This window comes from Pseudomonas cremoris (assembly GCF_014230465.1).
In genome coordinates this window covers 57672-115342 of sequence record NZ_JAAXCY010000017.1, presented here as the reverse complement: position 1 = coordinate 115342, position 57671 = coordinate 57672, and the positions used below count along the sequence as shown (strand labels likewise).

Annotated in this window: 31 protein-coding genes and 1 pseudogene (2 of these 32 cut by a window edge); 13 read left to right on the top strand and 19 right to left on the bottom strand. The window is 62.7% G+C overall.

All coding sequences use genetic code 11. The features are described 5' to 3' along the window. From HF257_RS31025 to HF257_RS31015, 3 genes are all read right to left on the bottom strand, one after another. Window positions 1-793: the 5' portion of a M20/M25/M40 family metallo-hydrolase gene (locus HF257_RS31025; RefSeq protein WP_185710312.1), read on the bottom strand. Its footprint begins 437 nt before the window's first position; 793 of the gene's 1230 nt are visible here — the first part of the coding sequence; it begins with the start codon at window positions 791-793; its stop codon lies beyond the left edge, outside the window. 48 nt (window positions 794-841) lie between these two features. After that, window positions 842-1900: a diguanylate cyclase gene (locus HF257_RS31020; RefSeq protein ID WP_185710311.1), complete on the bottom strand. Its 1059-nt coding sequence runs from the start codon at window positions 1898-1900 to the stop codon at window positions 842-844. Window positions 1901-1992: 92 nt separating this feature from the next. Continuing rightward, window positions 1993-2625, bottom strand: a complete 633-nt coding sequence (locus HF257_RS31015; protein ID WP_185710310.1) for a LysE family translocator — start codon at window positions 2623-2625, stop codon at window positions 1993-1995. Window positions 2626-2748: 123 nt separating this feature from the next. On the opposite strand from HF257_RS31015, the gene HF257_RS31010 reads away from it, so the two are divergent. Further along, entirely contained in the window at window positions 2749-4161 is a 1413-nt protein-coding gene (locus HF257_RS31010; RefSeq protein ID WP_185710309.1) for an aminotransferase-like domain-containing protein, read from the top strand. Here HF257_RS31010 and HF257_RS31005 read toward each other — a convergent pair. The 5 genes from HF257_RS31005 to HF257_RS30985 all read right to left on the bottom strand — a co-directional run bounded on the left by HF257_RS31005 (window position 4139) and on the right by HF257_RS30985 (window position 8565). Further along, the gene (locus tag HF257_RS31005; RefSeq protein ID WP_185712143.1) at window positions 4139-5218 is read right to left on the bottom strand and encodes a sigma-54 interaction domain-containing protein; all 1080 of its coding nucleotides are present in this window, start codon (window positions 5216-5218) and stop codon (window positions 4139-4141) included. The two genes, HF257_RS31010 and HF257_RS31005, sit on opposite strands and share 23 nt — an antisense overlap. 96 nt (window positions 5219-5314) lie before the next feature. Then, window positions 5315-5980 carry a methionine ABC transporter permease gene (locus tag HF257_RS31000; protein WP_185710307.1) on the bottom strand — a complete coding sequence of 222 codons (666 nt, stop codon included), beginning with the start codon at window positions 5978-5980 and terminating at the stop codon, window positions 5315-5317. After that, window positions 5977-6723, bottom strand: coding sequence for a methionine ABC transporter ATP-binding protein (locus tag HF257_RS30995; protein ID WP_185712142.1), 747 nt, complete (start codon window positions 6721-6723; stop codon window positions 5977-5979). The genes HF257_RS31000 and HF257_RS30995 overlap by 4 nt, the downstream gene beginning before the upstream one ends. Further along, on the bottom strand, window positions 6720-7514 hold the full coding sequence (locus HF257_RS30990) for a MetQ/NlpA family ABC transporter substrate-binding protein (protein WP_185710305.1): 795 nt from the start codon (window positions 7512-7514) through the stop codon (window positions 6720-6722). Before HF257_RS30990 ends, HF257_RS30995 begins: the two co-directional genes overlap by 4 nt. A gap of 13 nt (window positions 7515-7527) precedes the next feature. Beyond that, window positions 7528-8565: an isopenicillin N synthase family dioxygenase gene (locus HF257_RS30985; RefSeq protein ID WP_185710304.1), complete on the bottom strand. Its 1038-nt coding sequence runs from the start codon at window positions 8563-8565 to the stop codon at window positions 7528-7530. Window positions 8566-8815: 250 nt separating this feature from the next. On the opposite strand from HF257_RS30985, the gene HF257_RS30980 reads away from it, so the two are divergent. Both HF257_RS30980 and HF257_RS30975 read left to right on the top strand, forming a co-directional pair. Further along, entirely contained in the window at window positions 8816-9556 is a 741-nt protein-coding gene (locus HF257_RS30980) for a response regulator (protein ID WP_065906718.1), read from the top strand. Next, window positions 9553-10857 carry an ATP-binding protein gene (locus tag HF257_RS30975; RefSeq protein ID WP_185710303.1) on the top strand — a complete coding sequence of 435 codons (1305 nt, stop codon included), beginning with the start codon at window positions 9553-9555 and terminating at the stop codon, window positions 10855-10857. Before HF257_RS30980 ends, HF257_RS30975 begins: the two co-directional genes overlap by 4 nt. Here the strand turns inward: HF257_RS30975 and HF257_RS30970 are convergent, their stop codons facing one another. Then, complete coding sequence (locus HF257_RS30970; RefSeq protein ID WP_185710302.1) at window positions 10858-11328, bottom strand: Lrp/AsnC family transcriptional regulator; 471 nt, start codon at window positions 11326-11328, stop codon at window positions 10858-10860. A gap of 123 nt (window positions 11329-11451) precedes the next feature. Between HF257_RS30970 and HF257_RS30965 the strand changes: the two genes are divergently transcribed. Together HF257_RS30965 and HF257_RS30960 are read left to right on the top strand one after the other, a co-directional pair. After that, window positions 11452-12696, top strand: a complete 1245-nt coding sequence (locus HF257_RS30965; RefSeq protein WP_185710301.1) for a methionine gamma-lyase — start codon at window positions 11452-11454, stop codon at window positions 12694-12696. Window positions 12697-12892: 196 nt separating this feature from the next. After that, window positions 12893-13564, top strand: coding sequence for a helix-turn-helix transcriptional regulator (locus tag HF257_RS30960; protein WP_185710318.1), 672 nt, complete (start codon window positions 12893-12895; stop codon window positions 13562-13564). Window positions 13565-13688: 124 nt separating this feature from the next. Here the strand turns inward: HF257_RS30960 and pvdP are convergent, their stop codons facing one another. Beyond that, window positions 13689-15287, bottom strand: a complete 1599-nt coding sequence (pvdP, locus tag HF257_RS30955; protein WP_185710300.1) for a pyoverdine maturation tyrosinase PvdP — start codon at window positions 15285-15287, stop codon at window positions 13689-13691. Between the two features lie 161 nt (window positions 15288-15448). On the opposite strand from pvdP, the gene pvdM reads away from it, so the two are divergent. From pvdM to HF257_RS30930, 5 genes are all read left to right on the top strand, one after another. Beyond that, window positions 15449-16801: a pyoverdine-tailoring dipeptidase-like protein PvdM gene (gene pvdM / locus HF257_RS30950; protein WP_185710299.1), complete on the top strand. Its 1353-nt coding sequence runs from the start codon at window positions 15449-15451 to the stop codon at window positions 16799-16801. Window positions 16802-16821: 20 nt separating this feature from the next. Further along, window positions 16822-18111 (top strand): pyoverdine-tailoring periplasmic protein PvdN, encoded by a 1290-nt coding sequence (gene pvdN / locus HF257_RS30945; RefSeq protein WP_185710298.1) that lies wholly within the window; start codon window positions 16822-16824, stop codon window positions 18109-18111. Window positions 18112-18173: 62 nt separating this feature from the next. Further along, window positions 18174-19001: a dihydropyoverdine dehydrogenase gene (pvdO, locus tag HF257_RS30940; RefSeq protein ID WP_233081631.1), complete on the top strand. Its 828-nt coding sequence runs from the start codon at window positions 18174-18176 to the stop codon at window positions 18999-19001. Window positions 19002-19166: 165 nt separating this feature from the next. Further along, on the top strand, window positions 19167-20816 hold the full coding sequence (locus tag HF257_RS30935) for a cyclic peptide export ABC transporter (protein ID WP_185710296.1): 1650 nt from the start codon (window positions 19167-19169) through the stop codon (window positions 20814-20816). 114 nt (window positions 20817-20930) lie between these two features. Continuing rightward, window positions 20931-23423: a TonB-dependent siderophore receptor gene (locus HF257_RS30930; protein WP_233081629.1), complete on the top strand. Its 2493-nt coding sequence runs from the start codon at window positions 20931-20933 to the stop codon at window positions 23421-23423. Window positions 23424-23489: 66 nt separating this feature from the next. Here HF257_RS30930 and HF257_RS30925 read toward each other — a convergent pair whose 3' ends face one another. From HF257_RS30925 to HF257_RS30905, 5 genes and pseudogenes are all read right to left on the bottom strand, one after another. Next, entirely contained in the window at window positions 23490-24449 is a 960-nt protein-coding gene (locus HF257_RS30925) for an alpha/beta hydrolase (protein ID WP_185710295.1), read from the bottom strand. 60 nt (window positions 24450-24509) lie between these two features. Then, window positions 24510-33056: a non-ribosomal peptide synthetase gene (locus HF257_RS30920; protein WP_185710294.1), complete on the bottom strand. Its 8547-nt coding sequence runs from the start codon at window positions 33054-33056 to the stop codon at window positions 24510-24512. Between the two features lie 13 nt (window positions 33057-33069). Further along, window positions 33070-40920, bottom strand: a complete 7851-nt coding sequence (locus HF257_RS30915) for a non-ribosomal peptide synthetase (RefSeq protein WP_185710293.1) — start codon at window positions 40918-40920, stop codon at window positions 33070-33072. A gap of 1 nt (window position 40921) precedes the next feature. Next, a pseudogene (locus HF257_RS30910) lies at window positions 40922-51415 on the bottom strand (amino acid adenylation domain-containing protein); the annotation flags it as partial. After that, window positions 51408-51599: a hypothetical protein gene (locus tag HF257_RS30905; RefSeq protein ID WP_185712146.1), complete on the bottom strand. Its 192-nt coding sequence runs from the start codon at window positions 51597-51599 to the stop codon at window positions 51408-51410. The gene HF257_RS30905 and the pseudogene HF257_RS30910, both read right to left, overlap by 8 nt. 316 nt (window positions 51600-51915) lie before the next feature. On the opposite strand from HF257_RS30905, the gene HF257_RS30900 reads away from it, so the two are divergent. Next, on the top strand, window positions 51916-52182 hold the full coding sequence (locus HF257_RS30900; RefSeq protein ID WP_185705498.1) for a hypothetical protein: 267 nt from the start codon (window positions 51916-51918) through the stop codon (window positions 52180-52182). Window positions 52183-52206: 24 nt separating this feature from the next. Then, window positions 52207-52536 carry a DUF6388 family protein gene (locus HF257_RS30895; protein WP_185705496.1) on the top strand — a complete coding sequence of 110 codons (330 nt, stop codon included), beginning with the start codon at window positions 52207-52209 and terminating at the stop codon, window positions 52534-52536. Between the two features lie 8 nt (window positions 52537-52544). On the opposite strand, the gene HF257_RS30890 is transcribed toward HF257_RS30895, so the two are convergent. Genes HF257_RS30890 through tssA form a run of 3 tightly spaced genes read right to left on the bottom strand, consistent with a single transcriptional unit; the run spans window position 52545 to window position 55959 of the window. Continuing rightward, window positions 52545-53387 carry a serine/threonine-protein kinase gene (locus tag HF257_RS30890; protein ID WP_185705494.1) on the bottom strand — a complete coding sequence of 281 codons (843 nt, stop codon included), beginning with the start codon at window positions 53385-53387 and terminating at the stop codon, window positions 52545-52547. Next, window positions 53384-54094 carry a PP2C family protein-serine/threonine phosphatase gene (locus HF257_RS30885; RefSeq protein WP_332872215.1) on the bottom strand — a complete coding sequence of 237 codons (711 nt, stop codon included), beginning with the start codon at window positions 54092-54094 and terminating at the stop codon, window positions 53384-53386. Before HF257_RS30885 ends, HF257_RS30890 begins: the two co-directional genes overlap by 4 nt. After that, window positions 54088-55959: a type VI secretion system protein TssA gene (gene tssA / locus HF257_RS30880; protein ID WP_185705490.1), complete on the bottom strand. Its 1872-nt coding sequence runs from the start codon at window positions 55957-55959 to the stop codon at window positions 54088-54090. The genes HF257_RS30885 and tssA overlap by 7 nt, the downstream gene beginning before the upstream one ends. A gap of 479 nt (window positions 55960-56438) precedes the next feature. Here tssA and HF257_RS30875 point away from each other — a divergent pair, with 479 nt between their 5' ends. Next, a complete protein-coding gene (locus HF257_RS30875; protein WP_185705488.1) occupies window positions 56439-56954 on the top strand; it encodes an Hcp family type VI secretion system effector in 516 nt (171 codons plus the stop codon). A 51-nt stretch (window positions 56955-57005) separates the two neighbouring features. On the opposite strand, the gene HF257_RS30870 is transcribed toward HF257_RS30875, so the two are convergent. Continuing rightward, a protein-coding gene (locus HF257_RS30870) for an aldo/keto reductase (RefSeq protein WP_185705486.1) crosses the window boundary here: on the bottom strand, window positions 57006-57671 show its 3' portion. The gene runs 156 nt beyond the window's last position; the window shows 666 of its 822 coding nt (coding positions 157-822); its start codon lies off the right edge, out of view — the gene reads right to left on this strand; its stop codon occupies window positions 57006-57008.

The window sequence follows — 57671 nt, the reverse complement described above, 5'->3', positions numbered from 1 at the left end:
GCACGGTAAAGTTGATGGTGGTTTTCTTCTCTTCATCCCCCAACTTGCCCAGTTGCAAAATCTGGTGCGCCGCTTCCATCGCGGCGTTGCGGCCCAGTTCTGGGGCGACGCCGGCGTGGGCGGCTTTGCCTTTAACCTCCACAACGGCAGTCGCGCTGCCTTTGCGCCACACCACCAAACCATCGGCTGGGCGGCCGGGTTCGAGGTTGAGGGTCACGTCGTGGCCCTTGGCGGTTTTGCGGATGAGGTCGGAGGCGATGTCGGAGCCGGTTTCTTCGCTGGCGTCGAGCAGGAAGGTGATCTGCGCGTAGTCCTTGAAGCCCTGGTCCTTGAGGACTTTAAGCGCGTAGATGCCGGCGACGATGCCGCCCTTGTCATCCATCACGCCGGGGCCATAGGCGCGGCCATCCTTGATATGGAACGGGCGCTCGGCGGCGGAGCCTTCCTTGAACACCGTGTCCATATGAGCCATCAGCAGGATCTTCGCCTTGCCCGTGCCCTTGAGGGTAGCGATCACATGGCTGCTGTTGGCGGCTGCATCCGGCACGCGTTCGATCTCGAAGCCCAGTTGTTTCAACTCATCGATGGCGATGTCGCTGACTTGGGTCAGGCCGGGCCCGTAGCCCGAGCCGGAGTCAATATTGACCAGGCGCTCCAGCAGTTTCAGGGCATCGGCCTTGTAGTGTTCGGATTGGGCCTGGATCTGTTTGTGCGGTTCGGCGCTGTAGGCCGGCAGGGCGAAGGACAAGGCCAGCGTGGCGGCCAGGAGGGTGCGGGGGAAGTTGAAGAGCATGAACCGATCCTTGTTTTTTGTTGGAAGGTGCCGCCACACCCTACCCCACTAGATCGATCGCAACCAACTCCCCTGCACCGAACTGACGCGGTTGCGCCCGCTGCTCTTGGCTTCGTACAACGCCTGGTCGGCGTCGTTCAACCAGCTGGTCGAGTCAGCATGGGCCGGTTGATACGGCGCCAAACCGATGCTCAGGCTGGCGCGCAAGGTGGGGTCCTGGGCATAGGCCAGGGCGTTGAAGCGATCGCGCAAGGCGTCCATTACTTCGGTGGCGCGGTTGAGCGGCATGTCTGGCAGGATTACGCAAAACTCATCACCGCCATACCGCCCGGCAAGGTCAGTGGCCCGCAGGTTCTGGCGCAGCACCTTGCTCAGTTGGCGCAGGACGATATCGCCGGTGACATGGCCGTAGGTGTCGTTGATGACCTTGAAGTGGTCGATGTCGATCAACGCAATCGCCGCCCCCGCCGGGCCTCGGCGGCAGCGTTGGAATTCGATTTCAAGATGGTCCTTCCAGGCACCGTGGTTGAGCAGGCCGGACAAGCTGTCGGTGCGACTCAGGGCCAGCAGTTCGCGTTTGTGCCGGGCCAGGGTCACGGCTTGGCGATAACAGATCCAGCCCAAGGCCAGTGGGTACACCATCAGGATCGGCAGGCACGCATACAACTGGGTCTGGGTGGTTACCGCGATAAAGGCCGGGGCGAAGATCAGCAGCGACGCGCCGATACCCAACCCCTGCGCCACCCACCCTGCCAGCATGAAGCGCGGGCCGCCAATGGCCACGTTGTTCATGGTCATCATCGACAAGGTGGTCACGCTGGGCAGCGGATTGAAGTGCATGGCACCGACCCAAAACCCACCGCAGAAGGAGTCGAACAGCAGGTTGCGCCGTTCACTGCGCAACGTATTGCTTGTTCGTAGCGAGGATTGAAACGCCAGATGGGGCCAGACAAAAGCGTTGATCACCATCCACACCCACACCCAGATCGGTGGGTGCAGCGGGTACATGCCAAACACCACGCACACAAATCCGAGCGACAGCCCCAGGGTGCGGGATTTATACAAGCGTGAAGCGAGCGGAAGTCCCTTTCCTCCGGCGACTGGCATGGTCTGGTGTGATCCTGGATTGATGCGTGGAGTCTATCAGGGCAACGGCAAATCGCCACTACCGCTCATAAGCTCAGCCCGCTCACATTCCGTCAATGGGAGAAACCTCGGGCCAACATGAACGCCACCCCCAGCAACAACACCGCCGTGGCCCGCTGCAACAGCACTCGGCGCTGAGGGTTCTCCAGCACGTGCTTGATGCGCTGGCCGAAATAGCAGTACAGGCAGCCACTGGCGAATTGCAGCAACAGGAAGGTCAAGCCAAGGATGGCGATATCCACCGATGAGTTGTGCCCCCCTGCCCCGGCGAACTGCGGGAACACGGCGCTGAACATGATGATCGCCTTGGGGTTGGAGAACCCGGTCAGAAAACCCTTGCCGAACAGGCTTCGCGCGCCTTCCACGCCTGCGCCCTTGTCGATCGACACACCGCTGCTGGTCCACTGCTTGTAGGCCAGGTAGAGGATGTAGGCCACGCCGACCAACTGGATGCCCTGGGTTATGGCCAGGTTGCCCTTGATCAACTCCGAGAAGCCCACGGCAAAGATCAGGATCGAAATCAGGTACGACACGCTGGCGCCCACCTGCGCCGGGATCGAACGGCGCAAGCCGTCTTTCAGCCCAAGGCTCAACAGCAGCAGGGTCATCGGGCCAGGACTGAAAGTGATGGTGGTGCAAAACAGCAGGAAGTACAGGAACGAAGAAAGGGTCAGCGCGCTGGTCATGGGCGGGGGCCTGGAGGGAAGAGCCTGCAGTCTAGGCAAGTGCCATTGCACGCGGCAGGTAAAGTCAGGCCTAATCCGCCCGGACTTTACCGGTAAAATCACCAGCAAACACAAGGACGCATCATGTTTGTCTCCGCCATCGCCTTTGTGCCTGGCACGCCCAAGGTGCAACAGATTGTCGAGGCGTTCAGCCAGGCCATCGAAAACGGCGAATGGGCGCCCGGCAGCAAGTTGCCGTCGGTGCGCGAACTGACCCAGACCCTGGGCGTCAGCAAGTTCACCCTCAACGAAGCACTGGACCGCCTGCGCGGGCGCAACCTGCTCACCTCAAGCCAAGGCCGTGGCTATTTCGTGGCGATGGAGACCGTGCGCCCCGCTTCGTCGACCTGGGTGGACTTGCTGCCGCAAGACCTGCTCAGCGTGTTACGCCGCCCATTGGCCATCGCCCATGGCGACCGACGCCCCGGCGGCGGCCACCTGCCGGAAGATTGGCTCGACAACGAAGCCATCCGCCAGGCCATGCGCAGTGCGGTGCGCGCGCCGTCGTTGCGCATCGCCGGGTTGGGCACGCCCGCCGGGCTGCTGCCACTGCGCCAGGCCCTGCAACAAAAGCTGCACGGCGAAGGCCTGTCGGTATCCGTCGAACAGATCATCACCACACCCAACACCGTGCAAGGCCTGGACATGCTCATGCGCCTGCTCGCCCGTCCTGGCGACACGGTGCTGCTGGATGCGCCGTGCTACTTCAACTTCCACGCCAACCTGGCCTTGCACGGGGTCAAGGTGGTGACAATCCAGCGCCGTCCCGACGGTTTCGACTTCAACGCCCTCGAACAGCTGCTGGCCGAGCACCGCCCCAGCCTGTACCTCACCACCAGCGTGTTGCAGAACCCTACCGGCCATTCATTCAGCCCAAGCCAGGCGTTTCGCCTGCTGCAACTGACCCAGCAGTATCACTGCCATATTGTCGAGGACGACCTCTACGGCGACCTGCACCCCAATCCACCTGCACGCCTGGCCGCGCTTGCGGGGCTGGAGCATGTGACCTACCTGTCGGGGTTCTCCAAGATCCTCAGCGCCAACGCGCGCGTCAGCTACGTAGTGGCCGCACCGCAACTGGCCGCCAACCTCACCAACATGAAGTTGATGAGCGGCGGTATTACCTCGGAACTGTTCGAGCAGATTGTGTACCGCATGCTCAGCGAAGGCAGTTATGCCAAGCACCGCAAGCGCATGGTCCAACGCCTGATGGAGGCCGGTGGGCGCGTGGAACAATGGCTCAAGCGATGCGGCTGCGAACTGCCGATGGCGTATGAAGGCGGGATGTTTATCTGGGCGCGCCTGCCCCAAGGGGTGGACGGCGAATGGCTGGCCCAGGAAGCCTTGAAGCAAGGCATGGTTCTGGCACCGGGCGCCCTGTTCGGCTACGACCCGGCGCACCACGATTCAATGCGTTTCAATGTGGCCCACAGCGATGAAGCACACACACAGCGACTGTTCGAGGCATTGTTGCTCAGGGCTTCGCGCGCCCCTTGAGCATGCCGTGGTTGACCAACAGCGTGCGCATGGCGTTGCGGGTAATGCCCAACAGGTCAGCAGTTCGCAACTGATTGAAGCCACAAAACGCAAAGGCCTCGCGCACGATCAAGTCTTCGATGTCGTGCAACAAGGTATCCCCTGGTACTTCGAACAAGCGCAACAGCTGCTCACGCACCACCTCCTGAGGAATGCGCGGTGCACCACTGTTGGCGCTAGCGTGCATCGCACTGAGTCCAGCGGAGAATTTGAGATGGCTGGGCATGATCGGCTTGTCGCCGGCCACCAGCAACGCCAGATGCACCACGTTTTCCAACTCGCGGATGTTGCCCGGCCACGGGTAGTCCAGCAGCGCCTGGGTGGCGGATTCGGACAGCATCGGCTCGGCGATTTTCAGCTTGGCGCTGTACAGCCGGCGAAAGTGTTCCACCAGCGGCAGGATGTCCAGCGGTCGCTCCCGCAGGGGCAGCACCTGCACCTGGGCGACGTTGATGCGGTAGAACAAATCGAGACGAAAGTTACCCGCTTCCACCGCTTGTTCCAGGTCGATGTTGGTGGCGGTGACCAAGCGGATATTGATCTTGATCGGCTTGCGTGAGCCCACCCGCACCACTTCTTGCTCCTGCAGCACCCGCAGCAACTTCACCTGCAAAGCCAGCGGCAAGTCGCCGATTTCATCAAGGAACAAGGTGCCGCCATCGGCCTCTTCAAACCAACCGCCGCGCCGGCCCACGGCACCGGAAAACGCACCTGCCTCATGCCCGAAAAACTCGCTTTCGGCGAGGGTCTCACTGATAGCGCCGCAGTTCACCGGCACAAATGCACCGGTACGCCCACTGGCGCTGTGGATGTAGCGCGCCACCAGCTCCTTGCCGGTGCCGGTCTCGCCATTGATCAACACCGGCGCGTCGCTGGGACCGACGCGCTTGAGGTAATCGAGCAGTTGCAGCGAGCGCGGGTCGGCGAACACCAACGCTTTGGCGCGGATCGACAGCGGGTCTTTTTCGCCTTGGGGCAGGGTCAGGATCGGCGTGGGTTGCCCGAGGGGACGGTTCATGAACAATTTCCCGGCGGCGAGATAAAAAAGTAACGGTGACTTTACCCAGCCGCGCATATAACTAGAAATATTAAAAATTCATTAGTACATAACCGTTTATCGGCGATGGGCCAACGACCTCATGCACCGGTCCCCCAGGCTCTGCACGCCCTGCACCAGTAACACCAGCACAATCACCGTCACCACCATGATCTGGTTATTGAAACGCTGGTAACCATAGCGAATCGCCAAGTCCCCCAATCCGCCGCCGCCGATCACCCCGGCCATCGACGAAAAGCCGATCAGCATCACCAGCGTCAAGGTCACCCCGGCCACCAGCGCCGGCAGGGCTTCGGGCAACAGCACCTTGAGGATCACATGGCGAATATCACCGCCCATGGCCACGATGGCTTCGATGCGGCCTTTGTCCACCTCATCCAGTGCGGTTTCGACAATGCGTGCAAAGAACGGAAAGGCCCCGATGGTGATCGGCACCACGGCGGCGGTGCTGCCCAAGGTGGTGCCGACGATCAGGCGCGTCAGCGGAATCAGCGCGATCAACATCACCACAAACGGCAATGAACGCCCCAGGTTGATCACCGCCCCCAACCCACGGTTCAAGCGTGGTAACGGCAGCAAGCCATCGCGTCGGCTGACAAACAGCAACACCCCCAACGGCAGGCCGATCAACAGGGTAAACAGCCCGGCCAACAGCACCATGTACAGGGTTTCGCCGGTGGCGTTGAGCAGCAATTGAACGATGTCATTCCAATCGGTTTTCATACCGCCCTCACCACTTGCAGGCTCGTTGCCAACGAACGACCCAAACGCGAGGATGGGTCGGCCTGGAGCTGCACCAGCGTGCCGCTTTCCACCACGCGGCCCTCCGCCAGGGATACCGCGCTGTCGCAAATGGCCTTGACCACCTCCAGCTCATGGGTGATCAGCACGATAGTCACGCCGAGCTGACGGTTGATGTCGCGTAGCAGTTCAAGGATCGACGCGGTGGTCTCCGGGTCCAGGGCGCTGGTGGCTTCATCCGACAGCAGATACGCCGGGCGTGCCGCCAAGGCGCGGGCAATGCCCACGCGCTGTTTCTGCCCGCCCGACAACTGCGAAGGAAACGCCTGGGCCTTGTCGCTCAGCCCCACCAACGCCAACAACTCTGCCACCCGTGCCGCGCGCTCGGCCTTGGGGACGTTGGCGATTTCCAGCGGCACCGCCACGTTGTCGGCCACGTTGCGCGAATGCAGCAAATTGAAGCCCTGGAAGATCATGCCGATGCGCTGGCGTTGCTCGCGCAATTGTTTGTCGCTGAGTTGGGTGAGGTCCTGGCCATCCAGCAGGATGCGCCCGGACGTCGGCCGTTCCAGCAGGTTGAGGCAGCGCAGCAAGGTACTTTTACCCGCGCCGCTGCGCCCGACGATGCCAAAGATCGAGCCGTCGGCAATCTGCAACGACACGTTATCCAGCGCAGCAGGCTGGCCGTTTGCGTAGGTTTTGCTGACGCCCTCGACGATGATCATTCGACCGCCACCGGAATCACCGAGCCGGCGTATTTCTCGGTAATGAACTTGGCCACTTCCGGCGAACGCAGGTCCTTGGCCAACCGCTGGATGCGTGGGTCGTCCTGCAGTTTCGGCGTAGTCACCAGGATATTCGCGTAAGGGTTGCCCTTGGCCGCTTCCAGGCCCAATGCATCCTTGGCTGGCGACAGGCCCGCTTCCAGGGCGAAGTTGCCGTTGATCACCGCCAGGTCCACGTCATCCAGTGCGCGCGGAATCTGCGGTGACTCGATTTCGAGGATCTTCAAGTGCTTGGGGTTTTCAGCGATGTCTTTGGGCGTGGCCTGGTCCTTGGATGCGTCATTGAAGCCCGGCTTGAGCTTGATCAGGCCATTGGCTTGCAGCAGGTACAAGGCGCGGCTGAGGTTGGTAACGTTGTTGGGCACCGCCACTGTGCCCTTGTCGGGCACCTGGGCCAGGCTGGTGTGGCGATGGGAGTAGATGCCCAACGGCTCGATGTGCACGGTGGCGGCCACTGCGAATTTCTGGCCGAGGGCCTGTTCCTGGGAATTGAGGTACGGCAGGTGCTGGAAGTAATTGGCGTCCACATCACCATGGGCCAGCAGCTCATTGGAGTTCACGCCGCTGGGGATCTCGATGATTTTCAGCTTCAGGCTCGGGTCGAGCTTCTGCACGTATTCAAGGATCTGCGCGTGGGGAATCGGGTCGGCGGCGACGCGCAAGGCATCGGCGGCCGACACGGTGAATGAGGCCAGCAACACTGCCAGGGTAAGGGCGGATTTCTTCAACATAGTGAGCTCCAGATCAGGCGGACAGTGCTTGGGGAAGTGTGGCGTCGACGTAGAAACGTTGGGCGACATCCGGGTGGGAACGCAGGCGGCCTTTGAGGTAGTTCCAACCAACGTCGCGCAGCAGCGGGTTGCGCGGGTCGCTTTCGGGGCCATGGGCATCACGCAGAAGCTGCGGCGCCAGTTGGTACACCGGCACCACTGCGTCCAATTGCGCGCCCAGGAAAAACGCCAAAGACAGGCGCTCGCTGCCTACCGGCGGCGACACCACCCGGTGCACGGTGGCACGCAGGTAACCGTTGCTGGCCAGTTCCAACAGTTCGCCAATGTTCACCACCAGCGTGTCGGGGCGCGGTAACGCATCAATCCAGCGGCCCTCTTCCACCTCCACCTGCAAGCCGGCTTGCTGGTCTTGCAGCAGGAAGCTGAGAAACCCGGAATCCTTGTGCGCCCCCACACCTTGGCGACTCTGCTGGGCATGCCGGCCGGGGTAGCGGATCAGCTTGATATGTTCGTTGGGTTTGTCGCCGTACAGCGCATCAAACGCATTTTCCGGCAGCGACAAGGCCTGGGCGAATGCGCGCAGCAGGCGCAGGGCCATTTGCGTCATCGCCTGTTGCCAGCCGAGTACCAACGGCTTGAGGTCGGGCAGCGCACTTGGCCATTGGTTCGGGCCTTGCAAGCGGGCCCAGGCGTCGGGGTATTGATCGACGGCCAAGGGCTCACGCTCGGCGCCAACGTCGAACTGTTCGCGCAGGTCTGGCTGACCGCGGGTAATTTCCGAGGCGGCACGGTTGTAGCCGCGAAAGTGCGGTGAATTGATCATGCCCACGTCCAGCTTGTCGGCGTCGGGCAAGGCAAAAAACGCCCGCGCCTGTTGCTGCACCTGGGCCAGCAATGCCGGGTCGATGCCATGGCCGGTAAGGTAGAAAAAGCCGATATGTCGCGCCGCCAGGCGCAGCTCATCCAGAAATTGCTGGCGCTGTTGCGGGCTGCCATCGAGCTGCGACAGGTCCAGCAATGGCAAGGTGGTGATCGATTGCACGTGAGACATCAGCGGCTCGCTCCCTGAACAAATGCCTGTAGAAGCGTTCAAGCTAAACGATCTTAAAAACCTCCAATAAATATCTTTTTAGAATTAGCTTAGGCGCGCCGGTAGATGCTTCAAGGCGTCGCCATGCCTGGTTTTTTGCTTCGTCGTGTATCTCTTTATCGCCAGATACACTGCAATACAAAGGGCACAAGGCAAGCGCGTCGACAGTGGCTAGACTGCGCGACAACGAGTATTCAACGAGGAAGGCAGCATGGATCATGTCGATCACATCCTGATCGTCGACGACGATCGGGAGATCCGCGAACTGGTGGGCAACTATCTGAAAAAGAACGGCATGCGCACCACCGTGGTCGCCGACGGCCGGCAGATGCGCAGCTTCCTCGACACCACGCCGGTGGACCTGATCGTGCTGGACATCATGATGCCCGGCGACGACGGTTTGCAGTTGTGCCGCGAGCTGCGGGTGGGCAAGCACAAGGCCACGCCGGTGTTGATGCTCACCGCCCGCAACGATGAAACCGACCGCATCATCGGCCTGGAGATGGGCGCCGATGATTACCTGGTCAAACCCTTCGCCGCCCGCGAACTGCTGGCGCGTATCAACGCCGTGTTGCGCCGCACGCGGATGCTACCGCCGAACCTGGTGGTGAGCGAAACCGGGCGGCTGATCCGTTTTGGTCGCTGGCGCCTGGACACCACCGCCCGTCACCTGCTGGACGAAGACGACACCCTGGTGGCCCTGAGCGGCGCCGAATACCGCCTGCTGCGGGTGTTCCTCGACCACCCCCAACGGGTGCTCAATCGCGACCAGTTGCTCAACCTCACCCAAGGCCGCGATGCCGACCTGTTCGACCGCTCCATCGACTTGCTGGTGAGCCGCCTGCGCCAGCGCCTGTTGGATGATGCGCGCGAGCCGGCCTATATCAAGACCGTGCGCAGCGAGGGTTACGTGTTCTCCCTGGCCGTGGAAATCCTCGGGGCCGATCAATGAACATCCGGCTCGGCTGGCCCCGCACCCTGGCGTCGCAGTTAACGCTGATCTTTCTGATCAGCCTGGTGTGCGCCCACGGGCTGTCCTTCAGTGCGCAATTCTATGAGCGCTATATCAGCGCGCGCACCGCGATGCTGGGCAACCTGGAAAACGATGTGTCCACTTCGGTAGCGATCCTCGACCGCCTGCCCGCCAACGAGCGGGCCAACTGGCTGCCGCGCCTGGACCGGCAGAATTACCAGTACCTGCTCAACGCCGGTGAAAACGGAGAGCCAATGGGCGGCGACGATGTGCCCATGGCCGCCAAGTCGATTTCCGACGCGCTGGGCGAACACTACGCGCTGACGTTTCGCGATATTCCAGGCGTACAGAAGCATTTCCAGGCGCACCTCACCCTGGCTGATGGCAGCCCGATCACCGTTGACGTGCGCCCCGCCGCACTCCCCGTCGCGTATTGGCTGCCGGTGGTGTTGTTGCTGCAACTGGCGCTGTTGCTGGGCTGCACCTGGTTCGCCGTGCGCCTGGCAGTCCGTCCGCTGACGCGTCTGGCACAGGCCGTGGAAACGCTTGACCCCAACGCCCATCCCACGCCACTGGATGAGCAAGGACCGACCGAAGTGGCCCATGCCGCCGCTGCGTTCAACCAAATGCAAAAGCGTATCGCCGAATACCTCAAGGAGCGCATGCAGATCCTCGCGGCGATTTCCCATGACCTGCAAACGCCGATCACCCGCATGAAACTGCGCGCCGAATTCATGGACGACTCCGCCGACCGCGACAAACTCTGGAGCGACCTCAGCGAGATGGAGCACTTGGTGCGCGAGGGCGTGGCCTATGCGCGCAGCGTCCACGGCGCCACCGAAGCCAGCCACCGTATCGACGTCGACGCGTTTCTCGACAGCCTGGTATTTGACTATCAGGACATGCACAAATCCGTCAGCCTCAGCGGCAAGAGTGCGGTGGTTCTCGACACCCGTCCCCACGCCCTGCGCCGGGTGCTGGTGAACCTGGTGGACAATGCCCTGAAATTCGCCGGTGCGGCGGAGCTGGAGGTCGGGTCTACCGCTACGGGCGACCTGTCGATCAAGATCCTGGACCGCGGCCCCGGCATAGCCGAGGACGAGCTGGTACAGGTGATGCAGCCGTTTTATCGGGTGGAAAGCTCGCGCAATCGCGGCACCGGCGGTACCGGGCTGGGCCTGGCGATTGCGCAGCAGTTGGCGGTGGCGATCGGTGGGTCACTGACCTTGAGCAACCGGGTCGGTGGCGGGTTGTGCGCGCAGGTGCGCATCGCGCTGTGATCAACCCGGCAATGGAATCACCCGCAACGGCCGCACCGACTTGTAGGAAAAACTCGAATAGATCTCTTTGACACAGGGCAGGGTCTGCAAGACCTCCCTGGCGAATTCACCGAACGACTCCAGGTCCTTGGCGACCACCTCCAGCAAAAAGTCATAACGCCCCGACACGTTATGGCACGCCACAATTTCCGGAATATCCAACAGCCGTTGCTCGAACGCCCGGGCGATTTCCTGGGTGTGGCTCTCCATCATGATGCTGACAAACGCGGTCACCCCGTACCCCAGGGCCTTGGGCGAAAGGATGGCCTGGTAACCGCTGATCACCCCGCTTTCCTCCAGGTTCCTCACGCGCCGCCAACACGGCGAGGTTGTCAACGCGACGCGGTCGGCCAACTCGGCGACGGTCAGGCGCGCATTGGCTTGCAATGCGTTTAAAAGAGCTTTGTCGGTGCGGTCCAGACTCACGGGCATATCTTGCCTCTGTTCATTGTTTTTATGAGGTTTTCATCCCAGAACGCGGGATTTAGCAGCAAATCTTGCAATGTTTAACTTTGGTTATGAGCATAGCATTGTAGGAAATAAGGAGCGTCCGACATGAACAATAAACACAATGCATTCGGCTTTTCCACCCGCGCCATCCACCACGGCTACGACCCCAAGGACCACCACGGCGCACTCGTACCGCCGATTTATCTGTCGGCGACCTTTGCCTTTCCCACCGTCGAATATGGCGCCGCGTGTTTTGCCGGCGAAGCCAACGGCCACTTCTATACGCGGATCTCCAACCCGACCCTGGCACTGCTGGAGTCACGCATGGCCACCCTGGAAAACGGCGAAGCGGCAGTGGCGTTCAGTTCGGGCATGGGCGCGATTGCCGCAACGTTCTGGACCCTACTGCGTCCCGGTGATGAAGTCATCGTCAGCCAGACACTCTACGGCTGCACCTTCGCCTTGCTGCACCACGGCATCGGCGAATTCGGCATCAAGGTGCGGCATGTCGACCTCACCGACCTCAACGCACTTAAGGAAGCGCTTTCCCCCGCCACGCGGATGATCTACTGCGAAACCCCGGCCAATCCCACCTTGCGGTTGGTGGATATCGCCGCCGTGGCCGCCCTCGCCCATCAGCAACCCAACGTCACCGTGGTGGTGGACAACACCTACTGCACGCCTTACCTGCAACGCCCCCTCGAACTGGGCGCCGATGTGGTGGTGCACTCCGCCACCAAATACCTGAGTGGACACGGCGACATCACCGCCGGTATTGCCGTGAGCAACCAGGCATTGGCCCAACGTATTCGCCTGCAAGGCCTCAAGGACCTGACCGGCGCAGTGATGTCACCCCAGGACGCATCACTGCTGATGCGTGGGCTCAAGACCCTGGCCTTGCGCATGGACCGCCATTGCAGCAACGCCCAGGCGGTGGCCGAAGCGTTGCAGGCGCACCCGGCGGTGCAGTGGGTGACCTACCCTGGGCTGCGTTCTTTCCCACAGTACGAGCTGGCAACGCGGCAGATGAAAATGGCCGGCGGCATGATCGCCTTCGAACTCAAGGGCGGCATCGATACGGGCCGGCGCTTCATGAATGCACTCAAGCTGTTTACCCGCGCAGTCAGCCTGGGGGATGCCGAGTCACTGGCCCAACACCCGGCCAGCATGACCCACTCCACCTACACGCCAGAGGAGCGCGCAGCGCATGGCATCAGCGAAGGGTTGGTGCGTTTGTCGGTGGGGCTGGAGGACGTCGCCGACCTGCTGGCGGACGTGCAACAAGCCCTGGCCAAATGCACCCGCGCCCTGCCGCGAGCCGCGGAGATGGCCGCCCATGCGCTGAAGTAGGCGGTCCGTTCCACGTTATCCTTTCCTACAAATGGTGGTCGGATTCGTCTGATCACCGTTTCGCATTTTTAATCCGGATGTTTCCAGATTGGATCCCCATGCCTCTGCGACACTGTACTAGGATGAGTCCTGGCGGGTGCTGAAAACCCGCCGCTCTACGGACCAATACCCGCACTTGAAACTCATGGACGAACTGATGAACTCACACCTGTTCCCACAGATAGGCAAGGTCATCGCCAGCACCGGCAGTCGCCATTTCCCACGCATGCTGCATGACCTCATTCTCACCCAACTGGCAGTGGACGCCACGCATATCACCCAACTTCAAATCAGCGCCGACGGGCAAACCCGCCGCAAGATCAGCCCGGTCTACACCGATTCGGTGGCAGCCCTGGGCGCCGAACAACCCGCCGCACAACTGCACCTCACCCGGCACAAGGACGATTCGCACTACGTGTTGTCGGTGTACCGTTCAACCCCGTCTGACAGCTTCTCGCCCCAGGAGCGCAGCATGCTGCAGGACTTCTCCACCCTGTTGCTGCCCCTGGTCGAAAAACACATCGCCGCGATCCAGCCGTGCCGCCAGGATGGCGACGCGCCAACCCCGCAAAACCAGGGCCTCGACACCCTGCGCAGGCGCATCGAGGAGCGTTTGGTGCAGTCGGGGTTGACCCTGTCCAACCGGGAGCTGGAAGTGTGCGTCGGCCTGCTCGCCGGGCGGACCGCCCCGGAGCTGGCAGAACACTTGGCGTTGAAGGTCAACACCATCGAAAGCTACCTGAAACGCGCGTCGATCAAACTGGGGATCAGCGGGCGACACTCATTGCTACGCTGGATGTACGCCCCTGAAGCCATCACGGTCCTGTAGTGAGCGGGCTTGCCCCGCGCTGGGGGGCGAAGCCGCCCTAAAACCAGTCACCTCGGTCTCTCTGAAACACCTAGGCGTCCTTATTAGGGCGGCTTCGCCACCCAGCGCGGGGCAAGCCCGCTCACTACACGCGGGCGTACCAGGGGCGTCTTGGCACGCGTTTGAACAGGCCTTTGAGCACGTCTTCATCGGCGCTGAAGGTGATGCGCAACGCCAGCTTCATGGTCTCGGGGTCCATTTCCATGGACTTGCCGATCTGCAATCCCGGTGTGGTGCTGCAGCCATGGGTGTCCGGGCCCAGCCACGGGTCGTCCACTTCCACCCAGCGTCCCGGGGCAAACCAGGGCACGCCGTTGACTTCCAGGCGGCTGACCTGCCCCGGATTTAAGCGCTCATGGGCACGGAACCAGTCTTCAATACGGTCGTCGATCCAGCCATGAAAGTGCCAGAACACCGGGTTCACGTGTGACGAAAACGGGTCGCCCAAGAAGTCGTTTTCCGGCCCGAACCAGCGTCCGGCGAAGTCGGCCGGGTCTCGCGCCAAGGGGGCTGGCGCGCCATTGGCCGGGTCGCGGGGCACCGAAGCCCAGCGCATGTGCAACCAGTCATGCAGGCCCAGTTCTATTTCGGAACCAAACTGGCCCAGGGTCAGGCGCGACAGGTAGGCCGGGTCGCGGTATTGCGACTCCCATACCTGAAAGTTGCTGTTGTAGGTCTCGGCACTTTTGATATCGCTGACCCACTGGGTAAAGGTGTCATCGCCACTGGAGACCCAGGTCGGGGGCACTGCAAACCCATCGTGGTTATCGAAATAGCGGATGAATCCCTGGCGGTCACGCACCAGTTCGGGTTGCGGCAAGGGAAAGCGCGACCAGGACGGTAAATCCTGCAGGCCACGCGCGGTGCCGAGCATGTGCCGGTGCATGAAGAAGAAGTCGACGCCCGAGCCATTGCGGTCCTTGCGCGGCCCGCGAGCGTCACGCTCGTTGTCGCGTGGGCCGGGCTGCCAGCCAATGCCGCGCAGGGCGTCGCGCTTGTCGTCGGGCAGTTTGTGCCAGCGGTCACGCGAGGCATGCCAGAGCTGATGGAACAAGCGATGTTCCGGCGAAATCAGCCACGCTTCCAGCGCCGGGTTGAGCAGCGCACGTTCGCGGGCTTCAGGGAACCTCTGCTTGATCGCGACGAAACGGTTTTCGATTTCCGGCAAGGCCAGCGGCCGGTCGAGCCGTAGCACGCGCCCGCTGAGGGAAACGATGCCGGCATTGCCAAACGCTGCCCACACTTCGTCCAGCACAACCACACACTCATAGCAGACAGTGCCGTTGCGACTGTCCACCAGACGCCAGCTGAGATGGCCCTGCTTGACGTCCGCCAGGTCGCCCAGCACTTCATAACGAGGGGCTGCGTCGCTGCGCAAAGCAGCCGCACTGTCGAGATAGCCCCGCACTCCGCGCCCACGGGCAGCGATGTCGAGCAGCATTTCCAGGCCTTCGGCAGGCACGCCGTCGAGCCCTGCATCGCGGCCTTCAAAGCGAATAGTCCATACGCCGCGCAAGGCGTTGGCCAACTGCTGGCCGGCCTTGTCCGCCAGCTGTACCGACGCTTCACCGGGCGTAATGGGCTCGTCCGGCTGCGTCAATTGGCGGTGGGCGTAATAGGCCGCCGGCACCGCAGCACCGGTGAGTGCCAGGCCCGCGATGAAACCTCGTCGAGAAATCGTCATTGCCCTACCTGTGTCAGCCCTGGAGCAGGCTTTATCCAAGCTAGAACGAGCACTGTCACGGGAAATTTAGGCGGCTAAATTTCCCGCCTCGCCACTCGTTCCTCCCAGATAGCAAAGGCCTCGCCTGTACCTTGACCCTGGAAATCGACACTGAGATGGCAATGACCAAAAAGCGCTCGAAAAAAACCCTTCTGATCGGCCTGCCCCTGGCGCTGGCCATTGCCGCTGGCGGCGGTTTCCTGGGCTGGAAGTACCTGTTCGATAACGCTGGCTACTCACACAAGGTCATGAAAGAAGCCAGCGAGATGCAGGACCGGATCATCTCCTTTGACAGCCATATCACCCTGCCCTTGCGCTTCGGCGGCGAAGGCGATGAGGCCGATAAGGATGGCCTGGACAAGTTCGACCTGGTCAAGGCCCAACGCGGGCGACTGTCGGGCGCAGCACTGACGATCTTCGGCTGGCCGGAAATGTGGAACGGCCCCAACGCCCCGCATAAACCCACGCCAGCGTTTGTCGACCAATCCCGCCAACAGCAGGAAGTGCGCTTCAAGGCAATCACCAGCATGGTCCGCGACTTCCCCAACCAGGTAGGCATCGCCTACACCCCGCAGGACTTCCGCCGCCTGCACGGCGAAGGCAAGTTCGCAGTGTTCATCAGCATGCTCAATGCCTACCCACTGGGCGAAGACATCACTCAACTGGACCTGTGGACCGCGCGCGGCATGCGCATGTTCGGCTTCAGCTACGTGGGCAACAACCCGTGGGCCGACTCGTCGCGACCGCTGCCATTTTTCAATGACACCCCGGACGCCTTCAACGGCCTGTCAGACCTGGGCAAACGCGCGGTGCACCGGCTCAACGACCTGGGCGTGATCATCGATGTGTCGCAGATGTCGACCAAGGCACTGGAACAGGTCGCACAACTCAGCCGCACCCCCATCGTCGCCTCGAACTCCGTGCCCCGCGCGCTGGTGGATATTCCGCGCAACCTCAGCGACAAGGAAATGCAGCTGATCAAGAACAGTGGCGGCGTGGTACAGATCGTGGCGTTTCCCGCGTATCTGAAGCCCCTGAGCCAGACCACCCAAAACAAGCTCAACCGTCTGCGCGCCAAGTTCGACTTGCAGCCCCTGCCCAACTTGCACGTGGCACTGATGCCCGGCGACCCGATCATCGCCGCATGGCCCGAGCAGAAGTTTGGCCAGTACGCCAGCGCGCTCTACGACATTCTTGAGGAGGAACCCTTGGCCAGCGTCAAGGACCTGGGGGACGCCATCGACTATGCCGTGAAGAAAATCGGCATCGACCATGTCGGCATCGCCTCGGACTTCAACGACGGCGGCGGCCTGAAAGGTTTCAAGGATGTCAGCGAAATCCGCAACGTGACCGCCGAACTGATCACCCGTGGCTATTCCGAAGCGGACATTGCCAAGTTGTGGGGCGCCAACTTCCTCCGGGTCTGGGATGAGGTGCAGAAAGCCGCCCAACCTGTCGCCCTCACCACGCCTTGAATCAACAGCGAAGCCTCGTCATGACTGATCGCCGCACCTTTTTGAAAACCGCGGGCGTGCTGGCAGCCAGCCTGCCACTGGCACACCCGTGGGCGCCCGCCGCAGCCGCCGCTACACCGCCGCCACCGACGGACAAATGGCAAGCCCTGCGCAGCCTGTTTGCCCTCGACCCGGACTATGCGCACTTCGCCAACTTTCTGATCACCTCACACCCTCGGCCAGTGGAGGAAGCGATCCAGCGCTTTCGTGCCGAGCTGGACCGCAACCCGGCCAAATGGCTGGACTGGGACAGCCAGATCGAATGGAAGCGCGAGCACGACGTGCGTGAATGGGCGGCTCGCTACCTGGACGTCAAACCCGCGCAGATCGCCCTCACCGGCAGCACCACCGAAGGCCTGGTGATGATTTACGGCGGCCTGCGGCTCAACGCTGGCCAGGAGATCCTGACCACCGAGCACGAGCATTACTCCACGCGCAACACCCTGAATTTCCGGGTCAAGCGTGAAGGCACCCAAGTGCGCAAGATCACCCTGTTCAAGGACCCGCGCCATGTGTCCAGTGATGAAGTGCTGGGCAACATTGCGCGCAACATCCGCCCCAACACACGGGTACTGGGCATGACCTGGGTGCAGTCGGGCAGCGGCGTGAAGCTGCCGGTTGGAGAGATCGGCGACTTGGTGCAAGAACACAACCGCCAGCGCGACGAGAAAGACCGGATCCTCTACGTGGTCGACGGCGTGCATGGCTTTGGTGTCGAAGACATGAATTTCGCCGACTTCAAGTGCGACTACTTTATTGCCGGCACCCACAAGTGGATGTTCGGCCCTCGTGGCACCGGGATTATCTGCGCCGCCTCGGAGCAAATGAACGACCTGATACCGACGTTTCCGACCTTCTCTGAAAACAAGAGTTTCGGCACCATCATGACGCCGGGTGGCTACCACGCCTTCGAGCATCGCTGGGCGCTGGGCAAGGCGTTCGAACTGCACCTGGGCCTGGGCAAGGCCGACGTGCAGGCGCGTATCCACCAGCTCAACACCTACCTCAAGCAACGCCTGCTGAAACACGCCAACCTCGAACTGGTCACGCCGCAAAGCCCGCAATACTCGGCGGGCTTCACCTTCTTCCGGGTCAAGGGCCAGGACTGCGATGAGGTCGCCGCCTACCTCAATCAACACCGCATCGTGGTGGATGCCGTGGACCGCGACGTCGGCCCAGTGGTGCGCATGGCACCCGGCCTGCTCAACACCGAACAAGAGATTGACCGTGCGGTGGCGGTGCTCACCCAGAAATATCGAATCCTTTCCTGACACTGACGAAAAGGCTGTAGACCATGTCTCGAACCGCATTTTATCGCCTGTCCCTGGGCGTCATGCTTGCCGGCCTCGCTGCCGGTAGCGCCTACGCCGCCGCGCCTGTTCCGGGCAAGGTGTTCAAGGACTGCAAGGATGGCTGCCCCGAATTGGTGGTGTTGCCGGCCGGCAGTTTTGTCATGGGCACACCCGACGACGAACTGGGCCGCCAGCCGGACGAAGGTCCGTTGCATACCGTGACCTTTGCCAAACCATTCGCCATCAGCCGTTTTCAGGTCCAGGCCAGTGAATGGGATGCCTATATCCGCCAGAGTGGGGTCAAGATCGCCGACGGCGACACCCGCCCCGGCCGCGCCTGCAAGGCCAGCAAGCCGACCTATGCCCAGGGACCGAAGCAGCCTGCTGTGTGCATGGACTTCCAGGACGTCGAAAACTACGTGGCCTGGCTGTCGAAAAAGACCGGCCAGCATTACCGCATGCTCAGCGAAGCCGAACGTGAATACGCCGCGCGTGCGGGCAGCACCGGGCCTTTCCCGTTTCCCATGGACCCGGACACCGAATACGGTATCAGCCGGCACGCCAACACCTATGGCCCCAAGGATGGCTACAGCTTCACGTCGCCCGCCGGCAGCTACCCGCCCAACGCCTTTGGGGTCTACGACATGCATGGCAACGTCTACGAGTGGGTTGCCGACTGCTGGCATGACAGCTACGTGGGCGCCCCCACCGATGGCAGTGCCTGGCAGGACAAAAACTGCGAAACCCGGCATATCCGTGGCAACGACTGGGGCGAAGCGCCGATCTTCTCGCGCTCGGGCAATCGCAATGACCGCCCCGCCACCACACGCGGTGACTGGCTGGGGTTCCGGGTCGCGCGCGAGCTCTAAAGCGCTGAGCGTCGCTAAATAACCCCCGCCATCACTCGTTCTTAGGTTAATCGCCTCGATTCCCATCGAGGCGTGCACTGTGCGCCCGGCCATCCGTCCATCGCTGACAAACGCCGCGCCCCGCACTGTCTTTTGTTCACCCCCTGCCTGAAACGGGAGACTTGAATGTCCAGCAAACCTCGCGGCGCCGTCAGCGAACTCTTCGGCCTGCTCAAACCTTTCTGGCCTCTGGTCACGCTGTCCATCGCCCTGGGCATGATCGGCGGCCTCAGTGTCACGGCGCTGCTGGCGACGATCAACACCGCCCTACATTCCCAGAGTGGGCTGACCCAAAACGTCGTGCTGCTGTTTGCCGGGCTGTGCCTGTTGGCACTGACCAGCTCGATTTTCTCCGACATCGGCACCAACTACGTCGGCCAGCACATCATCGCCAAACTGCGCCGCGAGCTGGGCGAGAAAGTGCTCGCCGCCCCCATCGACCAGATCGAACGCTACCGCAGCCACCGCCTGATCCCGGTGCTGACCCACGACGTCGACACCATCAGTGACTTTGCCTTCGCTTTCGCCCCCCTGGCCATTTCCCTGACCGTGACCTTGGGCTGCCTGGGCTACCTGGCGATGTTGTCGTGGCCGATGTTCCTGATGATGCTGGTGGCGATCGTGATCGGCACCGCCGTGCAGTTCATCGCCCGTTCGCGGGGCATGCAGGGTTTCGAGTCGGCGCGGGAAGCCGAAGATGAGCTGCAGAAGAACTACAGCGCCATCGCCGAAGGTGCCAAGGAACTGCGCATCCACCGTCCACGCCGCCAGCGCATGTTCGTCAAGGGCATCCAGGACACCGCCAACCGCATTTGCGCGACCCAGGTCCGCTCGATCAATACCTTCGTGGTGGCCAAGGCCTTTGGTTCGATGCTGTTCTTTGTGGTTATCGGCCTGGCGCTGGCGATGCAAACGTTCTGGCCCAGCGGCGACCAGACCGTCATGAGCGGCTTTGTGCTGGTGCTGCTGTACATGAAGGGGCCGCTGGAACTGTTGATCGGCACTCTGCCCATCGTCAGCAAGGCGCAGATTGCCTTTCGTCGCATCGCCGAGCTGTCCAAGCAATTCTCCTCGCCCGAACCGCACCTGCTGCTCAGTGACTCAGGGGCTGCAGCACCGGCGGTGCGCACCCTGGAACTGAATAACGTCAGCTACACCTTCCCGCGTGTCGAGGGCTTTGAGCCGTTCCATCTGGGCCCGGTAAACCTGCGTATCCAGGAGGGCGATATCACCTTTATCGTCGGCGAGAACGGCTGCGGCAAAACCACCTTGATCAAACTGTTGCTGGGCCTCTATGCGCCGCAAAAAGGCAGCATCGAGCTCAATGGTCAACTCATCGAAGCCGCCAACCGCGACGACTATCGCCAGTTGTTCACCACGATCTTTGCCGACTACTACCTGTTCGATGACGTGATCCAGGGCGACAAGCCGATCCCTGCCGACGCCGACCGCTACCTCAAGCGCCTGGAAATCGGGCACAAGGTGACGATTACCGACGGTGTATTCAGCACCACCGACCTGTCCACCGGCCAGCGCAAACGCCTGGCCCTGGTCAACGCCTGGCTGGAAGAACGCCCGGTGCTGGTGTTCGACGAATGGGCGGCCGACCAGGACCCGACCTTCCGGCGGATTTTCTATACCGAGCTGCTGCCCGACCTCAAGCGCCTGGGCAAGACCATCATCGTCATCTCCCACGACGACCGTTACTTCAACGTCGCCGACCAGATCGTGCGCATGGAAGCCGGGCGCGTCGCCACCGAGCTGCAAACCGCCTGACAGCGTCACCGCAAACCCGGAGATAAATATTTTTTCCGGTTTTGCGGAGGACCTGCGTCTTATTGGTACTTAATACGAATCACTATCATTAAAAACGCCACTTAAGAGCCCACGATGTCAGCCACTCACACCTTCTCGCCCCTCACCAAGGCCCTCATGATGCGCCGCGTGTTCCAGCCGCGCCTGCTGAGCGCCACCCTGGCCCTGGCCCTGCCCTTCGCTGCACAGGTACAGGCCCAGACCTTCAACTTCAATGTGCCGGCGCAGCCGTTGGCCAGCGCACTGCAGGCTTTTGGCCAACAAGCCAACCTGCAAGTGCTGTACAGCCCGGATGACGTGCAAAACCTGCGCAGCCATGCGATCAGTGGCGCACTAAGCCCCCAGGCCGGCATCGAGCAGCTGCTGGGGAGCAGCCGCCTGGCCTACAGCCTGGAAGGCAACACGCTGACCCTGAGCAACCGCAGCACCACCGGGTCCCTGGAGCTGGGCGCGACGCGTATTTCCGGCCAGGCCCTGGGCGCCGTCAGTGAGAACACCGGGTCCTACACCACCGGGTCCACCAACACGGCCACCAAGCTGAACCTGAGCCTGAAAGAAACCCCGCAGTCCGTCAGCGTCATGACCCGCCAGCGCATCGACGACCAAAACCTGCGCAGCATCGGCTCGGTGCTGGAGCAAACCCCGGGTATCAACGTGCAAAGCCCGGGCAGCGACCGCCTGTATGTGTTCTCCCGTGGCCTGGCCATCGACAACTACCAGTACGACGGCATGCCCACCACCTCGTTCGCCTTCAGCCAGGCATTGCCCCAGGCGCTGTCGGACATGGCGATCTATGACCACATCGAAGTGCTGCGCGGTGCGTCCGGCTTGCTCTCAGGTACCGGCGACCCATCCGGCACGGTGAACCTGGTGCGCAAGAAGCCAACCTCGACCTTCCAGGGTTATGTCAGCGCTGGCCTGGGTTCCTGGGACCTGTACCGCACCGAAGCCGATGTGTCCGGCCCCTTGACCCCTAGCGGCAATGTCCGTGGCCGTGCGGTGGCGGCCTATCAGCAAGGCAACAGCTTTACTGATCACCTGTCGACAGAAAAGACCATCGTCTACGGCGTGACCGAATTCGACCTGAGCGACACCACCTTGCTGACGGTGGGCGCCGAATACCTCTACAACGACCCGCGCGGTTTCTCCACCACCGGCCTGCCGATGCTGGACAACAAGGGCAAGCAGCTGAACCTGTCACGCAGCGACAACCCTGCCAGCCGCGACAGCACCAACCGCCAGGAGTCGGTGAACGCCTTTGCATCCCTTGAGCAAAAGCTGGACCACGACTGGACGTTAAAAGTCGCCGCCAACTCCATGTACGGCACCCGCGAGTACGATTCGGTCATCGTCGGCACCACCACCGGTTTCGTCAATTCGCAAACAGGCGCAGGCCTGGGCTACACCGCGACCAAGGGTGACAACACCCAGGAGCAACAAGGCCTGGACGTGTCGTTGTCAGGTCCGTTCCAACTGCTGGGTCGCGAGCATGAGTTGGTGGTGGGCTTCAACTTCCAGAGCTACGAAAACCGCCGCAACGGCTTCGGCAACCTGCTGGCCAACGGCACCAGCAACAATGGCGTCAGCGGCAAGCCGGTAAATATCTACACCTGGAACAACTACGCGCCTCGCCCCTCGTACAACTTCAACCGCGAAGACGACAACATCGACCAATGGCAGAACGGCGTCTACCTGGCAACCCGCCTGAAGCCGACCGACGACCTGTCGGTGATCCTCGGTACTCGGGTCAGCAACTACCGTTACGACGCCATGCTGCATTACAACGTCGCGAACATGAAGGCCTTCGAAACCAACGACACCCTGCGCGTCAACGGCAAGGTCACCCCGTACGCGGGCGTGGTCTACGACCTGACCCCCAACCACTCGATCTACGCCAGCTACACCAGCATCTTCAAGCCGCAGCCTTACCGCGATACCGCCGGCCACATGCTCGACCCGCGTGAAGGCGACAACTACGAGATCGGCCTCAAGAGCGACTACTATGATGGCCGCCTGAACACCTCCATCGCGTTGTTCGAGGTCGACCTGGAAAACGATGCGATCGCCGATGGCACGGTGGCTGGCAACAACAACATGAGCGCCTACAAGGCGGCTAAAACCAAGACCCGTGGCATCGACATGGAAGTCAGCGGTGAACTGCTGCCGGACTGGAACATGAACGCCAGCTACAGCCACAGTGTGGTCAAGGACGCCGACAACGAGCGCGTCAAGACCATCATCCCGGCCGACATGGTCAAGGTCTGGACCACCTACCGCTTGCCTGGCGAGCTGGACCGCCTCACCGTGGGCGGTGGCGTGAACTGGCAGAGCGGCATCCACATGACCGTGGACAACTGGCAGCTGACGACCCCGGCCAAAGTGAAACAAGGCGACTACGCGACTGCCAACCTGATGGCGCGCTATCAGCTGTCGTCGCAATGGTCGGCCACCGCTACCATCAACAACCTCTTTGACAAGAAGTACATCAGTTCCCTGGACGAGAACTTCTACAGCGGCTCCTACGGCGACCCACGCAACGTGATGCTGAGTACCAAGTACCAGTTCTAAACAGCAGCAACAAAAAATGGCGAACCTGAATGATCGGGTTCGCCATTTTTTATGCCTATCAAATTTTTAGCCGGCGGTGGTGACTGCCCACTGCAAGGCGCGGCGATAGATATCGTCCACCGAGGCCACAATCCCGCCCATGCGCAAGAAGTCATGGGACAACCCGCGCTCCACCCCCAACGCCACAACGGTCTCGCCCGATGCCAAGGCTTCGGCGTACGCCATCCCTTCATCGAACAACGGATCGTATTGCGCCAGGCTGATATAGGCCGGAGCCTGGGCTGCGGCCAGCGGCGCCAGCAACGGGGAAGCGCGCCAGTCTTGGCGTGCAGCGGCATTGGCGTAATGCTGATAGAACCACTCCAGGGTCTCGCTCTCCAGCAAATAACCCTCGGCATAGGTGCGATGGGAGGTACGTTCGGTGGACATGTCCGTGACCGGATAGAACAGCAATTGCGCCACGGGCTTAAGCGCGATGTCAGCAGGGTGATTGGCGGCGGTAATCGCCAGCACGGCCGCCAACGTGGCACCCGCGCTGTCCCCCGCCACCACCAGCCGCTGTGGGTCCAGGTGCAACTGCCCGGCCTGTGCCTTCAACGCCGACACGCTGTCGAGTGCATCGTGCACCGCCGTAGGGAATGGAAACTCAGGGGCCAGCCGATACGCCGGTGCCAGCACGGCAAACTCACCGCTCAGGGCCAGGCGACGGCAGACCGAATCATGGGAGTCCAGGCTGCCCACTACATAACCGCCGCCGTGGAAGTACAGGATCGTCGGCAAGACCTGATCGGCGCTGGCCGCCAATCGGTAGAGGCGCCCTTCCAGCACACTGCCATCGCGGGTCGGCAGTTGCACGGTGCGCACGGTGATATCCCCCGGCGGGTTGGGATCGAGAATCTGCGAAGTCCGTTCAAAATCGCCACGGCCCTGGGCCAATGGCAACGCGTGCAGGGGTTGGCTTTTGCCGGTCAGCCGGCCGAACTCCGCCAGTTCCAGGAACGCGGACAGGTCAGGGTGTACAGACATGGTGGTTATCCCATTGAAGAAAGACAAAACGGGCGACGTCAGACGACGTCGCCCGTGGGTTCAACCCGCGACAGGGCTGAGTGACGATAGGTATTGCTGCAACTGCGCCAGCAACGCCGGGTGCTTGACGATGGCGTAGTGGTCCGCGCCGATGCGCTCGCTCGACGCCACCGTCAGGCAGGCTTCGAACGCGCGCACCGAAGCGTGGGGCAAATCGGCACGCCACCAGCACAACGCCTGGCTGTGGGTCGCCGGCAACGACGATTGGCGACGGGACAAGGCCTTGAGCCGCAGCCCGACCTGGAACGCCCGCGCCGATTCTTCGCTACCAAAGGTGGCGGAGCCTTGCGCACCCTGCGCCAGACCGGCAAACAGGTCCGTGAGTGTCGCCAGGTCGGGCTCGGCCTGTGGCAAACGTTCTGCAAGAAACGCTGCATCGGTGTGCACGCCCAGGGTTTGGCGCAAGAACGCCGGCATGCCTTCACGCCAATCGCCATCTTCCAGCAACGGCTGCGGTGCCGGAATGAAGCTGTCCACCAGGCCCAGCAACGAAACGCGCTGCCCGTGTTTTTCCAGCTCACTGGCCACCAGCACCGCCAGGGTGCCCCCCAACGACCAGCCCAGCAGACGATACGGCCCGTGGGGCTGTTTTTGGCGGATGTACTGGGCGTAATCAATCGCCATGGAAGCCAGCGAGTCGTCTTCCCAGTGACGGTCGAGCAACATCCGGCATTGCAGGCCATACACACTGCACTGGCCCTCCAGTTGCCGGGCCAGCGGCTCGTAATCGAACACCGTGCCAAACCCGGCATGCAGGCAGAACAACGGCGCTGCCCCGGTGACGCTGGTGTTGAGCAACAGCAGCGGGTCCAGGTCGGCCTCTTGCCCGGCATCGAAGCCGGAAAGCTGAGCAATGGTCGGCTTGGCCAACATGTCACGCAGTTTCAATTCAAACCCGGGGATTGCCTGGCTGCGGACCTTGCTCAACACCTTGAGGGTGCGCAGCGAGTCGCCCCCCAGCTCGAAGAAGTTGTCGGTCACACCCACTGTTTCAAGCTCCAGCACGTCCTGCCAGATCACCGCCAACTGTTGTTCAAGCGTGTTCCGTGGCGCCACGTATTGCTGGCCCTTGAAGTCCGGGTCTGGCAACGCCTGGCGATCCACTTTGCCGCTGGGGTTCAACGGCAGCGCCTGCAACACCAGCAACTGCGCGGGCACCATGTAGTCCGGAAGCTGACGGTGCAGCGCCTGGCGCAACTGTTCGGCCAGGCCGGCCTGGGCGTCTGCCACGACATAACCAATCAATTGCTTGCCGGACGCACAGTCACGCGCCACCACCACGGCGTCACGCACGTCTGGCAGGGTACGCAGGCGCGCCTCGATTTCTCCCAACTCGATACGGAAACCGCGAATCTTCACCTGGTGATCCAACCGGCCGAGGTAATCGAAGACCCCATCGACACGCCGCCGCACCAGGTCGCCGGAGCGATACAGGCGCCCGCCCGCTTCAAATGGGCTGGCCACAAAACGTTCGGCGGTCAGCCCCGGGCGCTGGTGATACCCCCGCGCCAGCCCTTCCCCACCGATGTACAGCTCGCCTGCCACACCGTCAGGCAACGGGTTCAATTGATCGTCCAATACGTACAGGGAGCGGTTGCCAACCTGCACACCAATCGGCGCATACGCGGCCTGACACAGTTGGTCGGCGTCGGCAGTCCACAATAATGGGGTGACCACGGTTTCCGTCGGGCCATAGCCGTTGGTGATCCAGGTCGGGCGCAAGGTGCGCTTGACCTGTTCGAAGGTTTCGTGGGCTACCGCATCGCCACCGAAGCAGTACACCCGCACCGCGGGCGGCGTGTCCTGGCCCTCGGCGTAGTCAGCCAATTGCTTGAGATAGGCCGGCGGGAAACAGGCGATGTTGATCGCCTGCTCGCGCAACACCTGCCAGGTTTCCTCTGCCGTCCACAAGCTGTCGTCGCGCAGGACCAGGCAGCCACCGGCCAACAAGGTGGTGAGCCAACGTTCCTGGGCACCGTCGAAGGCGAACGACATGAACAGCAATTCGCGGGTGGTTGTGTCCATGGCGTAGCGCTGGGCAATCGCCTGGCAATGCATGCTCAACGGGCCCCGCGCCACCGCCACGCCTTTTGGCTTGCCAGTGGAGCCGGAGGTGTAGATCAGATAGGCCAGGTGGTCGGGGTCCATCGGCAACGCCAGGCGGGCATCGGCGTAACGGCTCAAGTCGAGCGTGTCGATATCCAGCACCTGCACCTGCCCGCCCACCGGCAGGCGTTCACGCAGTGCGGCCCGCGTGATCAGCACCGCCATGTTGGAGTCTTCGACGATCCATTGCAGACGCTCCTTCGGGTAGTCGATATCCATCGGCACATACACGCCGCCCGCTTTGTGCACCGCGTAGAGCGTGACGATCATGTCCACCGAGCGATTCAACGCCACACCGACGCGCACTTCCGGGCCCACGCCTTGCTCGCGTAGCAAATGAGCCATGCGGTTCGCGCGTTGTTCCAGTGCCAGGTAGCTCAATTGCTGGTCGCCACACACCACCGCCGGTGCCTCGGGCTGACGCTGCACATGGGCCTCGATACGCTCCAGCAACGACGCAGCCGTCGCCTGCGGTGCATGCAGCACATTGTTGCGGCGCAACTGTTCACGCTGCGGCGCGGTGAGCATGCACAACTGGCCAACCGTGCTGTCGTTCGCATCCAGCATGGCCAACAGCAGCGCCTCGAAACTGCCGCGAATACGCTGCACCGATTCGTCACTGAAGCGGTTACGCAGGTAGAGGAATTCGATCACCAGCGACTCGGTCAGGTTGACCGCCAGGTCCATCGCGTAGTTGGTGACATCGCGGCCCGTGGCGGCGCCGAACTTCAGCGCGCCTTGCTCCATTGCCTGCAGGCGGTCATCCACCGGGTAGTTCTCAAACACAATGATGCTGTCAAACATCGCCCGGCCACTTTGCCCGGCCCAACGCTGGATATCCGCCAGGGACGCATGCTCGTAATCGCGCGCATCCAGGTTGAACGCCTGCAACTGGGCCAGCCATTCGGTGAGCAACTGCTGGGGCTGGGGCGTCTGCACGATGGGCAGGGTGTTGATGAACAGCCCAAGGATTTCATCGGCCTGAGGCAGGCTCGCGGGGCGTCCGGCGACGGTGGCGCCGAAGCACACCGTGGCCTGCCCGGTGTAGCGCTGCAACAGCAGCAACCAGGCAGCCTGGATCAGAGTGTTGGGGGTCACGCGCCAGAGTTGCGCACGCTCGCGCAGGCGGCGGGTCTGGGCCGGGTTCCAGTCCAGGTAAATCGCCTCATGCCCGCCGGGCTGCTCGGTAGGACGCGGGTAGACATTGCCAGCCAGCTCGGTGGGCCCGGTAACGCCTTGCAGCTGGGTACGCCAGAAGCTTTCCAACGCCGCCGAACCCTGGCGTTGCAGCCAGGCGATGTAATCCTGGTAGCGGCTTTGCCGGGTCGCGGCCTGGCCGTTATACGCCTGGAACACCTCGCCCAATAGGCGCGAGCTGCTCCAGCCGTCCATCAGGATGTGGTGACGGGTCCAGATCAGGTGGCAGCGAGACTCGTCCAGCCACACCAGGGTCACGCGCATCAGCGGCGCCTGGAGCATGTCGAAACCTTGGCGACAATCGGCGCTGATCAACTCGGCCAGGTCATCCGGGCCGACTTCACGCTGGCGCCAGTCCACGATGTGGACCGCCGAGGCGGCTTGGCGGCTGACGACCTGCAGCGGCTCCGCCAGCTCGCTGGCGGTCCAGAAACCGGTGCGCAGGATGTCGTGGCACTGCTGCACCTGATCCCAGGCCGCAGCGAAACGCTCGACATCCAGCCCCTGCACCGGCACGCAGGTCTGGTTGATATACAGGTCGCCCTCGCCGGCTTCCAGGCTGTGGTACAGCATGCCCTGCTGCATCGGCGACAACGGGTACATGTCCAGTACATTACGGGCCGGCAACGGCAGGCCGTCGAGTTGCGCCTGGGTGACACGGGCCAGGGGGAAATCGGCAGGCGTCAGGCCCACCACATCAGGCGTCAGGCAGTGCTCGACCAGCGCTTGCAACTCCTGACCATAGTCATCGGCCAACGCCTGGATCACCGCGCTGTCGAACATCGCCCCACTGAAGGTCCAGCCCACATTCAACACGCCACCGTACACTTGGCCGTTGAGGTTCAACAGGTTGCCCAGCGGCGCTTCGCTGTCGCGTTCACTGCCCGCCGCCTCGCTGGACGGCACGAACAGCGCGCCCTGCGCCTGGTCGAAACTGGCATCGAATTGGCCCAGGTAGTTGAACGTCACACACGGCAATGCCTGGCTGCGCAGGCGTTGCTGGTCGGCATCCGTGCCCAGGTAACGCAAGGCGCCAAAGCCCAGGCCCTTGTTGGGCACGGTGCGCAGCTCTTCCTTGATCGCCTTGATGCTCTGCGCCAGGGTGGCGCCCGGCGTGAGGCTGACGGGGTATTTGTGGGTGTACCAGCCGACGGTACGGGTCAGGTCCAGCTCGTCGAACAGGTCTTCGCGACCGTGCCCTTCCAGCATCAGCCCCAGGCTGGCGCGCCCGGTCCAACGGCAGATCACCCGACTCAAGGCCGCCAGCAGCAACTCGTTGATGTGGGTACGGTAGGCCGCTGGCGCTTGCTGCAACAGTTGTCGGGTCAGCACCGGGTCGAGGCGCGTGGTGACGGTGATCGCTTCGCGCATCAGCGCGGCCGGTACGTCGCGGCGCCCTGGTAAATCACTGTGCATCGGCTGCAAACGGGCTTGCCAGTACTCGACTTCCTGGCTCAGCCCACCTTCGCTTGCCAGCGCGTGCAGACGTTCGCTCCACGCCTTGAACGGGCTGGTCTTGGCCGGCAGCCGCAGCGGCTGGCCGCTGTGCAACTGCTCGTAGGCCAACTGCAAGTCTTCAAACAGGATGCGCCACGACACGCCATCCACCACCAGGTGATGCACCGCCAGCAGCAAGCGTTGCCCACCGTCGGGCAAGGTCAGTAATACACCGCGCAGCAAGGGGCCGTTGCGTAGGTCCAGGCTGCACTGGGCACGCTGGTAGATCGCCAGGCATTCGGCTTCGGTGTCGGCCGATTCACACCACAGCAATCCCTCGGGCGATTGCAGGGCTCGATGCTCGGCGCGCCAGCCCTGGGCGTCCTGGTGAAAACCCAGGCGCAGCGCATCATGATGATTCACCAGCGCCTGCAGCACCTGCTCCAACAGCGCGGCCTGCAACGGCCGCTGCGGCGCCAGCAACACCGACTGGTTCCAGTGATGACGTGCCGGAATCGGCGCTTCAAAAAACATCTGCTGGATCGGCAGCAAGCGCAACGGGCCACTGACCGGGCCTTGGTCGATGAGAACTGCGGTGTTGCCGGTCTGTGCCACGCGAGCCAGGCTTTGCACGGTCTGGTGCTCGAACAGGTCCCGTGGCGTGAAGCGAATGCCCGCCTGGCGGGCACGGCTCACCACTTGGATCGAGATGATCGAATCGCCGCCCAGTTCGAAGAAGTTGTCCTGCGCGCCAATCTGCTCGCGCTTGAGCACGTCTTGCCAGACCTGGGCAATCCGCTGCGCCAACTCGCCCTGCGGGGCCTGGTAGCGTTCGGCGGAGTCGAGGGAGACCGGCGCCGGCAGTGCCCGGCGGTCGAGCTTGCCGTTGGCGGTCAGCGGCAGTTGCGCGAGCACCTGCACGTGGGCCGGCACCATGTAGGCCGGCAAGCGCTCGCGCAATTGCGCCAGCAAGCCAGTCACTGGCTCGTCGGAGACCACGTATGCCCATAATTGCGCGCCGCTGTCAGCCATGCCGACCACTACCGCTGCGTCACTGACCCGCGCCAGGCCGCGCAGGCAAGCGGCTACTTCCCCGGGCTCAACCCGATACCCACGGATCTTGACCTGGTCATCGATACGCCCCTGGTACTCGAAAGCCCCCTCGTGCACCCGAACCTGGTCGCCACTGCGGTACAGCCGTGCGCCGTCGCGGGAGAACGGGTCCGGCACGAAGCGTTCCGCCGTGAGCGCCGGCTGACCCAAATAGCCCGCCGCCAAGCCAGTGCCGCCAATATAGAGCTGGCCACTGCCGCCATTGCCCACCCCTTGCAGGCTGGCGTCGAGCACATGGACACACGTGTTGGCCAACGGTGTGCCCAGCGGCACTGTGTCGCCGGTCAAGGGCACCGGTGCCGCCAACACGCCAACGGTGGATTCAGTCGGGCCGTAGTGGTTCATCAGCACACAATCGGGCGCCAGTTGGCGCACGCGATCGCGCAGGCTCGGCGAGCAAGCCTCGCCGCCCAGGATCAGTACCTTGCGCGGCAGCACGGCCGCTGGATGATCAGCACTGAGCAGTGCCGTGAGGTGTGACGGCACGATCTTCAACACATCCACCGCGTGAGTGGCCATGTACGCCGCCATGGCATTGGCGTCCATTGCCAACTGGCTACCGATCAGGTGCAAGGTGCGCCCCGAGCACAACGCGCCAAACAACACGGTGTGCCCCAGGTCGGCGGCCACTGTGGAGATCATCGCCATGCGCGCGCCACTGTCGGCCGGCAAGCGCTGCAGCAGCGCCTGCACATAGTTGGCCAGCGCGCCGTGGCTGACCATCACGCCTTTGGCGGCACCGGTGGAGCCTGAGGTGTAGATCACATACGCAGTCTGCTCCGGCAGTGGCGCCTGCGCTCGCACCGCTGGCAGCGCCTGGGCGGAGCGCTGGTTGACGTCGATCACCGTGAACGCAGCCTCCAGCTGGGCCAGGGACGTGTCCGCCAGCACCACCCGAACATCGCTGTTGTGCAGCAGGTCATGCATGCGCTGAGGCGCGGTGTCCGCTGCCAACGGCAGGTACGCCGCCCCGGCCTTGAACACGCCGAGGATCGCCACCACCAACGCCACCGAACGCTCCAACACCACGCCGACCCGTTCATGGGGGCGTACACCGGCCAGGCGCAAGCGCGCGGCCAGTTCTTCAGCCGCCCGCTCCAGCTCACGGTACGTCAGGGCGCCCTGCTCATCGACGACTGCGAGCGCGTCGGGGGCTTTGTCCACTTGAGCGGCGAACAGCGCCAACACGTCCTGCTCGGCGAACGCCACGGGCTCGCCCACGCCCCACTCGCGCACCTGCAACTGATCGTCGGCATCCAGCGCCGCCAGTGCTTCGATACGTTGTCTTGGGTTCTGCGCGACGGCCGCCAGCAAGCGCTGCCACTGGCCGGCCAAGGTGTCGATCAGCGCGGCGTCGAACAGCTCACGGCTGTAGATGATGTTGGCATCGATGCCTGCCGCGTGTTCGAAGGTATTGAGGGTGAGGTCGAACTTGGCGCTGCGCACCTCGGTCGCCAGGTTCTCGACACGCAACCCGCCGTCCAGCGCCCGCGCCTGGCTTGGTGCGTCATGCTGGTGGTTGAACATCACCTGGAACAACGGTGAATGGCTGAGGCTGCGTTCCGGCTGCAGCGCGTCCACCAATTGCTCGAACGGCAGGTCCTGGAAAGTTTGCGCCTTGAGGGCCGTGTCACGCATCTGGGCCAGCAATTGGCTGAAGGTGTCTTCGCCGCGCACCTGCGCCTTGAGCACCTGGGTGTTGACGAAAAAGCCGATCAGCCCTTCGGTTTCTGCGCGGGTACGGTTGGCCACAGGCACGCCCACGCGTACATCCGAGAGCCCACTGAGTCGGTGCAGCAAGGCCTGGAAACTGGCCAGCAGCAACACAAACAGGGTCACGCCCTCTGCGGCGGCCAGGGCCTTGAGCTGTTCGGTCAACGCCGGGCTCAAGGTGATCCGCGCCTGCCCACCGTCGTGACTGCGTGGCCCCACTGGCACGCGCTGCCCAGGGAGGCGCAGCGGCTGCGGCGTATCCCCCAGGTGCCCAAGCCAATAGGCCAGTTGGTGGTCGCGCTCGCCATTGTCCATCCACTGACGCTGCCAGGCGGCGTAGTCGGCGTACTGGATGGGCAACGCCTTGGGTTGCGGCACCTGCCCACAACTGAACGCCCCATAGGCCGATAGCACCTCATCGACCATCACGCCCATCGACCAGGCGTCAGAGACGATGTGGTGCTGGGTCACCACCAGCACGTAATCATCCTCTGCCACTTGCAACAGCGTGGCGCGCACCAAAGGCCCGGTTGCCAGGTCAAAAGGTTGCGCCATTTGTGCGTCGACAACGCGGCCGAGTGCCTCGGGAGAGGCGTCGGGCAGCGCTTGCACCGTCAGCGATAACGCGGACGGTGGCTGAATTTGCGGGCTCACCCGGCCATCTTCGGCCTCGACGAACACCGTGCGCAGGCTCTCATGCCGGGCCACCAGCGCGTCGAAGCTGCGCTGCAGGGCCGGCACATCCAGCGAGCCGCGCAAGCGAATCGCCAAGGGAATGGTGTACGCACAACTGTGGGGGTCCATTTTCCACAGGAACCACTGGCGTTGCTGAGCGTAGGACAGCAGGAGCGGCTCGTCCTTATCGCGCTGAAACACCGGGGCAATCCCATACAGGTTGATCCCCTTCTGCTTCAGCAGGACGGCCAACGCTTTCCTTTCCGGCACGGAAAGCGCACCTACAGACTCTATTAACTTTTGCACGCCAGCTACCTCGTCAGGAAATCAGTTTCTCAAGCTCTTCAGCAGATAGACGTTTGAGAGCCCCCAACGATTTAGTCAGCTCATCCTCCAGGCTTTGGTGCCCCGATTGCAGGGCGCGTACTTGTTCGCAAAAGGCTTCCAGGTGCGGGGTCTCGAACAGCAACTTGAGCGGCACTTCCACGCCTTGCTGCTGGCGCAGGCGCATCACCACTTGAGTCGCCATCAACGAGTGACCACCCAACTGGAAGAAGTTATCGGCCAAGCCGACCTGTGTGACACCCAGCACCGTTTGCCATACATCGGCAACCGCCTGCTCATGTTCATCCCGAGGCGCCTGGAAAGCGCCGCGCGACAAGGCGAGATCCGGCGCTGGCAACAGCTTGCGGTCGAGTTTGCCGTTGGCACTGAGTGGCATCTGCGCCAACACCACCAGATGCGCCGGCACCATGAACTCCGGCAAATGGCTGCGCAACGCCGCCCGAACCTCCTCGAGCACCAACGCACCGTCGCCCACCAGGTAACCCACCAGCATCTGCTGGGCACCGGTGCCCGTCGCGACCACGACGGCTTCGCGCACCTGGGGATGCTCCACCAGGCGCGCCTCGATTTCACCGAGTTCTATGCGCAAGCCGCGGATTTTGACTTGATGGTCGATACGCCCGGCGTATTCGATTTCACCCGCCTGGCCAAACCGCGCCAGGTCGCCGGTGCGGTACATGCGCTGGCCCGCCACGAACGGGTCCACAACAAAGCGTTCGGCGGTCAACGCTGGGCGCTGGTGATACCCCCGCGCCAGCCCTTCGCCCGCCAGGTACAACTCACCCACCACGCCCACCGGCAACAGTTGCAGGTTGGCGTCCAGCACATAAGTGCGCAGGTTGGCGATCGGGCGGCCGATGGGCACGCTATGACGGTCGTCGTCGCGGCAGGTCCAGTGCGTTACATCGATCGCCGCTTCGGTGGGGCCGTAGAGGTTGTACAAGCCGGCGCCCGGCAAGTGCTTGAAGACCTGCTGCGCCGCTTCCGCCGGCAACGCTTCGCCACTGCAGACAATGCGGGTCAATGACCGGCACGCCTGTACATTCGGGTCCTGCAGGAACACCTGCAGCATCGACGGCACAAAGTGCAACGTGCTGATCTGCTCGCGAGTGATCACCTCGATCAACTGCGTGGGGTCGCGGTGCACACCCGGCGCGGCCATGACCAGGCGGGCACCGGTCAGCAACGGCCAGAAAAACTCCCACACCGACACGTCGAAACTGAACGGGGTCTTTTGCAGCACGCTGTCCGCCGCCGTCAGGCCATAGGCCTCTTGCATCCAGCACAAGCGGTTGGTCAGCGCGCTGTGACGGTTGCCCGCCCCTTTGGGCTGGCCGGTGGAACCGGAGGTATAGATCACGTAGGCCAGGTGTTCGCCCTCCACCGCCACGCCAGGGTTATGCTCGGCACTCCCTGCCAGCGACAACTGGTCGAGCAACAGCCGTTGCACGCCGGCCACCTGCGGCAACGCGTCGGTCAACGCCGAATGGCTCAACAGCCAGCGAATGCCGCTGTCGGCTTGCATATAGGCCAGGCGTTCGGCGGGGTAATCCGGGTCCAACGGCACATACGCGCCGCCCGCCTTGAGCACGGCCAGCAGGCCGACCACCATCTCTACCGAACGCTCCAGCGCAATGCCCACCAGCACATCCGGCCCCACGCCCAAGCCGATCAAGTGATGGGCCAGTCTGTTTGCACGACCGTTCAGCTCGCGATAGCTCAGGTGCTGCGTGCCAGCCGTCAGCGCCACCGCGTCGGGGCTGCGCAGCACCTGCGCTTCGATCAGTTGCTGCACGCTGGACTGCAATGGGTACACGGTTTGTGTGGCGTTCCACTGCTCCAATTGCTGGCGGTATTCCTGCGGGCTCAGCAGTTCCAACTCGCCTACGCAACGCTCACTGGAGCCGCTGCTGATAGCACCAATCAAACGCAGCAGCTGCTCGGCCAAGGCCTGGATGGCGCGCCCATCGAACTCGGCTTCGGCGTACTTGAAGGTCAGCGTCAATTGCGCCCCCGCGTCCACCAGCAAGGTCAGCGGGAAGCTGGTCTGCTCGTGGCCCAGCACCTCGCCGAACTGCAAGCCTGCAGGCGCACCGGCCGCCAGGGCTTCGGACACCGGGTAGTTTTCGAACACCAGCAAGTTATCGAACAGCGCTTCGCCGCTGCGACCGGCCCATCGCTGGATCTCATACAGCGGCGTATGTTCCTGTTCGCGCAGGCTCAGGTTGAGCGCTTGCAAATCCTGCAACCACTCGCCCACCGGCTGGTTGGCCTGGGGCTGGCTGATGACCGGCAAGGTGTTGATGAACAGGCCGATCTGCCCTTCGATGCCGCGCAACTCTGCTGGGCGCCCCGACACGGTGGCGCCAAACGCCACGGCCTGTTGGCCGGTGTAGCGTTGCAGCAGCAATGCCCAGGCCGCCTGGACCAAGGTGTTGAAGGTAATTTTCTGCTGGCGGGCAAAATGGCTCAGCCCTTGAGTGGCAGCCGGATCCAGCGTTCTGCGGTGCTCACCGCGCCCGTTGGTGCCCTCGCCTTGTGCGTGACGCGGGATCGCCGCTGCCAGCAACGTCGGCCCGGACAACGCAGCCGTCTGCTGCTTCCAGAAGGCTTCGCTGGCGTGCATGTCGCGGTCTTGCAGCCAGGCAATGTAATCGCGATAACGACCGGTGTTGGCCGGCGTGAACGTCCCCGCGTAACGCTGCAAGACTTCCCCGAGCAACTGCGCGTTGCTCCAGCCATCCATCAGGATATGGTGGCTGGTGTAGATCAAGTGATAACGGCTATCGGCTGTGCGCAGCAACGCCAGGCGCAGCAGCGGCGCAGTGTCGAGGGCAAACCCGGCCGCCTTTTCCTCTTCGGCAAACCGGGCGAGCCGGTCCGCCTGATCGGTGGCACCGCGCTCGTCGTGGGCGCTGAACGGCAGCACCACCTCATCGAACACCACCTGCACCGGTGTGCCTTGGTCGCCTTGCCAGTAGAAACCGCTGCGCAGTACATCATGGGCCTGCAACGTGGCTTGCCAGGCGTTGCGGAATGCGTCGACATCCAGGCCGTCGATGTCCACCCGCAACTGGTTGATGTAGGCGCCGGAGTCGGCCTCGAGCAAGCCATGGAACAACATGCCCTGCTGCATCGGCGACAGCGGGTACAGGTCGCTGACGTGACGCGGCTCCAGCGGCAACTGGTCGAGTTGCGCCTGGTCCAGGCCGCTCAGGGGAAAGTCTGACGGCGTGAAGCTGCTGTGTTCCGGCTGGCTGCAATGCTCGATCAACTCCAACAGTTGTACGGTAAACGCGTCGGCCAGTTGCTGCACGGTGTCGGCGGCGAACATTGCGCGGCTGAACGTCCACTCCAGGCTCAATTCGCCGCCGTACACCTGGCCATTGATACTCAGCCAGTTGCCCAGCGGGGCGTCGTCACCCTGCTCGGCGCCGGCACTTTCCCTGGCCGGGGCGAACAAGGCAGCGTCGTCGTCAAAACTGCCGTCGAACTGCCCCAGGTAGTTGAAGGTGATGCGTGGCACCGGCAAGCGTGCCAGCGCCGCCTGCTGCTCAGGCGCGCCGAGGTAGCGCAGGATGCCGAAGTCCAAGCCTTTGTTGGGGATGGCTCGCAGTTGTTCCTTGATCGACTTGATCGACGTGCCCAGTGCCGCGTGAGGTGTCAAGCGCGCCGGGAAGGCGCTGGTGAACCAGCCGACCGTGCGGGTCAGGTCAATGTCGGTAAACAGCTCCTCGCGACCGTGCCCCTCCAGTTGTACCCATGCGTGCGGCGCGCCGGTCCAGTGGCAAATTACTCGCGCCAGGGCCGTGAGCAGCAAGTCATTGACCTGCGTGCGGTAGGTGGCGGGAGCCTGCTGCAACAAGCGGCTGGTGTGCTCGCGACCCAGTCGGGTGCTGACGCTGGCAGCGTGCTGCTTGAGCAGGCTGGCCTCGGGATGTTCACACGGCAAATCTGCGCTATCACGGCTTGGCAGGTTCATCCAGTAGGTGGCTGCGGCCTCGCCCGCTGCACTCAGGTGATACGTGCCCAGGCGTTCGGCCCAGGCCTTGAGCGAACTGGTCTTGGCCGGCAACGCGGCGCTGCCCTGGCGATAAGCGGCTTGCAGGTCTTCAAACAGAATCCGCCACGACACGCCGTCCACCACCAGGTGATGCACCACCAACAGCAGTCGCTGGGAGCCGTCCGCCCTGTCGAACAGCACACCACGCACCAGCGGACCCTGTGCGATATCCAGGCTACGCTGGGCCCTTTCACAGGCCTCGAGCAATGCCGCGTCGTCACTCACCGACGCGTGCCAGAGCAACGTCGAGCCGTCGTGGGGGGCACGGTGCTGGGCATGCCAGCCTTGTGCGCCCTCGGCAAAACTCAAGCGTAGCGCGTCGTGGTGATTGACCAACGCAACAAGCGCCCGCTCCAACGCGGCGGCTTCCAAGTGCTGGCGCGGCTGCAACAGTACTGACTGGTTCCAGTGATGACGGTTGGCGACGGCAGACTGGAAAAACATCTGCTGGATCGGCAACAACGCCAACTCACCGCCGACCGGCCCTTGGTCAATCCGCGCCGCAGCCGCGCCCTGCCGCGCAACACTGGCCAGGCCTTGGACGGTCTGGTGCTGGAACAACTCCTTGGGGGTAAAGTCGATGCCCGCCTGGCGTGCCCGGCTCACGACCTGAATCGAGATGATCGAATCACCGCCCAACTCAAAGAAGTTGTCCTGACGCCCGACCTGCTCGCGCTTGAGCACGTCTTGCCAGATCTGCGCGATGCGTTGCTCCATCTCGCCCTGGGGCGCGCTGAAAGTGCCGCCTATGTGCACGGCATCGGGCAATGGCAAGGCTTTGCGATCCAGTTTGCCATTGGGCATCAACGGCAACGCCGACAGCAGCATGATCTGGTTCGGCACCATGTAGGCCGGCAACACCTCGGCGAGCTGCGCCTTGATACGCTCGGGCAAACCGCTGGTGTCGGTGCCATGGGCGACCACATAGGCCACCAATTGCGTGCCCTGTGCCATCTCCTGGGCCAATACCACAGCCTCACGAACGGCCTCTAGCTCGCCGAGACGCGCCTCGATTTCGCCCAACTCGATACGCAGGCCACGCAATTTGAGTTGGTGATCGAGCCGACCGATGTAGTCCAGCACGCCATCGGCGCGGTAGCGCACGCTGTCGCCGCTGCGATACAGGCGTGAGCCCTGGCTGTCGAACGGGTTCGGTACAAAGCGTTCGGCCGTCAGCGCGGCGCGATTGAAGTAACCACGCGCCAGGCAGTCGCCGGTAATGTACAGCTCACCCGCACCACCCACCGGGCACACCGCCAAGCCGTCATTGAGCACATAGGTGCGCACGTTATCCAGTGGCCGACCAATCGCGACGATGTCCTGCGCCGCCTGTGGCGTGGCCACGAAGCTGCAGCTGTCGATGGTGGCTTCGGTGGGGCCGTATAGGTTGATCAGCGTGCCTTGCCATACCGCGTCCAGCTGCGTGACCAGGCTGGCCTTGAGCGCCTCGCCGCCGGCCAACACGTAGTTGAGCGAACGCAATTGGGCCGCGTCCGCCTGCGGCAGAACCCCTTGCAGCAACGAGGGTGCCAATTGCAGCACGCTGATCTGCTGTGCGGCCACCAGCGGCCAGAGGCTGGCCCAGTCCTGGCTCAGGCTCGGCGGGGCCATGACCAATTGCGCATCGCCCATCAATGGCAACCAGAACTCCCATACCGACGCATCGAAGCTGAACGCAGTTTTCTGCAACACGCGATCGGTGGCCGTCAGCGGCAGTTGCCCGCGCATCCATTGCATGTGGTTGCCCAAGGCGCGATGGCGAATCGCAACGCCCTTGGGTTGCCCGGTGGAGCCGGAGGTGTAGATCACATACGCCAGGTGCTCCGGGTCCAGGGCCACGGCTGGCACACCGGGATCCATCGCCGGTGGCGTGCCGGACTCGTCCAGCAGGTGCAGCTGCACACCCGTCAATTCGGGCAGCGTCGGTACCACCGGCGTGTGGCTGAGCAGCAAGCGGATGCCACTGTCGGCAATCATGTAGGCCAGCCGCTGCCGGGGGTAGTCCGGGTCCAGCGGCACGTAGGCGCCCCCCGCGCGGTGCACCGCCAACAGGGCCACGACCATTTCCACGCTGCGCTCGAAGGCCACGCCCACCAGCACGTCCGGGCCCACGCCTTGCTCGATCAACTGGGCTGCGAGGCGGTTGGCGCGCGCGTTCAACTCGGCGCAATCCAGGCTTCGCTCGCCGACGTGCAGCGCCGGCGCCTTAGGATCTCGGCGAGCGACCCACTGGTGAACGAACACCTCGGCGGGAGGCGCGACCTGGGTCTGGTTCCACTGTGTGAGCATGCGCTGTTCTTCATCACGGCCCAGTAGCGGCAGGTCGTCGATGCGCACGTGCGGGGAAGTGCTGAAGGCCTCCAGCAGGTTACGCCAATGCGCCGCCATCGCTTCGACGGTGGCGGCGTCGAACAGGTCCACGGCGTAGGTCATCGAGGCCCACAGGCGCTGGTCATCTTCAAAGGTGTCCAGGTTCAGGTCGAATGGCGCGGCATGGTTGTCCCAGGTCAGGGCTTCGACCCGCAAACCGGTACCCGCGCCTTGGTCGGCTTGCGCCGGACCTTGCACCTGGTGGTTGAACATCACCTGGAACAGCGGGTTGTGGCTCAGGCTGCGCTCGGGCTGCAAGGCTTCTACCAACTGTTCGTAGGGCAGGTCCTGGTAGGCCTGGGCCTGCATTGCCGTGTGCTTGACCTGTCGCAGCAGCTCACTCACGGTTTGGGCGCCATTGACCTCGGTCTTGAGCACCTGGGTGTTGACGAAAAAGCCGATCAGCCGCTCGCACTCGGCACGGTTGCGGCTGGCCACAGGCACGCCGACACGGATATCGGACTGCCCGCTGTAGCGGTACAGCAACACCTGGAATGAAGCGAGCAACAGCATGAACAGCGTCACCCCTTCGCGCCTGCTGGCGTGCTTGAGGGCGTCGGCCAAGGCCGCGTCGATAGCGATGTCGCAGCGCTGCCCACGGTGGCTGCTGATGGCCGGGCGCGGGCGGTCATGCGGTAATTGCAGCAGGGTTTGCTCACCGCCCAGTTGCTCGGTCCAGTACGCCAGTTGCCGCTCGCGCTCGCCGGCTTCCATCCAGCAGCGTTGCCAGATCGCATAGTCGGCATATTGGATAGGCAATGCAGGCAGACTCACAGGGCGCCCTTGGCTGTAGCCCTGATACAGCTCGATCAGTTCGCGCACCATGATTTGCATCGACCAACCATCGGACACGATGTGGTGTTGGGCAATGACCAGCACCTGCTCCTCAGGTGCCAGGTGCAACAACCGAACCCGCAGCAACGGGCCGTTCAACAGGTCGAACGGCTGCTGTAGCGTGGCATCGATGAACGCCTTGATCTGCACCGGGCCGCCATTGGCAACCGTATGCTGCTCGATCACCAGCGGCTGGGCCGGCTGCACCACTTGCGATGCCTCGCCATCCAGGGTTTCGAACACCGTGCGCAGCGCTTCGTGGCGCACTACCAGTTCGCTCAGCGCACGCTCCAGCGCTGCGATATCCAGGGCGCCCCGCAGATGCAGCGCGGCAGGAATATGGTAGGCGCTGCTGTCGGGTTCCAACTGCCACAAAAACCACTGGCGCTGCTGGGCATACGACAACGGCACGCGGGCCTCGTCATGCCGGCTGACCGGTATGGGCAACTGCGCCAGGGTGATGCCTTTGCTACCGAGTTTTTCCAGGAACAGCCGACGCTGGGCCGCTGGCAACTTGATGAATCGCTGAACCAGCGAGGTGTTGTCCAATGCCGCCATGTCAGTTGCTCTCCAGTTCAGCGAGGAAGTCGTGCATATCGCTCAGGTCTTGATCCAAATGGGTATTGAGGCTGCCGGCAACCAGCTCGGCATAGGCCTCCAGGGTTGAGGCTTTGAACATCAGCTCCAGCGCCAGGCTGCCGCCCAGTTCCAGCTGGGCTTGGGCCGTGGCCTGGGTCGCGAGCAAGGAGTGGCCGCCGAGCTCGAAGAAGTTATCGTCCAGGCCGACCTGCTCACGCTTGAGCACTTCCTGCCAGATGCCCGCCAGCGTGCATTGCAAATCGCTGACCGGTGCCACGTAGCGCGAACGCCCGTGTTCCAGGTCGGGCAATGGCAGGGCCTTACGGTCGATCTTGCCGTTGGGGTTGAGCGGAAAACGTTCCAGCAGCACCCACTGGGTCGGCACCATGTAGCCCGGCAACGTCACTTCCAGCGCAGCCTTGAGCTCGCGGCCAAGGGCGGCGGCCAGTTGATCCGCAGACTCGGGCACCACATACCCCACCAGCACCTTGCCGTGGTCGCCGTCCTGGGCCATGACCAATGCATCGCGCACACCGGCCTGACGCTTGAGTTGCGCCTCGACTTCGCCCAGTTCGATGCGAAAGCCGCGAATCTTCACTTGATGATCGATGCGCCCCAGGCAGTCGATCACCCCGCTTTCACGTTGGCGCACCAGGTCGCCGGAGCGATAGAGCCGCCCACCGTTACGGCTGGCAGGGTCTGGCACAAAACGTTCGGCGGTCATGCCTGGGCGGTTCAGATAACCCCGCGCCACGCCGTATCCGCCCAGGTACAGCTCGCCGGACACGCCGTCCGGTAGCAGATTGAGTTGCAAATCACGCACTTGCAGGCTGCGCTCGCCGATACGGGTACCGATGGGCGCGTAGGCCGCTTCGCATTGATCGGCCGTGCCCGCCTTCCAGATCAGCGGCGTCACCACCGTTTCTGTCGGGCCATAGCCATTGATGATGAATTGCGGCTTGAGCGCGCGACGTGCCAGTTCGAAACTGGCCTGGGGCACCGCATCACCGCCAAAGCAGTAGATGCGCACAGCCGGCGGGTTGCCGACCTTTTGCGCGTGCTCTGCCAACTGCTGCAGGTACACCGGCGGGAACGCCGCCACAGTCACGCCATGGCGATGCAGCGCGTCGAAGGTCTGCTCCGGGGTCCACAGCACCTCGTCACGCAGCAGCACACGGCCGCCGTGGGTCAAGGTGGTGAGCCAGCGTTCATGGGCACCGTCGAAGGCAAATGACATGAACAGCAATTCGCAATCGGCCGGGGTCATGCCATAGCGCTCGCCGATGCGGGTGCAATGCATCGCCAGAGGGCCGTGGGTGACCGCAACGCCCTTGGGTTGGCCGGTGGAGCCGGAGGTGTAGATCACGTAGGCGAGGTTGTCCGCGTGCACGGTGACCGCAGGGTCGGACGACGGCCAGGACGCGAGGTCCAGGCGGTCGATTTCGACGACGCGTGCCGAGGTGGCCTGGTTCATCTGTGCGGTCAGGCTCGAGTCCGTCAGCAGCAACGCCGCCGCGCAATCGTTCATCAGGTAGGCCAGGCGTTCGGCTGGGTGGGTAATGTCCAGCGGTACATAGGCGCCACCTGCCTTGAGCACCGCGAGCAAGGCCACCAACAGGTGTTCGCTGCGCGGCAGGGCCACCGCCACGCGCACCTCTGGGCCGACGCCTCTGGCGATCAGCGCATGCGCCAATCTGTTGGCCCGGCGGTCAAGGCTGGCAAAATCCAGGCGGTGTTCGCCCTGGATCACTGCCGTGTGCGTCGGTGCCTGCTGGGCGATCTGGGCAATGCGTTGGTGTACCCATAGCGCCGGCTGTGTGGCAGGTGCCGAACTGGCCGCGATTGACGCCGCTTCCTGCGCCGGGCTCAGCAGCGAAATCGTCGCCAAGCGGGTCTGCGCGCTCTGCACCAGTTGCGCCAGTACGTTGAGCAAATGCCCTGCCAAGCGCTCGATGGCCTGGGGGCTGAACTGGGCAGTGGCGTAGTCGAAGTTGAGAATCAGCGTGTGCCCTGCCTCCACCGCCAACGCCAGTGGATAGTGGGTTTGCTCATGGCTGATCACCTGGCCAAACGTCAGCCCGGTGGCAGCGCTTTGTTGCAGGGCTTCGGCCACGGGGTAGTTTTCAAACACCAGCAAGGTGTCGAACAAGGCTTCGCCACCCAGGCCCGCCAGGCGCTGGATTTCAAACAGCGGCGTGTGTTCGTGCTCACGCACGGCCAGGTTGATGTGCTGTACCTGCTGCAGCCACTCGCCGACGGTCATCTGCAACGTTGGAGCGGCAATGATCGGCAGCGTGTTGATAAACAGGCCGATCTGCTCCTCGGCACCTCGCACCTGCGCCGGACGCCCGGCCTGGGTGGCACCGAATGCCACGGCAGATTGACCGGTGTAGCGCTGCAACAGCAACAGCCAGGCAGCCTGCACCAACGTATTGACCGTGACCTTTTGCCCACGGGCAAAGGTCGCCAACTGCTCACTGGCCAGCGCATCCAGTTCACGCATATGCGCCGCGCGGCGTGCACTGCTGTCGAGGCTGCCGAAGGTGGCCAGCGCCGGTGCCAGGCGGCTCGGCGCATCCAGGGTCTGCAACTGTTGTTGCCAGAACTGCTCGCTGGCCCCCGCGTCCTGCGCCAGCAGCCAAGCGATGTAGTCGTGGTAACGCCCTGCAGGCGTTGCCACAACCTGGCCGTGGTAGCGTTGCAGCACTTCACCCAGCAAGCGCGAATAACTCCAGCCGTCCATCAGGATGTGGTGGTTGGAGTAGATAAAGTGCCAGCTGTCATCACCGGTTTGCACCAGCACCAAGCGCAGCAGTGGCGCCTGGGCCAATTCGAAACCGCGCTGGCGCTCACTGAGGGCCAGCGCGTCCAGCGCTGTGTTCAGCTCGGCATGCCCACGCCAGTCGTGTTCGGCAAACGGCAGCGCCGGTTGCCGGTGCACCCATTGCAGCGGGCGCGCCAGCTCGTTCTGCCAGATAAACCCGGAACGCAGGATGTCGTGGGCCTGCACGGTCGCCTGCCAGGCCGCCTTGAAGCGCGCCACATCCAGGCCGTGCACATCGACGCGCATCTGGTTGATGTAGTCGCCGCCGTCTTTCTGATACAGCGAGTGGAACAACATGCCCTGCTGCATCGGCGACAGCGGGTAGAGGTCATCCAGGTCCGCCAGCGGCAAGCCGATGGCGTCCAGTTGCGGCTGGGTCAAGCCGGCCAACGGCACATCCGAAGGCGTCAAGCCGGCCACAGTGGCGTCACAGCAATGCTCGACCAGTGCTTCAAGTTGGCGGCTGTATTGCTCTGCCAGTTGCGCAATGACGGCCGGGTCGAAGACTTCGGCGCTGAAGGTCCAGCCAAGGCTCAACTCACCGTCGTAGACCTGGCCGTTGAGGGTCAGCAGACTGCCCAGGGCCGCCTCATCGTTCTGGTCGCCGCCTGCGCTTTCGCCAGCGGGCACGAACAGCGCTTGCTCTTCGTCAAAGCTGCCATCGAACTGGCCCAGGTAATTGAAGGTGACTGCCGCCGGCACACTTTGCAGCGCAGCGCGGCTGTCGGCGTCGCCCAGGTAGCGCAGCACGCCATAGCCGATGCCTTTGTTGGGCACGGCGCGCAGTTGCTCCTTGATCGACTTGAGTGCATCACCCAGCGCCGGTGCCGGGGTCAGGCGCACTGGAAACAGGTTGGTGAACCACCCGACGGTGCGAGTCAGGTCGATGCCGTCGAACAGCTCTTGGCGACCATGCCCTTCCAACTGCACCACCATGCTGGCGTGGCCGGTCCAGGTGCACATAACCTGCGCCAGCGCCGTCAGCAGCAGGTCGTTGACCTGGGTGCGATAAGCCGCCGGTGCGTCCTGCAACAGGCGTCGGGTCAGGGTTTTGTCCAGGCGGCTGTGCACCGTCACTGCCTGGCGATTGAGTTTCCCACCGGCCAGGTTCGCGCCGGGCAGTTCCTGGGGTTGGGTGTCCAGTTGTGCCTGCCAGAAAGCACGCTCAGCCTGCAATACCGGGCTGCTGGCGTAGCGCGCCAAGTGCTGGCCAAAGGTTTGCAGCGCAGTGGTCTTGAGCGGCAAATTTACCGGTTGGCCGGCGGCCAGTTGGCGGTAAACGGTTTGCAGGTCTTCGAACAGAATGCGCCACGACACGCCATCCACCACTAGGTGATGAATCGCCAGGAACAGCTTCTGCTGCCCGTCCACCAAGGTCGCCAACACGGCGCGTACCAGCGGGCCGTGGGCGAGGTCGAGGCTGCGCTGGGCCTTGTCGCACAGCGCTTGCCAACCTTCCTGCGTGCAGCCTTCGGCATGCCACAGAATGTGCGCCTGGGCAGCCTGCTGCGGGTAATGTGCGCGCCAGCCTTCACCCTCGACAAACCCCAGGCGCAAGGCGTCGTGATGGCCGATCAGCGCTTGCAGGGCGTGTTCCAGGTGCTGTGGTTCAAGGGGTTGTCGGCACCGCAGCATCACCGATTGGTTCCAGTGGTGACGCTGGCTGCGGACCTCCTCGAAAAATACCTGCTGTACGGGCAGCAACGGCTGCTCGCCCTGCACCGCGCCTTGGTCGATGTGCTGCACGCCTTCGCCTAGCACGGCAACGCGCGCAACACCCTGGACGGTCTGGTGCAGGAACAGGTCCTTGGGTTTGAAATGGATACCCGCCTGCCGCGCCCGACTCACGACTTGGATCGAGATGATCGAGTCGCCACCCAATTCGAAGAAGTTGTCTTGCGCCCCTACCCGCTCAAGCTTGAGCACCTGCGCCCAGATGTCGGCGAGCTGTTGCTCCACGGCAGTGTGCGGCGCCACATACTGCGCTTCGGCCGGCTGCAACTGCGGCTCCGGCAGCGCTTGGCGGTCGAGCTTGCCGCTGGGCATCAACGGCAAGGCGTCCAACAGCACCCAGTGTGCAGGTTGCATGTAGTCCGGCAGGCTGTCGGCGAGCCCAGCCTTGATCGCGTCCAATGCAGACTCATTGTCCAGCACCAGGTAAGCCACCAGTTGCTGCGCAGCCGAGGTCCGCACGACAACTTCGCGCACGGCAGCTTGCGCCTGCAGGCGAGCCTCGATCTCACCCAACTCAATACGCAAGCCGCGAATTTTGACTTGATGGTCGACACGCCCCACGTACTCAAACAGCCCTGCGGCGTCGCGGCGAACCCGATCGCCGGTGCGATACAGGCGAGCGCCGGTCGTGCTGAAAGGGTCCGGCACAAACTGTTGCGCAGTCAGCCCCGGTCGCCCCAGGTAGCCACGCGCAAGGCCTTCGCCACCGATATGCAACTCACCGACACCGGCATTGGGCAATAGATTGCCGCTGGCATCCAGCACACAGGCCGAGCGTGCGCCTACCGGTTCGCCGATAGCAGCATAGGTGCCTTGTGCAAGGCGTTGCGCTTCGCACGCCCAGATCAACGGGCTGATCACCGCTTCGGTAGGGCCATACGCGTTAAACAGTTGTGCAGGGCGAATCACGCTCAATGCCGCCAATTGGCCCGCGCCCCAGGCTTCGCCCCCCAGGATGCACACGCGCACATCGACGCCTTTTTCCGCAGGGTCGGCGTGTTGCGCCATCGCGTTCAAATAGGTCGGCGGCAGGTCGAGGATGCTAATGGAATGATCACGAATCTGGCCCAGCAACTGCTCGAACGACCACTGCCCCACCTCCCCCATGACCAGGCGAGCACCGTGGATCAGTGGCATGAAGATCTGCTCGGCGGCCGCGTCAAAGCTGATGGACGCGAACTGCAAATGGCAGTCCTCAGGCGTCACCCCATATCGCTCGCCCGCCGCGCGGCAATGCATGGCCAGCGCGGCGTGCTCGATCGCCACACCCTTTGGCTGGCCCGTCGAACCCGAGGTGTAGATCACGTAGGCCAAGCTCTCGCCACGCACGCCGTGCACCCGAGGTGCGCTGGCCTGTTCTTCTGCACCGTCCAGCAGCAAGCGCTGCACACCTGCGATCGCCGGCAGGTGCTCCACGGCATCGGCCTGGGTCAGCAGGACACTGATGCGACTGTCGCTCATCATGTAGGCCAGGCGTTCGGCGGGGTATTTCAGGTCCAGCGGCACAAAGGCCGCGCCGGCCTTGAAAATCGCCAGCAAGCCCACCACCAGTTCAGCGCTGCGCGGCAATGCCAGGCCGACCAGGGTTTCGGGGGCGACGCCCATGTCGAGCAGACGTTGCGCCACACGGTTGGCGCGCGCATCCAGCTGGCGATAGCTAAGGTGCTGCTCGGCGGCAATCACGGCGATTGCATCAGGCGTCTGGCGCACTTGGCGTTCGAACATGCTGATCACGCTGACGTCATCGCCCGCAGGCCGCTGGCCATGGCTGATCAGGGCACGCTGTTCGGCGGCCGTTTGCAGCGTCATCTGGCCGATTGCCTGGTGCGGGTCGGCGACCATCGCAGCCAGCAACTGACGCCAGTGCCCGGCAAGGGTGTGCAAGGTGGCGGCGTCGAACAGGTCGGCCGCGTAGATGAACGACGCCCGCAGGCCTTGGTCGGTCTCCAGGGTTTCCAGGGTCAGGTCGAACTGCGCCATGCCGCCTTCCAGCACCACTTCTTTGGCTTGCAGGCCAGGCAAGCTGTCGCTGCCAGCAGCTCCCACGGTGTTGAGGTGGTTGTACATCACCTGGAACAACGGGTTGTGCTGCGCGCTGCGCTGCGGGTTGAGCGCCTCCACCAGTTTGTCGAACGGCAAGTCCTGATGGGCCTGGGCGCCCAGCGCAATGGCCTTGCTCTGTTGCAGCACGTCCAGCACCGACTGCTGCGGGGCCAGTTGCAGGCGCAGCACCAGGGTGTTGACGAAAAAGCCCACCACACCTTCCAGTTCCTGGGCATTGCGATTGCTGACTGGCACGCCGATGCGCAAGTCGTCGGTGCCCGCATAGCGTTGCAACAACAGGCCAAACGAAGCAACGAACAACTGGAACAGCGTCAACTGGCTGCGCTGGGCCAGGCCGCGAATGCCAGACGCGAGTGCCGTATCGAGGGTGAAGTCCACGCGTCCCTCGCGATAGCCCTGCCCCTCACGGCGTGGGTGGTCGGTTGCCAGTTCCAGCAGCGGGTGTTCAGTGCCCAACTGCGCTCGCCAGTAGTCCAGTTGGCGTTGCATTTCGCCTGCGGCCAACCAATCACGCTGCCACTGCGCATAGTCGGCGTATTGCACCGTCAGGGCCGGTAACGCTAGCGTCTCGCCCGCCTGGAATGCGGCATATAACGCGGCAAACTCACGCCCCAGCACGCCCATGGACGCACCGTCGGAGATGATGTGGTGCAAGGTCACCACCAGCAGGTGCTGTTGTGGCTCGATCTGGAACACCTTGACCCGCATCAACGGGCCTTCAGCCAGGTCGAACAACGCGTGGGTTTCGGCGAGCACTGCCGGTTCGACCGCCCCCGACAGGGCTTGCCATTGCACGGTGACGCGGGACTCGGCATCGACCTGTTGGCACAAGACATCGCCATCGAGGACGAAGCGGGTACGAAACGCTTCGTGGCGAGCCGCCAGGGCAGCAAAGGTCTGCTCCAGCGCCTGGCGATCCAGCGTGCCGCTCAGCTTGACGATGATCGGTGTGTGGTAGGCGACGCTTTCGGGCTCCAGCGTCCAGAACAGCCACTGGCGTTGTTGCGCAAACGATGCCAGGCGCGGTTGTTGACCGCTCAGACGGGCCAGGGCCGGGCGCGTGCTGGACGGATCCCCCAACGCCACCGCCGCGCAGAACTCACCGAAACTGGCGGTTTCGAACACCGTACGCAGGGCCACATCCGTCCCCAACACACGGCGTGCGCGGGAGATGATCTGGGTGGCCAGCAAGGAATGGCCGCCCAGCGTGAAAAAGTTATCGTGCAGGCCGACCTGGTCCACCTTCAACACGTGCGCCCACACCTCAGCCAAGCGTTTTTGCAGGTCGGTGACCGGCGCCTGGTACACCGTTTGCGGCAGGTCGTGCTGCAACGCGGCCAGGGCTTGCAAGTCGAGCTTGCCATTAAGCGTCAGCGGCAATGCCTCCAGGCAAACAAACACGGCAGGCACCATGTAGTCCGGCAACTCGGCGCCCAGCGCCAGGCGCACTTCATCCGTGCTCACGCCGGGCTTGAGCACTACGTAGGCGGTGATGTGTGGATTGTTCGTCGGGCCACCTACCAGCGTGACCGCCTCACGCACACCCATGTGTTGACGCAGACAGGCGTTGATTTCGCCCAACTCGATGCGATAGCCGCGCACCTTGATCTGGTGGTCGACTCGCCCTTTGAAGATGAAGGTGCCGTCGACCGCGTGGCGCGCCAGGTCTCCCGTGCGATACAGACGTTCACCCGCCCCACCGAACGGGTGCGGCACAAAACGCTCAGCGGTCATTGCCGCACGCCCCAGGTAGCCGCGAGCAAGGCCTGCGCCGCCCAGGTACAGCTCGGCGGACGCACCAACCATAGCCGGTTGCAACCCGTCTTCGAGCACCCACGCCGAGGTGTTGGGCAGCGGACGCCCGAGGGAGGCCATGGCCTGTGCGGGCACCTCGTTTGCTGTGGTGAGTACGCCGACCGTGGTTTCGGTGGGGCCGTAGTGGTTGATCACCCGGCAGCCTTCGCCAAGCGCTCGGATCCGCGCCAGTAACGCCGGTGATGCCGCCTCGCCGCCCATGATCAGGCACTGGCGTGGCAACCCACTGGCGCGCGGGTTGTCACTGAGCAATGCCTCCAGATGCGAGGGCACGATCTTCAGCACGTCAATCTGCTGATCGGCCATGTAGGCTGCGAATCGCTCGGCATCCAGGGTCAGGTCCAGACCCAGTACGTGCAAGGTACAACCGGAACACAACGCACCAAACAAGGTGGTGTGCCCCAGGTCGGCGGACAGCGTCGAGACCACAGCCATGCTGCGCGCCTCGGCCAGCGGTAACGTGTGCAGGATGCCTTGGACGTAGTTGACCAAGGATCGATGGCTCAGCCCCACACCCTTGGCTTTGCCGGTAGAACCGGAGGTGTAGATGACATACGCCAGGTGATCGGGATCGAGCGCTACGTCAGGGTTGCTGGCTGGGAACTCCTCAGCGGCGTCGATCAGCAGCGACTGCACGCCGTCCAGCGCGGGCAGGCGATCACACACGGCACGCTGGGTCACCAGCAACCGAATGCCGCTGTCCTCAGCCATATGCACCAGGCGCTGTGCGGGAAACTCCGGGTCCAGCGGTACATACGCCCCGCCCGCCTTGAGAATGGCCAACATGCCGACCACCATCTGCAGCGAGCGCTCGACGGCAATCCCCACGGGCACGTCCGGCCCTACGCCGGCAGCGATCAAGCGGTGCGCCAGGCGGTTGGCCTGCTCGTTCAACTGCCGATAGCTCAAGGATTGCCCGGCAAATGCCAATGCGACCGCATCAGGCACAGTGGCCGCCTGGCGTTCGATCAGGTGATGAATGCACAGCGCCGGGTCGCGTGGGCTCAACAGCTCCGGTGCAGTATCGGCGGCCCGCAGCGGCAGATCGCCGATACGCGCATGAGGATCACGAACCAGGCCCGCCAACAGCGTTTGCCAGTGAGCGGCCAGGCCCTCGATGGTGTGCGCGTCGAACAAGTCGCTGGCATAGGTGAAGGCTGCGCACAATTGACCACCGCGCTCGAACGTATCGAGGGTCAGGTCAAACCGCGTCGTGCGGCTGGCCCATTGAATCGGGCTTAACTGCAAGTCGGCGCTGACCGTCAGGGTTTCCAGGTCGGCAACTTGCGGTTGGTGGTTGTACATCACTTGGAACAACGGATGATGGCTGGCGTCCCGGGCCAGGTTCAAACCTTCGATCAAGCGCTCGAACGGCAAATCCTGGTGGGCCTGGGCACCCAGCGCGGCCGCCTTCACATGCTGCATCAGCTGGTCGGCGGGCGTCAGGGCATCGAACGGGATGCGCAGCACTTGGGTGTTGACGAAAAAGCCGATCAAACCTTCGATTTCAACGCGGTTGCGGTTGGCAATCGGCACACCGATACGAATATCGGCCTGGCCGGTGTAGCGATGCAACAGAGTGCCGAAAGCGCCCAGCAGCAACATGAACAACGTGACTTCTTGCTGGCGCGCGCACTGGCGAAGGCCTTCGGCCAAGCTCTCTGGGATCACCCATTCATGACGCGCGCCGCGCTGGCTTGGTCGTGCCGGGCGCGGATGGTCAGTCGGCAAGTTCAGAACCGGGTGCTCATCCCCCAGGGTTTCACGCCAGTAATCGAGTTGGCGCTGTTGCTCCCCCGCTTCCAGCCAGCGGCGCTGCCACAGGGCGTAATCGGAATACTGGATCGGCAATGGCTTTAGATTGGCCACCCGGCCGGCATCCAGGGCGCTGTACAGCTGGGTGAACTCTTCGATCAGCACACCCATGGACCAGCCATCGGAAACGATGTGATGCAGGGTCAGTAGCAGTACGTTTTCCTGCTCGGCCTGCTTGATCAGTTGCACGCGCAGCAATGGCCCCTGGCTCAGGTCAAACGGCTCCAGCGCTACTCGCTCGGCCTCGGCCTTGACCCAAGCTTCCGGAGAGGATCAAAAAGCCCGCCGACACCAACAGGCACGGCAGGATCCACAACAGCCCTTCGCGGATCGCACGCAACGACTCGGTACTGGCCAGTGCGGCCAGACGTTGGGTGAAGAAAAGTTTGAACAGCGTTTGCGCCATGACCCGTCCCTCTGTCCACACGCCCCGTGGCCCCTGAAGGCAGGGCCGCAACTACCGGGCTAACGCTACACGCCCTGCTACTCGGAGCGAAAGCTTTTTGCCATCTGCGTGAGTGTTTTTTCTGCAACGGATGACAGGCAATCCGCTGATTTATCCGAATAATTGAATTCTCTGACCTGTGCCAATCGCCGAACCTGCTTCAATGGGTAGTATCTGCGTTTTTTCTGCGCCAAATCCGGGTGCGCTCAGTCTCAGATTTGCCCGCTCAAGGAAAGGTGCCTGCGACGTCAGCGGATACCAAGGAGATAGGTTCACTATGCAAGACAAGCTGTCCACGTACATGCATCCGTTGCTTCTGAACGCGCTGCTATGGGTTTCAGGGGTAACACTGCTGTTGATGAGCAGGGACGTGATCGAACGGATAATCGGCGACACCAGCGGTAGCTCGTTTGACCTGGCCCTGGTGCTGATCGCCTATCTGTTATTGTTTTTGCTCAACCCGATGCGCAATTGGATCAATCGCCGCTTGTATAAACGCGCCCGCCGCCATGCCGCTCGCCAGCGGCTCAAGGCCGGGGCCTGAGCCCGCCTTACCTGGAGCAAAACCTTGTCCCAACCCGCTGAACACCACCAGCTCGCGCTGGATCGATTCTTGAACCAACACCCAGAAGTGGCCACACAGCTGAACACCCTCAACCCGCTGGCCGCGCAGGCCAAGGGCGAAACGCTGGCGGAGTACCGCGCCGAACGATTGCATGAGGCATTCGAGGCAGAAGCTGAACGCCAGGGTCTCTTTGCCTGGGAGTTGACCCTCAAGCTGACTGCCGACTCCATCGAAGCCTTTGAAGCACAGCGCCTCGAAGTGCACAAGGAAGTGGCGCAGATGGCCGGCCTCAGTTGGGTCGAATACTGCCAACTGCATGATTTTCCAGGCTGATGCACCCACTAGAAAAACCAACGACGGCGCCTGCGTACCAGCGCTTCATGCAGTTCACTGACGCAAACGGTTCGGCGTTCAGGGTCTGTGGCGAGCGCCAAACGTAACGCCGGCCAACAATCGCTGGGTAACTGCCGAGGCCTGTGCAACGGCTGATTGCGTTGTTCCTCACCCAGCCGCCGACCTTGGGCGAGCGCATACAGCACACTGGCGGCGCCATACAAATCGGTACTCGTCGACAGACAACCACCCGCCATCAGTTCCGGGGCGGCATACGCGGGTGTCCAGGCGTGCAAGCGGTTGCGACTCAATCCTGGCAACCCAGCTGCTTTTTGCGCCTCGGAGTGGCCCAGGCCAAAATCGAACAGGCGCAACCCCTGCTCGCCAAACATGATGTTGGCCGGTTTTACATCGCCATGCAGCACGCCTTGCTGGTGGCTGTAGTCAAGTGCATCCAACAGTTGCAAAGCCAAGGGTTGCAGCTCCGGCCAAGGCAGACCATTCGGACACTCCTTAAGCAGATGGTCCAGCGTCATGCCGTGCATCAGTTCCATCGTGAAGAACGCGAGCTGGTGCGCAGTGTCGACTTCGAAAGAATACAAGCGCACCACATGCGCGTGGCGCAGGCTACGGGTCAACGCGAACTCGCTGTACAGCAACAGGTGGGCATCGGGAGACTCCGCGAACGTCTCCCCCAACAGTTTGAGCGCCACGCTGGAGTCAGGCTCACCCAGCACCTCATGCAACAGGTCGCGGGCACGATAGACCACCCCCATCCCGCCCGTGCCCAGGACCCGCTCAAGCTGATAGCGCCCCGCCAGTAGTTTTGGCGGAACGGTCGCCGTGCTCATGGCCGCACCACAACGGCAGTAAGATCGTCCGTCGCCGGCCCGCGCAACACGTTGCTGAACAAGCGAGCCACCACTTGTTGCGGTGTGCCCACATTCATTGCGCGCCCCAGATCGCCATGGCTGAGGTTCTGATACAAGCCGTCGCTGCACAGTAAAAACACATCGCCGGGGTGGATACCGAGCTCCAATACCTCAAGGCTCAATGGCTGTCGGGCGCCGATTGCACGTGTCAGGGCGCGAGCGCCCGGCTGGGCCAAGGCCTGCTCCCGGCTCAACTGTTGTTTATCCATGAGTTGCTGCAGTAAGGAATGGTCCCGTGACAATTGGTACAGGCGCTGCCCACGCCACAGGTAGCAGCGACTGTCCCCCGCCCAGATACAGGCGGCGCGGTTGCCTTCCAGCAACAACGCCACCACGGTGCTGCCCATGATGTCTGGCCGGCCACCTTGTCCCAGTCGGCAATCGACTGAGCGCAAGCATTGCCGCACACCCTCGATGCGCTGGTCCAGGCTGCCGTGCCCCGGCAACGAAGCCAGGCTGCTGACCACCCACTGGCTGGCCACATCCCCTGCTCGGTGGCCGCCCATACCATCAGCGACCGCCCAACAACTGCGCTGGGGGCAATCCAGGAACGCGTCCTCGTTGCGCACGCGCAGCTTGCCTCGCGCGGTTCGGCCAGCACTGCGCCACACAGGTTGGCTCACAATTGATTCGGCAGGCGGAAGGTACGCCAGGCGGCCATCTGGAACGGGCTGGGGTTACGTTGACTCGCCAACAGGTAGTTGGCACGCAGGCCCGCGAGATCGGCTTTGATTATCTGAGCCTCACTGCCACTGGCTGGCTCACTTTGCATCAGCTCCAACAGCCGGAACCAAGACCAGGCCCCGCTGTTTTTTTCGATACCCATGGGCCTTGCGGCGCCGCGCTCCAACACCAGGCTGCTACGGCCATTGCCCGCCTCGCTGGGCCAGTGGAAGGTCATGGGTACGATGGGCCCGTGACGGTATTCGAGCTGCTGGTCACCAATCCGCAGGACCGCTCGGTTGACCGCCTGATCGAGACTGTAGGGAGCCAACGTGAAACGCACAGCCCACTCGCCCTGGTCCTCACTGAAAAAACCCTGGCGAATCATCTGGGCCTTGCCCAACTGGTCGAGCAGCGAGCGCGACAACGGCAGGCTGCGACCGTCCAGGCCGCGCAACCGATAACGGCCGCCCTCGGCGCTGACGAAAGGCCGTAGGTAGCCCTCATAAAAACGCCCCATCACGCCCCGTCCTTTGAAGAATTCCTGGAAATCGTCCAGCGCAACGTCACTGCTGGCGTGGGCATTGAACGGATACCGTCGTTGGATGGCCTTGACGTAAAAACCATGGACCTCGCTTTCCCATGGCGCGGCGTTGGCATCAACCGGCTTGGTGCAAGGCTCGGGGGTTTGCAGATGGCGGGTGACGTGCAATGCAATCCAGTCGCGGGTGGTGTCATCGGCGAACGGAGTACCGTCGTGAAAACGAAAGTCGGGGAGATGCGGCAAGCGCTGCAGCAGCAAGGCGAAGGTCACTTCCAATTCGAGCATGGCGGGCACGGCTTGCAGTGCTTCCAGGCACTGCCAGACCATACGCAACCCGTCGAACCAGAACATCGCTCCCGCAAGGCTGGCCTCAAGTTCAAGCATGAGGTCGGCGTGATGCCCTTGGGCGAAACGTTCCTGGTAGCGCTTGAGCTTGTCGGGTGCTAGACCGCGCAACACGGTGGTGCGCTCAGCATCGGCCTCCGGGTAGCTGACCACTGCCAGCCACGTCAATGTCCGGTTCAGGCGCAAGGCCCGCAGGTCGGCGGCGTTCTGACGCAACCACCACACGCACAAAGGCCGCGCCTGCTCCTGCAGGGTGCGCAGTAATTTATGCGCATCTTTTTCGTTGTCGATCAGCGGTTCAGGCTTCAACCGCTGGTGGGTCACTTGCCTGACCTGGGCAATCACGCCACTTAAGCCCGCGACGACAGGATCGGCCTGAGCCGCATGTTCCAATCGTTGCGCCAGTTGCCGACGAACAGGCAACAATAGCGGCGCGTCGCCCGCCAAGTGCTCGGCCCAGAGTTCATCGAGGCGCGTCAAGTGCTCAAGTATCGATTGAAATAGGGGTTGCTGGTTCTGAAGCGACAGGTGTTGCGCGAACACCGGCTCCAGGCGTGAAACCAGCCAGCCAAACGCAGCGCCACGCGTACGCAGCTTCTCGGGGTAGACCGTCGACCAGTGATGCTCGCAGAGATGCCGCAACACACCGAGACCCGCCAGTAACCCAGGGAAGGATTCGCGCTGCTGCAAGGTCCAGGCTAACCAGACGGCTACACGCAGATCCTTGGAGTGCTGGCGCAACAGGCTTTCACTGTTTTCAAGAACGGAATGCCAATCGGGCTGGGCGCTGTCGTGAATCGATTGCGCTTTTCCCACCTCTGTTTCCAAGGCTTCAAACTCACTCGAAAAGCGCATATCACCGCCAGCAAAACTTGTTTGCGAACAAGGCAACCGTGCAAGTTCAAGGTAATAAGCGCAAAGCTTGTCTGAATAAACCATTCGGGACCGCACATGACTGCTCAAGACAGGACAGGCTAACTAAGCACACTTAAATCGTGCATCAGAACGCCCTCTAAACTTCACTGGACTCACCGTGAAGCCCACGAACCTTAGCCATGCAAAACACATTCAGCAAGCATCGAGACGATACTTAAGAATTCTCCTACAAGCCCCGTAAACTCAGGAGATAGCGCAAAATATTGCGCATTAAAAACATACTTAACGACTTATTTAAGCCCTCAGGCCAATCACTTTCAGCGTATTCTTCACGAGCAACTAAATGCGCACTTATGCGCAGCAATATCCACACAAAACCATCTTTTTTTCACGCGCAACCATATAAACCCACTCGCGCACAACTTCATCTCTTTGATTTTATTGGGTTGCAGTTTTCAGGCACGCTTCTTGTTATAGGCATTGGCCCAGCCGATAGACTTTTCGTCTGGAACTACCTTTTCATTCAGGCAAGGAAACCAGTCATGCCAACACCCGCCTATCTCTCTATCACCGGTATCAAACAGGGTTTGATTACGGCAGGCACGTTTACTCAGGATTCGGTAGGCAACATTTACCAGGAGGGCCATGAGGATCAGATCCTGGTCCAGGCGTTCGCGCACCAAGTCATCATTCCGCGCGATCCGCAGTCCGGCCAGCCCACGGGCCAGAGGGTTCACAAACCGCTGATGGTCAGCAAGGTGTTCGATAAGTCCTCACCGCTGCTGTTCAGCGCGTTGACCAGCGGCGAAGAAGTCAGTTGCCGGCTGGAGTGGTTCCGGACTTCATCAGCCGGCACCCAGGAACACTACTTCACCATTGAACTAGAGGGGGCGACGATCGTGGATATCCAATCTCGCATGCCCAACTGCCAAGACCCGAACAACGCCCACTTCACGCATTTGGAAGATGTGCACTTCAGTTATCGCAAGATCGTATGGACCCACGAAGTATCCGGTACTTCCGGGGCAGATGACTGGCGCAGCCCGGTGGCGGGTTAAGTTGGACTAGTGCAGGAGCGGCGCCATGGACGGCGCCGCTTTACCGGTTGGCTACACCATCGATAAGAGATGCTTGCGCTGGGGCGCACCGAAAACCCGGTCGATGGCGTCCAGGTCATGTTCATCCAACACCAATTTGGCAGCTGCCGCATTGAGCCTCACGTGCTCCGGTGTGACCGCCTTGGGGATGGCGATCACGCCTTCCTGGCGAAGCACCCAGGCCAGTGCAACCTGCGCGGGCGTGGCTTCATGGCGACGGGCGATCTGCTTTAACGTGGTGCTGGTGAGTAATTCACCGCCCTGGGCAATCGGGCAGTAAGCCATCAATGGCAAATGATGCTGTTGCCACCAGGGCAGCAGATCGAATTCGATGCCGCGCTCTTCGATGTTGTAAAGCACCTGGTTGGTCGCACAGGCCGGCGATGCGAGTTCCTGCAGGTCGGCCACGTCAAAATTGGACACGCCCCAACGGCCGATCTTGCCGGCTTCACGCAAGCGCTCGAACGCTTCGACGGTTTCTTCAAGCGGGTATTGACCGCGCCAATGCAGCAAGTACAGGTCAATGTAGTCCGTACCCAGGCGTTGCAGGCTCGCTTCACAGGCGCGGGGCACGCCCTTGCGGCTGGCATTGTGCGGGTAGACCTTACTCACCAGGAATACCTGGTCGCGACGCCCTCGGATGGCTTCGCCGACCACGCTTTCAGCGCCGCCCTCGCC

Excerpts from the sequence above, each read along its gene's own strand:
- pvdP (WP_185710300.1), bottom strand. The coding sequence starts at position 15,287 with ATGACGATTTCTCGACGAGGTTTCATCGCGGGCCTGGCACTCACCGGT.
- HF257_RS30990 (WP_185710305.1), bottom strand. The coding sequence starts at position 7,514 with ATGTTGAAGAAATCCGCCCTTACCCTGGCAGTGTTGCTGGCCTCATTC.
- HF257_RS30960 (WP_185710318.1), top strand. The coding sequence starts at position 12,893 with ATGAACTCACACCTGTTCCCACAGATAGGCAAGGTCATCGCCAGCACC.
- tssA (WP_185705490.1), bottom strand. The coding sequence starts at position 55,959 with ATGGTTTATTCAGACAAGCTTTGCGCTTATTACCTTGAACTTGCACGG.
- HF257_RS30970 (WP_185710302.1), bottom strand. The coding sequence starts at position 11,328 with ATGCCCGTGAGTCTGGACCGCACCGACAAAGCTCTTTTAAACGCATTG.
- HF257_RS31010 (WP_185710309.1), top strand. The coding sequence starts at position 2,749 with ATGTTTGTCTCCGCCATCGCCTTTGTGCCTGGCACGCCCAAGGTGCAA.
- HF257_RS31015 (WP_185710310.1), bottom strand. The coding sequence starts at position 2,625 with ATGACCAGCGCGCTGACCCTTTCTTCGTTCCTGTACTTCCTGCTGTTT.
- HF257_RS31005 (WP_185712143.1), bottom strand. The coding sequence starts at position 5,218 with ATGAACCGTCCCCTCGGGCAACCCACGCCGATCCTGACCCTGCCCCAA.
- HF257_RS30890 (WP_185705494.1), bottom strand. The coding sequence starts at position 53,387 with ATGAGCACGGCGACCGTTCCGCCAAAACTACTGGCGGGGCGCTATCAG.
- HF257_RS30905 (WP_185712146.1), bottom strand. The coding sequence starts at position 51,599 with ATGGCGCAAACGCTGTTCAAACTTTTCTTCACCCAACGTCTGGCCGCA.
- HF257_RS30930 (WP_233081629.1), top strand. The coding sequence starts at position 20,931 with ATGTCAGCCACTCACACCTTCTCGCCCCTCACCAAGGCCCTCATGATG.
- HF257_RS30980 (WP_065906718.1), top strand. The coding sequence starts at position 8,816 with ATGGATCATGTCGATCACATCCTGATCGTCGACGACGATCGGGAGATC.
- HF257_RS30925 (WP_185710295.1), bottom strand. The coding sequence starts at position 24,449 with ATGTCTGTACACCCTGACCTGTCCGCGTTCCTGGAACTGGCGGAGTTC.
- HF257_RS31020 (WP_185710311.1), bottom strand. The coding sequence starts at position 1,900 with ATGCCAGTCGCCGGAGGAAAGGGACTTCCGCTCGCTTCACGCTTGTAT.
- HF257_RS30995 (WP_185712142.1), bottom strand. The coding sequence starts at position 6,723 with ATGATCATCGTCGAGGGCGTCAGCAAAACCTACGCAAACGGCCAGCCT.
- HF257_RS30900 (WP_185705498.1), top strand. The coding sequence starts at position 51,916 with ATGCAAGACAAGCTGTCCACGTACATGCATCCGTTGCTTCTGAACGCG.
- pvdM (WP_185710299.1), top strand. The coding sequence starts at position 15,449 with ATGACCAAAAAGCGCTCGAAAAAAACCCTTCTGATCGGCCTGCCCCTG.
- HF257_RS30975 (WP_185710303.1), top strand. The coding sequence starts at position 9,553 with ATGAACATCCGGCTCGGCTGGCCCCGCACCCTGGCGTCGCAGTTAACG.
- HF257_RS30935 (WP_185710296.1), top strand. The coding sequence starts at position 19,167 with ATGTCCAGCAAACCTCGCGGCGCCGTCAGCGAACTCTTCGGCCTGCTC.
- HF257_RS30875 (WP_185705488.1), top strand. The coding sequence starts at position 56,439 with ATGCCAACACCCGCCTATCTCTCTATCACCGGTATCAAACAGGGTTTG.
- HF257_RS30985 (WP_185710304.1), bottom strand. The coding sequence starts at position 8,565 with ATGTCTCACGTGCAATCGATCACCACCTTGCCATTGCTGGACCTGTCG.
- pvdO (WP_233081631.1), top strand. The coding sequence starts at position 18,174 with ATGCTTGCCGGCCTCGCTGCCGGTAGCGCCTACGCCGCCGCGCCTGTT.
- HF257_RS30915 (WP_185710293.1), bottom strand. The coding sequence starts at position 40,920 with ATGGCGGCATTGGACAACACCTCGCTGGTTCAGCGATTCATCAAGTTG.
- pvdN (WP_185710298.1), top strand. The coding sequence starts at position 16,822 with ATGACTGATCGCCGCACCTTTTTGAAAACCGCGGGCGTGCTGGCAGCC.
- HF257_RS30965 (WP_185710301.1), top strand. The coding sequence starts at position 11,452 with ATGAACAATAAACACAATGCATTCGGCTTTTCCACCCGCGCCATCCAC.
- HF257_RS31000 (WP_185710307.1), bottom strand. The coding sequence starts at position 5,980 with ATGAAAACCGATTGGAATGACATCGTTCAATTGCTGCTCAACGCCACC.